Here is a 45,216-nt window from a genome sequence, read left to right on the forward strand (position 1 = left end):
TCGATCGAATCGCAACGAGTGACCTTCACACACCGATGAACAAAGTGTTGTATGTAGGTCGCAACGCGATTCGAAAACAGGATTTTTCATGAGCGGGCCCTTTTAACGCTCGTGAAAAGATGGTACAAACCGATCTAAATTGATGGTGACATTTATGCTCAACTGGGATGACGAGATCACTGCCGTAACTCCCTCGAGTGCTTCGCAACAAAACGTGTTGCGCAACGCTGCGGGAACGGCCGTCGGTTCGCAAGTCGAAACGCGTTCCGCTCATCAAGCTCCCTCGGCTCAAAACATCTTCGCGAACGACTTCGCAGTCGCTCCGCCGGCACAGATCAACTCGCCGGCAGTCGCTTCCGAAGCGCGCGTGAATGTCGCCGACAAACGCATCATCAACGGCCAGACTGACGTCAATCAGCTCGTGCCGTTCAAATACAAGTGGGCGTGGGAGAAGTACCTCTCCGGTTGCGCGAACCACTGGATGCCGCAAGAAATCAACATGTCGCGCGACATCGCTCTGTGGAAAGACCCGAACGGTCTGACTGAAGACGAGCGCCGCGTCGTCAAGCGCAACCTCGGCTTCTTCGTGACGGCCGACTCGCTCGCCGCGAACAACATCGTGCTCGGCACGTACCGCCACATCACGGCGCCCGAATGCCGCCAGTTCCTGCTGCGCCAGGCGTTCGAAGAGGCGATCCACACGCACGCATACCAGTACATCGTCGAGTCGCTCGGTCTCGACGAGGGCGAAATCTTCAACGCGTATCACGAAGTCGAGTCGATTCGCGCCAAAGACGAATTCCTGATTCCGTTCATCCACACGCTGACCGACCCGGCCTTCAAGACGGGTACGCTCGAGGCAGACCAGAAACTGCTCAAGTCGCTGATCGTGTTCGCGTGCGTGATGGAAGGGCTGTTCTTCTACGTCGGCTTTACGCAAATCCTGGCGCTCGGCCGCCAGAACAAGATGACGGGCGCTGCGGAACAGTACCAATACATCCTGCGTGACGAGTCGATGCACTGCAACTTCGGCATCGACCTGATCAACCAGATCAAACTCGAAAACCCGCATCTCTGGACGGCTGAGTTCCGCGCGGAGATCCGCGAAATCTTCAAGCATGCGGTCGACCTCGAATATCGCTACGCAGAAGACACGATGCCGCGCGGGGTGCTCGGCCTCAATGCGTCGATGTTCAAGAGCTATCTGCGCTTCATCTGCAACCGCCGTTGCCAGCAGATCGGTCTCGATCCGCTGTTCCCGAACGAGGAAAACCCGTTCCCGTGGATGAGCGAGATGATCGACCTGAAGAAGGAACGCAACTTCTTCGAGACGCGGGTTATCGAATATCAGACCGGTGGCGCGCTGTCCTGGGAATAACCCAACGCGTCGCATATGTATTTGATGGGGTTGCCGCTGGCTGTGCCGCGGCAAGTTTGGTGAGGAGCATGACCGCCTGATGCAGAGCGTGCCCGGTGCGCCGTGGATTACCACGGCCTATAAAGATCACAGGCACTTTGCGAACCCTTCAGTGGGATGGGCAAACTTCCCCCCGGAAAAAGCCGTTCGCCATAAAGCGAGCGGCTCGATCAAACGATTCGCGGCGTCGAGATTCGACGCCGACTGGACTTGGCGCGCTGTGCCCGATGGCACGGCGCGCCTTACCGTATTCATTAGCGTAAGCGCGCTGGAGCTGCGTACGCCGATGAATAGCCCGCTTCGCAGTGGCCGCCGTGAGAAGCGTCCGCGGGAAGCGGGTTTTGACGAAGGGTGTAGTTTGAACTGACTCTCATCTGAAAACCTGAAGGAGAAAATGATGGCACTCGCCAAGAAGAAACCGGCAGCCAAGAAGGCTGCAGCGAAGAAAGTCGTTGCGAAGAAGGCTGCTCCGGCGAAGAAGGCAGCGGTGAAGAAGGTTGCCGTGAAGAAGGTCGCTGCGAAGAAAGTCGCCGTGAAGAAGGTTGCAGCGAAGAAGGCAGCACCGGCGAAGAAGGCAGCTGCGAAGAAGGTCGCAACGAAGAAGGTTGCAGCGAAGAAAGTCGCCGTGAAGAAGGTTGCTGCGAAGAAGGCAGCGCCGGCGAAGAAGGCTGCAGCGAAGAAGGCCGCTGCGAAGAAGGCGCCTGCGAAAAAGGCTGCCGCCAAAAAGGCTGCGCCTGCGAAGAAGGCTGCCGCGAAGAAGGCCGCTGAGCCTGCGAAGAAGGCTGCCCCTGCGAAGAAGGCTGTTGCGAAGAAGGCAGCACCTGCTCCGGCTGCGCCCGCTGCTTCGACGGCGCCGGCTGCTACGGTGAAGACGGCTCTGAACCCGGCTGCAGCATGGCCGTTCCCGACGGGCAGCCGTCCGTAAGAGCAAATGATGTAAAGGACGCATCCAGCATGCGTCTGTTGATCGAGGCACGTTTGCTCGATCGTTCTGAATCCCGTCGCCGGGGAACTGGTGGCGGGATTTTTTTGTTTTTTATCTGGCCCATGGGGGATCGCTTTCGCGTTTGCTGGCATCCGCCAGGCGGGGGGCTTTGCGGTGGCATCCGGGTTTTGCGTTTGTGCTGGCATCCGCGTTGTGCCTTCCTGCTTCATGCGTTGACCCTGTGCGTTTGCCTTTGCGCTGGCATCCGCGTTACGGTGTCTGCCGTTCACGCGTCGCCCCTGTGCGGGGCGGCACCTACTTTTCTTTGCCGCCGCAAAGAAAAGTAGGCAAAAGAAAGCGGCTCACACCGCTAGTTCTTGTTCCTGCCTGAGGGCCCCCAGACGGTCCCACGCTTCACACGGCAACGCACCTGTTCGCGTGCGTTGCCAACGCCTCCAACAAATGCCTCACCCGCTTCAGACGCCCGCAGAAGGGCCAGCGGCAGCGAATGGTTTGCGCCGCCCAGGTGGCAAACTGTGTGTAGGCTGTCGCACCGCACAGGTTAGTGCTCTTACCAGAAACACCAGCCTTCTTCCCAGTCCGGAGTGATGCGCGTATGACGCGAAAGCCGACACACAGTTTGCCACCTGGGCGGCGGAGGAATATCTGGCACGGCACGCTGCAACGCGGGTGCATGAAGCGGGTGAGGCGTACAGAGAGAGCGTTGTCAACGAACGCGAACAGGTGCGTTACCGTGTGAAGCGTGGGACCGTTTGGGGGCCCTCAGGCGAAAACAAGAGTTGGCGGTGTGAGCCGCTTTCTTTTGCCTACTTTTCTTTGCGGCGGCAAAGAAAAGTAGGTGCCGCCCCGCACAGGGGCGACGCTTGAAGGGGTAAGTCATCACGCGGATGCCAGCGCAAAGGCAAACGCACAGGGGCAACGCATGAAGCACGAAGGCATAACGCGGACGCCAGCACAAACGCAAAACCCGGATACCACCGCAAAGGCAAAAAAACCAAAACCACGGCCTCGCCGATACGAGCAAACCACAAACCCCGATCAACAGACAAATCAAGCGCAACCAGGGAGGGGGCCCGCCGCCCCAGAAGGCAAAAAAAAACGCATGCACAGGGGAGCACATGCGTGTGAGGATGCCGTCACAGCGCTTCCACGCCGCCGGCAGGGAAAACAGAAAAGCTCAATGCGTAACGCGAGTCACACCACCACTCGACAACAGTCGAACCCTCTCGCCAGCGCGAAAAATCTCGCCCGTCGCGCTTTGCGTAATGGCGCGCATATCGCCATTATCGAGCCGCACGGTAATCTCGACGCCATCTCGCATCGCCGTGCTGTTCTCGATCGTATTACCCGCGACAGCGCCCGCCAGGCCGCCAACGATACCCGTCAGAATCGACCCACGACCGCCGCCGATCGCGCTGCCAGCGACCGCGCCGAGCGCACCGCCACCAATCGCCCCAATGCCGCTAGGCTGGCCATTGTTCGAGCTGATCTTGACCGCACGCACGCTGTCGACAACGCCCATGCGCACCGTCTCTTCGCGCTGCGCCTGCGACGACGTATAGACATCAGCGGAACTGCTGTTGTACGCACAGCCCGTCATGGCGAGCGAACTCGCGATCACCGCGCCCAGCACCAGGCGACTCAACGTACGACTCGTTGTTTTCATTCCCTTGACTCCAAACGGGCTCGCTTCGAGCCCCTCAAACCCGACCGGTCAGGCGCGGCGTATGCGCAGCGGGCACTACCCGACTACATCAGGCGCCCTGCGGCAGTTCGTAACCGAATGCCTGCTTGAACCGTTCGTTGATCTCCGCGCGCGAAGGCGCATAATTCTGCGGCCCTTGATGTTCGATCTTGAGCGCGCCCATCAGGCTCGCGAGACGGCCGGTGGTCGCCCAGCCCAGACCCTTCTCGATGCCGTACAGCAGGCCACCCCGGAACGCATCGCCGCAACCCGTGGGGTCCAGCACCTGCTTTGCCTTGACGGCCGGAATCTCTTCGATGCCGCCAGCAAGGTGAATCTGCGCCCCGTGTTCGCCGCGCGTCACGATCAGCGCATCGACGTGGCTAGCAATCTCTTCGATCGACCAGCCCGTCTTGTTGCTCACCAGCGCAGCTTCGTAATCATTGACTGCGACGTAGGTGGCAAGTTCAATCATGCGGCGCAGCGACGCGCCGTCGAAGAGGGGCAGCCCTTGGCCCGGATCGAAGATGAACGGAGTGCCCGCCGCCGCGAACTGTTCGGAGTGCTGGATCATGCCGTCAAAGCCGTCCGGCGCGACGATGCCGAGCTTTACGCCAGGCTGGTCCGCGCGGTTCAGATGCGATTGCATCATCGCGCCCGGGTGGAATGCCGTGATCTGATTGTTCTCGAGATCGGTCGTGATCATCGCCTGCGCCGAATACGTGTCGGGCAGCACGCGCACGTGCTCTTTCGACAGGCCGAGCGCGTCGAGACGGTCGATGTACACCTGAGCATCGACGGCGCCGAGCGTCGCCATGATGCGCGCATCGCCGCCGAGCAGATGCAGCGAGTAGGCGATATTTCCCGCGCAGCCGCCAAACTCGCGGCGCATCGTCGGCACGAGGAAGCTGACGTTCAGGATGTGGACCTGCTCCGGCAGGATGTGCTCCCGAAAGCGCCCTTCGAAGGTCATGATGTTGTCGTAGGCGAGCGAGCCGCAAATCAGCGTAGCCAAGGCGAGCGTTCCTATAAGTGTCGGTCGGATGGAAAAAGGGTGCGGCGACGTGACAGCGCCGCGCCCGGAGTGAAACGGGCGCGGCGCTGTGTCGACGCAAATATAAAGCTTACTTCAGCGCGGCGAGCGCTGCGTCGTAGTTCGGCTCGTTCTTGATTTCGCTGACGAGTTCGGCGTGCACTACCTTGTCGTTTTCGTCGACGACGACCACGGCGCGCGCCGTCAGGCCCGTCAGCGGACCGCTCGTCACGTCGACGCCGTACGCCTGCGCGAACTCATGGCCGCGGAAGGTCGATGCCGTCACGACGTTTTCGATGCCTTCCGTCGTGCAGAAGCGCGAAGCCGCGAACGGCAGATCGCCCGACACGACGATCACAGCCGTGTTGCTCAGCTTCGCGGCGGCTTCGTTGAACTTGCGCGTGGAGGTTGCGCAGGTCGGCGTGTCGAGGCTCGGGACGATGTTCAGCACCTTGCGCTTGCCCGCGAAGTCGGCGAGCGTCAGCGGCTTCAGATCCTTGCCGACCAGCGAGAAGGCAGGCGCTGCCTGGCCCACGGACGGGAACGTGCCAGCGACTTCGATCGGGTTGCCACCCAGCGTGACTTGACTCATGTTGTGCTCCGAAGATTCGTCAGGGATTGACGGGATGCGCGCCCGGTTCGTGCCGGGCGCGCGGAAAACCTGCGCGCGCCGCAGAGCTGTCCGTTACGGATAGAAGATCTGCACGCGGAAATTCGAGGCGACGGCATCGCCGGTGTCGAGGCGCACGATCATCGTCTGCGTCGTGCGGGCGGGCAGGCCCGCCGCGATCGGCGTGCCGGGTTTCACATAGTCTTGCGGCCACAGCACACGCCGCACGGCGATGTTGTTGTTCTCGTCGAGCAGCGTCAGTTCGACGGCGGGATACGCAAGCGCGAGATCGAAGCGGTTGCGCAGCGGCATCTTCAGTTCGAGCCTGTGCGGACCGTCGACCTGCCGCAGGTCCGACGGCTCGACCAGCAAACCGTCGATATCGCGCGGCGGCTCGACCTTGCAGCCGAGATGCGAGCAGGCCTTCGCGAACATCGGTTGCGCATCGGGCCACGCGACCATCACCGTTTCGCGCTGCCACCAGGCGAGTTGCACGAGCAGCAGGAAGCCAAGCAGGCCTGCCGCGACGCCGCCCAGAATATGCCACACGAAGCGGCTCGACTCGGGCTGGCGCGGTTCGCGGGTGACGGCGAATGCATCGTTGTCGCTGTCGGGTGTGGCGGCGAAGGGGGCGTTATACGGCTCGCGCGCGGCTGCGCCGAAGCGCGGCTCGAGATCGGGTTCGGCCGACGGCGCGCCGAAGTAGGGCTCGCGCTCGCGGTTTTGTGCCGCATGTTCGGCATGTCCAGCGTGCTCGGTGGACGGGACGACGGTGCCGTCCTCGTCCTCGAACACGGGCTTGGCGTGCTCGTCCCGACGCGATTCGCGCAACGCGTCGTCAAACGATTCGTGCAGCGGCGCTTCCGGTTCGCGCTTCGTTTCGTTCGCGGTCTGATCGCGTGCCTCTACGGGCTCGCGGAGAGACTCGGGTTCGCGCCACGCGTGCGGCGGCTCGTGGATTGCAGGCTCGGCTTCGTGTGCGGGCGTTGCGCCGAAGGTCGGTTCCGCTTTCTGGTGCGCTTGCAGCTCAGCCGATCCTTCGAACTTCGGCTCCGCTTGCGTTTCCACAGCGGGCTCGACGTTTGCCGCTGCTTGCGCGGCGACGGGCGCTTCCGGTATCGCTTCGACGGACGCTTCGCTGTGCGGCTCGGGTGCGACCGGTTCGCGCGCGATCGCCTTATCGAGGTGCATCGGTTGCGATTCGGTGAGTTCGAGCGTCAGCGGCGGCTGCGCGGAACGCGGAATCGTGACCGGGTTGAACGGGATAGTCGACGCGTTGTGGCGGATGCGCCGGTCGATCGATGCGTCGGGTGCGGGCGCCCACGGGTTCCATGCCTCGGCGCGGAAGTCGGGCTTATCCGCCGATGACGCGGGTTGAGTCTCGCCGGCAGGGAACGACGGTTCGACACGCGCCGTGTCGGCTTCAGCTTCGGCGGACGGCGCTGCTACGGGCGAAGCCTGGACGGGAGCCTCGTGTCGAGCCTCGACATCGACGTCCGGCTGCGCGACTTGCGCAGCGGCGTGCTCAGCGTGTTGTTCGGCGGACGCCAATTCCGCGTGGATATTGCCACTGCCGATATGCGGCTCAGCCACGCGCTCATCGAACGCTTCCGCCGGCTGCGGCGTGACCGCTTCTTCCGCGTGCGTCACAACGGGCGTCGCGACGGGGGCGGGCGGTACATCGACAGCAGGCTTCGTTTCCGGCGCCGGCGCGTTGGCGCCATTCGCGAGCTTTTCGAGCGTATGCGCCGTCACGTCGTCGATCGTGACGTGCTTCGCCTTGTCGACGCTCACGCCGCCGCTCACGTCGAACAGGCTGCTCGATGCATCGAACACTTCTTTGCAGTGGCCACAACGCACGAGTCCGCGGCGCAGCGTGAGCTGCTCCGGCTGGAGCCTGAAAACGGTTTCGCAGAAGGGACAGCGTGTCGCTAGAAGCATATCGAGCCGATAGACCGGTTAGCCCTTAAGGGGCCGGAAGCAAACAAATATGCGTTATTCTAATTGCTTTCGCGTCGCGTACCCGCAAGGCATACCCAGCCTTCGTGTTCGCGCCACACTGCGATGTCGATCCACTGCTGATAGACACGTGCTACTTCATCCGCCTGTCGCGCGAGAATGCCCGACAGCGCAATGCGTCCACCCGGCTTCACCCTTGACGACAGCATCGACGCCATCAGCTTCAGCGGGTTCGACAGAATATTCGCGACGACGATATCGAACTCGCCCGCGGGGCAATCATCGGGCAGACCATACGTGACTTCGGCGCGATTGCGCTCGCTATTGTGGCGCGCGGACTCGACCGCTTGCGGATCGATGTCGATGCCGATCACGGGGTTCGCGCCGCACTTCTTCGCGAGTATCGCAAGGATGCCCGAACCACAACCGTAGTCGAGCACCGATTGATCCTGCTTCACGTTTTGCTCGAGCCATTCCATGCACAGACGCGTGGTCGGATGGCTGCCCGTGCCGAACGCGAGGCCGGGATCGAGTTCGAGCACGAGCGCATCAGGATCTGGCGCGGCGTGCCACGACGGCACGACCCAGATGCGCTCGCCAATCGGAATCGGATCGAACTGGGATTGCGTAAGGCGCACCCAGTCCTGTTCTTCGACTTCGCGCACGCTGAACGACGGCGCATCGGCGAGGCCGAGTTCATTCGCGGCGGCCGCAAGCAGCACGGCCGGTTCATGCTCCGGCGCCAGCAACGCGATCACGCGCGAATGCGTCCACGCGGTGCGATCCGGCGTGAGACCGGGCTCGCCGAACAGCGGCTGCTCGTCGGGCGTGTCGGCATCCGCGTCTTCGACGGACACCGACAGCGCGCCCAGTTCGAGCAACGCATCCGACAACGCTTCCGCGTGCTCGCGCGCGAGTTCGACGACCAGTTCCCGGTAGCTCATTGCTTACGCTTCTTCCGGTGCGGCTTGCAGCTTCGCGGCCAGCCGGTTTTCGAGGTAATGGATGCTCGTGCCGCCCTCGACGAACTTCGCGTCGAGCATCAGCTCGCGATGCAGCGGGATGTTGGTCTGAATGCCTTCGACCACCATTTCCGACAGCGCGATACGCATCCGCTTGATCGCCTGTTCGCGCGTCGCGCCGTAAGCGATCAGCTTGCCGATCATCGAATCATAGTTCGGCGGCACGAAATAGCCGTTGTACGCATGCGAATCGACGCGAATACCGGGGCCGCCCGGCATATGCCACGACGTAAGACGGCCCGGCGACGGCGTGAATTTGAACGGATCTTCCGCGTTGATACGACATTCGATCGCATGTCCGCGGAACTGGATGTCGCGCTGGCGGATCGCAAGCTTTTCGCCCGCCGCGATGCGGATCTGTTCCTGAACGATGTCGATGCCCGTGATCAGTTCGGTGACGGGGTGCTCAACCTGCACGCGCGTGTTCATTTCGATGAAGTAGAACTCGCCGTTTTCGTACAGGAACTCGAACGTGCCCGCGCCGAGATAGCCCATCTTCTTGCACGCGTCCGCGCAGCGGTCGCCGATGCGCTCGATCAGACGGCGCGCGATGCCCGGTGCCGGCGCCTCTTCGATCACCTTCTGATGGCGGCGCTGCATCGAGCAGTCGCGTTCGCCCAGCCACAGTGCGTTCTTGAACGAGTCGGCCAGGATCTGGATTTCGATGTGCCGCGGATTCTCCAGGTATTTCTCCATGTAGACCTGCGGATTGCCGAACGCGCGGCCCGCTTCTTCGCGCGTCATATTAACGGCATTCACGAGCGCCGCTTCCGTGTGCACGACGCGCATGCCGCGGCCGCCGCCGCCGCCTGCCGCCTTGATGATCACCGGATAGCCGACCGCGCGCGCAATCTTCACGATCTCCTTCGGATCTTCCGGCAACGCGCCTTCGGAACCGGGCACGCAGGGCACGCCCGTCTTGATCATCGTCTGCTTCGCGGTGACCTTGTCGCCCATCATGCGGATCGTGTCGGGGCGCGGGCCGATGAACACGAAGCCCGATTGCTCGACGCGCTCAGCGAAGTCGGCGTTTTCCGACAGGAAGCCGTAGCCGGGGTGAATCGCTTCGGCGTCCGTGACTTCCGCCGCGCTGATCAGCGCGGGCATGTTCAAGTACGAGAGGTTCGACGGTGCCGGTCCGATGCAGACCGCCTCGTCGGCGAGCTTCACATACTTGGCTTCCTTGTCGGCTTCGGAATAGACGACGACCGTCTTGACGCCGAGTTCGCGGCACGCGCGCTGGATACGGAGCGCGATTTCACCACGATTGGCAATGAGGATTTTTTCAAACATAGCGGATATTCGACTCATCAATGGGCGCCGCGGGCCGGTTCGGACGGGCGGCTGCCTCAGAGGATCGGTGGCGCGCCCGAAGAAGGAGGGCGCGCGGATGGCGAATGGCTACAGCGCGCCGCTTCAGCCGACCACGAAGAGCGGCTGGCCGTATTCGACTGCCTGGCCGTTCTCGACGAGGATTTCCTTGACGACGCCTGACTGATCCGATTCGATCTCGTTCAGGAGCTTCATTGCTTCGATGATGCAGATGGTCTGGCCTTCCTTGACCGTATCGCCGACCTGCACGAACGGATCGGCGCCCGGCGAGGGTGCGCGGTAGAACGTGCCGACCATCGGTGACGTCACGACATGGCCTTGCGGTGCCACGGCTGCGGGCGTCGCCGGCGCGCCGACGGCGGGTGCTTCACCGCCGTGAGCAGCGGGCGCCAGGCCCGGCGCGGCGTATTGCGGCGCGTAGTTGCCAGGCTGCTGGACGTAAACCGGCGGCGCGTTCTTGACGATGCGCACCTTGCCTTCGCCCTCGGTCACTTCGAGTTCGGAGATGCCGGACTCGGAGACGAGGTCGATCAGAGTCTTCAGTTTACGTAGATCCATGGGCTTTCCCCTTCAATGCGTGAAGCGCCGGCGGTTTGCCGCCAGCGCCGAATTCGTGTTTTGGGTTGTCAGTTGCGCGACGATCCGGCCGTCCCAGCGGCCAACCGGTCGAGCACATATTCGAGTGCGTACAGATAGCCCTTCCAGCCGAGGCCGCAAATCACGCCCTCTGCCTGGTCGGAGAAATACGAGTGATGCCTGAACGATTCTCGACGATGCACGTTCGACAGATGAATCTCGACGAACGGGATGCCGACGCCCGCCAGTGCGTCCCGGATCGCCACGCTGGTATGCGTGTACGCAGCGGGATTGATCACGATGAAATCGGTCTTCTCGGTCCGAGCGGCCTGAATGCGATCGACGAGCGCGCCTTCGTGATTGCTCTGGAAGGTGGCCAGTTCGACGCCGGCGTCCGCTGCGCGGTCGGCCAGCGCCTGATCGATCTGCGGGAGCGTCACGCGGCCATAGACCTCGGGTTCCCGGGTGCCGAGAAGGTTGAGGTTGGGGCCGTGCAGAACCAGCAGTCGCGTCATGGTCGGTTCGTTTTCCGTGGAATTGGGCGCACTTTAGCGCTGATTAGAGAAATTTGTCTAGTTTCTCGAACGCGCGGCACGTCTCGTGACCTTACCGGGATCGCAGCAACTCGCAGAACTTCTGACATCTTATTGTGAATATCGCCCAATCTGAGGCAAAAAGTTCTCAACTAAATGTCAAAAAGTTGTCGGAATCAGAGCGCGTCGAGCGTGCGTTTCAGCTCGTCCGGCTTGATCTGGCCGAGTTTTGTCGACCGTACGACGCCTTTTGCGTCAATTACGACCGTGTAAGGCAAACCACCCGCGTTGTTGCCGAAGGCGCGCGCGAGGTCTGCGCCGCCGAACCCGGCGACATAGATCGGATAGTTAACGGGCACCTTTTGCAGGAAGGCCTTGATGTTCTTGTCGGAATCGACGCCCAGGCCGACGAACTCGATGCCCTTCTTCGAGTATTCCTTGTGCAACGCCGACAGCGACGGCATTTCCTCGACGCACGGACCGCACCACGACGCCCAGAAGTTGATCACGACCGGGTGTCCCTTGAAACCGGCGAGTGACTGCGGCGCGCCGTCGGCATTGGTCACTTTCGCCGCCCACAGTTGATTGACGGCGTTGCTGCTGTCGGCGGGCGCCGCGTTCGCGACGCCCGCAAGGTCGTTATTGCCGAGCAGCCAGTGGCCCGCCACCGCGCCGCCCGCTGTCGCGACGACAGCCACCGCCGCGATTGCCAGAATCCGCTTCATATAGAGAGTGTGTCTGTTAAGGGTTCAGTTCGTGGAGCGCGCGGCGTCGCTTTCGTTGATCAGCGCCTGAACGGCGCGGACGTCGGCGCGCGCGGATCGTCCGCGTGCGTCAGCGCGGACTGCGCCGCGCAGGTCGTCGGTGCCATAGAGCGCGAGGTGAATCCCCACGGGCTCGGCATCGCGCCCTTCATTCGCCGGACGCCAGAGAAAGCTCAATGTTTCGACGTAGCCGCGACCCGCAAAGTGCCGCGTTTCGGAAACGTCGTACTGCATGTTCGCATTCAACAGATAAATGGCGACTTCTTTCGGGTCGTCACAGAAGGCCTGCAGATGAACATCGGAATGCTCACCCGCCGTCCCACCCAGCACCGCGCCCGTCAGATACGGATTGAACGGCGCGAGCCGCTGCATCCAGTCCAGCGCGACTTCGCGCAGCCGGCGCAACACGGCCGGCTGGCTGTCGCCCTGGAACAGCGACTGATATTCGCGGATTTCTTCCTCGATCTGGTCGTTATCCGGCAGCCATTCACCGGCGACGCGCGTTTCCCCGACCACCTGCCGCGCAGCCTTGCGCTTCGCAGTCGAGTAGTCGAGCCCGTCCTCGGCGATCATCCGCGCAGCCGCGATGGCGATTTCCTCGCGCACGCGCAGCGGATCGAAATGTGATTTGCGAACCATTCGCCAATCATACTAGAGAAAGCCTGGCGGTCTTTTTACGCCGCCGTCGCGTCGGCGGGCCTTGAGCGGGTCTGCGGCGGCCGCGCGGCGTCGCCCGGAAAAGCACGCCCGATCAAGATCGGGCGGGCCTGTCGGTTACAATAGGCGTCCTTCGCGCGAGGGCTTTCCGGTCCCCCGCGCATGTCATCTTTCCACGCAAAACACGCCTTGCGGCGCGACAGCTTTATGCACATTCACATCCTCGGCATCTGCGGCACGTTCATGGGTGGTCTCGCGGTTCTCGCGCGCAACGCCGGTCACACGGTGACGGGCTGCGACGCCGGCGTCTACCCACCGATGAGCACGCAGCTCGAGGCGCAAGGCATCACGCTGATCGAAGGCTGGGGCGTCGAGCAGCTCGACCTGAAGCCGGACCTGTTCGTGGTCGGCAACGTCGTGACGCGCGGCAATCCGCTGATGGAAGAAATCCTCAATCGCGGCCTGCCGTACACGTCCGGCCCGCAATGGCTCGGCGAGCACGTGCTGAACGGCAAGTGGGTGCTGGCCGTGGCGGGGACGCACGGCAAGACCACGACGACCTCCATGCTGACGTGGCTGCTGGAAGACGCGGGCATGAACCCGGGCTTTCTGATCGGCGGCGTGCCGCTGAATTTTGGCGTGTCGGCGCGGCTGACGGATTCAAGCTTTTTCGTGATCGAAGCTGACGAGTACGACACGGCGTTCTTCGACAAGCGCTCGAAGTTCGTCCACTACCGGCCGCGCACCGCGGTCCTGAACAACCTCGAATTCGATCACGCGGACATCTTCGCCGATCTCGCCGCGATCGAAACGCAATTTCACCACCTCGTACGCACGGTGCCGGGCATTGGCCGCGTCGTGTCGAACGGCCGCGAAGCTGCGCTGGACCGCGTTCTCACGCGCGGCTGCTGGAGCGAAGTGGAGCGCTTTGGCGTCGAAGGCGGCTGGCAGGCTTTGCCCGCTGAAGACGGCGTCGCCATCGACGAGCGCTTTGCCGTCTATCACAACGGCGAGCGGGTCGGCGTGGTCGACTGGCAGGTGCAAGGCGAGCACAACCGCATGAACGCGATCGCCGCGATCGCCGCCGCGCGCCACATCGGCGTGCCGCCCGCGCAGGCCGCAAAGTCGCTTTCGACATTCCGCAACGTGAAGCGGCGGATGGAAGTGCGCGGCAGCGTCGACGGCGTGACGGTCTACGACGATTTCGCGCATCACCCGACAGCTATCCAGACAACGGTCGCCGGTCTGCGCACGCGCATCGGCCGCGGCGAAAACGGCAAACACGCGCGCATTCTCGCCGTGCTTGAACCGCGCTCGAACACGATGAAGCTCGGCGTGATGAAGGCGCAATTGCCCGCTAGCCTCGTCGACGCCGATCTCGTATTCGGCTACGGCGCGCCCGCGGGCAAAGACGCGCTCGGCTGGAATCTGGCCGAAGCGCTCGCGCCGATGGGCGACAAGGCGCAAGCCTTCAACGACATCGACACGCTCGTCAAATCCGTCGTGGCGGCCGCGCGGCCGGGCGATCAGGTGCTCGTGATGAGCAACGGCGGCTTTGGCGGCGTGCACCAGAAACTGCTCGACGCGCTGTCGGCGCGTCCCACGGCGCAGGCGCGGGGCGTCGCGTGATTCTCTATCTGCACGGGTTCCGCTCGTCGCCCAATTCGTTCAAGGCGCGCGTGATGGCCGAGCGTCTTGCGGTGCTTGGCCGCAGCGCCGAATGGTGCTGTCCGATGCTGCCCGTGTCGCCGCTGGAAACCGTGTCGCTCGTCGAAGAACGGGTCGCGGCGGCGAATCCGGAGCAGGTGACGGTGATCGGCAGCTCGCTGGGCGGCTACTTCGCGACGCATCTCGCCGAGAAACACGGCTGGCGCGCCGTACTGCTGAATCCCGCTGTGGTGCCGGAGCGCGATCTCAGCCACTATCTCGGCGAGCAGCCGCTGTGGCATGGCGGCGGCAGCATCGTCGTCGAGCCGCGTCATCTTGATGAGTTGCGTGCGTTAGGCGTCGCGCGCATCACCCGCCCCGAACGCTATTATCTGTTTGCTGCCACCGGCGACGAAGTGCTCGATTACCGCGAAATGCTCGCGCACTATCCCGGCGTGCAGACCAGACTGATCGAAGGCAGCGACCACGCGATCAGCGAGTTTCCCGACTATGTCGACGACGTGCTCGCGTTTTGCGACGCAGCCGACGCCGACACTGAGCCGCCCGCACCACGCGAGGCGGCATGATCCGATGATCCGCACACGCCGCGCACGATGAAGCGCAAGGCACGCGCGTTGCGGACCACCACACAGAACACGACGCCGACGCGCGAAGCAACAGCACTGCGCGCCGGCCGACGCAAGCCAGAACGAGAGTATTGAGTGAACGTTTTCTTCGAGGAATCGGGTAGTTTCAAGGCCGGCAACGTGATGTCGCGTCAAGGCGACGCGTTTCAGGTCGAACTGCCGGGCGGACGCCGCGCGAAAGTTCGCGCGAAAGACGTGCTGATGGAGTTCGAGAAGCCGTCGGCGGGGGAACTGATGGAACAGGCCGATGCCGCCGCACAGGACATCGATCTGGACTTTCTGTGGGAATGCGCGCCTGAAGACGAATTCCCGTTTGCCACGCTCGGCGCCGAATACTTTGGCGAGTCGTTCGGGCCCGTCGAGCGCGCCGCGCTGATTTTGCGCATGCACGGTTCGCCCATCTATTTCCGCCGCAAGGGGCGCGGCCAGTATCAGCGCGCGCCGGAAGAGCAACTGAAGATGGCGCTCGCGTCGCTGGAGCGCAAGCGTCAGCAGGCGCTCGTGCAGCAGGGCTACGAAGAGGAACTGAAGGCGGGCCGTCTGCCGGACGGATTCCAGAGCAAGGCGCTCGGCCTCTTGACGAAGCCCGACAAGAACGCGATCGAATACAAGGCGCTCGAAGCGGCAGCGGCGGCGCGCGGTATTTCGATGGCGCGTCTGATGCTCGAATGCGGCGGCATTCCGTCGGCGCGCGCGCTGCACGAAGCGCGCTTCCTGTCGGAATTCTTCCCGCACGGCACGGGTTTTCCGCCCGTGACGATCGGTGCGCTGCCGGAAGATCTGCCGCAGGCCGAAATCGAAGCGTTCTCGATCGACGACGTGACCACGACGGAAATCGACGATGCGTTCTCCGTCGAGCATCTGTCCGACGGACGCGTGCGGATCGGCATTCACATCGCGGCGCCGGCGCTGGGCATCGAACGCGGCGATGCCGTCGATGCGGTCGCGCGCGGCCGTCTGTCGACCGTTTACATGCCGGGCGACAAGATCACGATGCTGCCCGATTCCGTCGTGGAAAAATTCACGCTGGCCGAAGGCGGTTTGCGCCCGGCGCTGTCGCTGTACAGCATCGTGAACCGCGAGACGCAGGAAATCGTCGTCAGCGAAACGCGTGCCGAACTGGTCTACGTGAAGAACAATCTGCGCCACAACACGCTCGACGAACTCGTCACGGAAGAGGCGCTCGCCAATGGCACGGGCGACTATCCGCACAAGGAAGACATCGCGGTACTGTGGCCGTTTGCGCAGGCGCTGTTCGAGAAGCGCCAGCTCGCGCGCGCCGGTTTCGGCCTCAGGCGCGAAGTGCAGCGCAATACGGACTTCAATTTCTACGTCGAAGGCGAGCATGTGAGCATCACCCCGCGCCGCCGCGGTTCGCCGCTCGATACGATCGTCGCTGAACTGGCGATTCTCGCGAACTCGACGTGGGGCGCGTTCCTGCACGATCACGGCGTGCCCGGCATCTATCGCTCGCAGCGCGCGTTCGGCGCGCCGACAGGACCGAAGCGCACCCGGATGCAGACGACGGCCGCGCCGCACGAAGGTCTCGGCGTGTCGCAGTACGCATGGAGCACATCGCCGCTGCGCCGCTACGTCGACCTCGTCAACCAGTGGCAACTGATCGCGTGCGTGCAGCACGGCGTGACGGCGAAGCTCGCGGCGCCGTTCAAGCCGAAGGACGCCGACCTGTTCGCCGTCGTGCAAGGCTTCGATGACACTTACACCGCGTACGCCGATCATCAGCGTCGCATGGAGTATTTCTGGTGTCTGCGCTGGCTCACGCAAGAGGGCAAGAAGCAGGTGGTCGCTTCCGTCGTGAAGGGCGATCTCGTGCGTCTCGAAGACGTGCCGCTGCTGCTGCACGTGCCGGGTCTCGGCGTGCATGCGCGCGGCACGCGGCTGATGCTCGAAGTGATGTCGGTGGATGAACTGACGGTCGAGGCGTCGGTGCGGCCGTTGCACGTGCTCGACGCACCGACCGTGACGAGCGGCACGGAAGAAGAGGAAGAGACCGAAGAAGAAATCATCGACGCCGCCGACGAATCCGCCGAAAGCGAAGCCGAAGCGCAAGCCGAAGCCGATACGGCCGCAGCGGAGGGCGAGCAGCCCGCCGACTCGAACGATCCAACGCAACATGCGACGGAGCAGGGCCAATGACGACCGACACGACGACCCAACGCGACCGCTACGCGGTGATCGGCAATCCGATCGCGCACAGCAAGTCGCCGCTCATCCACGCGCGCTTTGCCGAGCAGACGGGCGAACCCGTCGAATATGGCCGCCTGCTCGCGCCCGTCGATCAGTTCGAGTCGCACGTGCGGGCCTTCATCGCCGAAGGCGGGCGCGGCATGAACGTCACCGTGCCGTTCAAGCTCGACGCGCACGCGTTCGCGACCGCGCTGTCGCCGCGTGCGGCGGCGGCGGGCGCGGTGAACACGCTGCGCTTCGAGAAAGACGGCGGCGTTTACGGCGACAACACGGATGGCTTTGGCCTCGTGCGCGACATCGAAGTGAATCTGGGCGTGTCGTTGAAGAACGCGCGCGTGCTGCTGCTCGGCGCGGGCGGTGCGGCGCGCGGCGTCGTGCTGCCGATGCTCGAACGCAAGCCGCAATCGCTCACCATCGTGAACCGCACGGTATCGAAGGCCGAGGCGCTGGTTGCACAATTCGCCAGCGCGGCCAGCGACGCCGCATGCCGTCTGACGGGCGGCAGCGCGCAGACGATTGAAACGGGCGCCTATGACGTGATCGTCAACGCGACGGCAAGCAGCCTCGACGCGGCGCTGCCCGAGTGCGACGACGGCGCGTTCGGCGCGGGCACGCTCGCGTACGACATGATGTACGGCGCGCAGCCGACCGTCTTCATGCAGCACGCCAACCAGCTCGGCGCGCGCGCGGCCGATGGCCTCGGCATGCTGGTCGAGCAGGCGGCGGAATCGTTCTTCGTGTGGCGCGGCGTGCGTCCCGACGGCGCGCCCGTGCTCGCCGCGCTGCGCGAGATGCTGCGCGCGCCGCAAAGCGCGTGAGCGGCTGAGCGGCTCAACGCAAGCGACGCGCCTCCAGATTCCACGACATGGCGACGACAATGACGAAGACGAGGCGCGCGAAGGGGCAGCAGGCCGGCGCGAGTCCCGCACGCTGGGTGATGTATGCCGGCGCGGTCTTCGTCGTTGCGTGGGTCGCTACACAGCTGTTCTATTTCGCGCAGATCGCCGTGTGGAACTCCGTGAATCCGCAATCGACGGCGTTCATGCGCTCCGATGCCTGGCGTCTTTCGCAAGACCGTCCCGATCTGTCGATCCAGCACACGTGGGTTCCCTACGATCAGATCTCACGCAATCTGAAGCGCGCGATCATCGCTTCGGAAGATGCGAACTTCGCCACGAACAACGGCTACGAAACGGACGCGATTCTCCAGGCATGGGAGAAAAACAAGGCGCGCGGCAAGATCGTCAGAGGCGGCTCCACGATCACGCAGCAGCTCGCGCGCAATCTGTTCCTGTCGCGTGAAAAGAGCTATATCCGCAAAGGCCAGGAGCTGATCATCACATGGATGCTCGAGACGCTGATGGACAAGGAGCGCATCTTCGAGATCTATCTGAATTCGGTTGAATGGGGCAATGGCGTGTACGGTGCGGAGGCGGCGGCGCGCTATTACTTCAAGACGTCGGCCGCGAACCTGACGGCCGGCCAGTCGGCCCGGCTCGCGGTGATGCTGCCGAGGCCGAAATACTTCGACGAGCATCGTACTTCCAGCTACCTCACGCAACGCGCACGGGTGATCGCGCGCAGGATGGGCGCGGCCGAACTGCCGGACTGAGTTCCGAACGCGCTATGGCTACAGAAACGGCGGGTCCCGCAACGGGACCCGCCGTTTTGCTTTCTGCATAGGCGCGCATCGCCCGATTTCGCCAGTTCCCAACATATGGACGTTGCGCTCATATGTTGGTGAATCTCAAAAAAGCGCCCTACAATCCGGTTCAACAAGCCGACACCGGCCAGAAACACCGCATCGTCGCCAGCGCAAAACGCGCGGCGTACGCCGCGGGACGAAAATCGGAGACACCACGCCATGCCTTCCAGCACCTTGCTGCACGACCCGCTTGCGCCAACCCGCGCGAACCACGCGCAGCTTCGAATCACGCCCGACGCGCACCTTCACGCCGGCATTTCGCGGTAACTCACCTTTTGTCTGTTGCCAGTCGCCATGAACAAAGCGATGACCTCTCACGTCGAGTCCGAAGCGCCCGAGGCGCCTGAAGTCGAAGCGCCGCGCAAGCCCGCCGCGCGTCCCGCCAACGGTGTCGTCGTGCCGACGCCGCCCGCCGACACGATCGGCCTGCCGAGCACGCTGCTCGACATCACGCCGCAGCAAGCCGGCACGCAGACGCTGCTGCGCGGCCTCGCGATTCTCGAAGCGGCCGCCGCGGGCGTGCGCGATCTGCGCACCTTCGGCGCCGCGCTCGGCACGACGCGCAGCACCACGCACCGTCTCGTTAGCAGCCTCGTGCAGGCGCGCTATCTGCGCCAGGTTCAGGGCGGCTACCTGCTCGGTCCGAAGCTGATCGAGCTCGGCACGATCGCGCTCGAGCAGATGCCGCTCACGACCGTCGCGCGCCCGCATCTGGCGTCGCTCGCTGAACTGACGCACGACACGATCCACCTCGGCGTGCGCGACGGCGACGACGTGCTGTACATCGACAAGATTCCCGGCACGCGCGGCCTCGAAATGCGCTCGCGCGTCGGCCACCGGATGCCGCTCGCATCGACGGGTATCGGCAAGGCGATGATGCTCGACCTCGGTCCCGACCAGTGGCAGTCGCTGTTCGACGCGTCGCGTCGCGCGCTCGCAGGCGTCAGCTTCAAGCCCGACAACCGGCCCGACCAGCAGACCTTCATGCAGCGCATGACGAACTACTCGGCAGGCGGCTTCACGTTCGATCTCGAAGAGAACGAAGCGTCGATCCGCTGCGTGGCCGCGCCCGTGCGCGATGCGTCGGGTTCGATCGTCGCAGCGCTGTCGGTCGCAAGCACGATTCCGTACATGTCGCTTGAGCGCATGGACGAGCTGATTCCCGTCGTGCAGCGCGAGGCGCGCGCGATTTCGGAAGAACTGGGCTGGCGTGTTCCGCAACCGACTACCCGCAGGATCAAACGATGACTCAGACGGGCTCGACCCTGTCCACGGAACAAGCACAGCCGGCGCAGACGGCAGCAGCGGCGGGTCATGCGGCATCGGCCGCACTGATCGCGCTCGACTGGGGCACGACGTCGCTGCGCGCCTATCTGTTCGACGCGAACGGCGCAGTGCTGGAAACGCGCGCGTCGACGGCGGGCATCATGAATCTGCCGCGCCCGGCGGCGGAAGGCGGCTTCGACGCGGCGTTCGATGCTGTCGTCGGTGCATGGCTGGACCGCGCGCCCGAGCTGCCCGTGATCGCGGCTGGCATGGTCGGCAGCGCGCAAGGCTGGAAGGAAGCGCCGTACGTGAATGCGCCCGCGAGCGCCGACGCGCTCGTCGACGGCATCGTGCGCGTGCAGACGGCGCGCGGCGTGCCGCTGAATATCGTCCCCGGCGTGCTGCAGAACGGCGAGCTGCCGAACGTGATGCGCGGCGAGGAAACGCAGATTTTCGGCGCGCTGGCCTGCGTGGAACCGTCGGCGGCGGGCAAGGGCCTGCTGATCGGCCTGCCGGGCACGCACGCGAAATGGGTGATGGTGCGCGACGCGAAGATCGAGCGCTTCGACACGTTCATGACGGGTGAAGTCTTCGCGGCACTCTCCGAGCACACGATTCTCGGTCGTACGATGCTCACGCCCGACCAGCCCGACACCGATGCTTTTCTGCGCGGCGTGCGAGTCGCGCGCGACAAGGGCAAGGCCGGCGTGCTCGCAACGATTTTCAGCACGCGCACGCTGGGCCTGACGGGCCAGCTCGCGCGTGAGCAGCAACCCGATTATCTGTCCGGCCTGCTGATCGGCCACGAACTGAGCGGCCTCGAAGCGGCGCTCGCGCAACAGCAATCGACGCTCGCCGGCAGCGCGCTGCAACTGATCGGCAACGAGGCGCTGTGCGAACGCTACCGGCTCGCGCTCGCGCAATTCGGCTGCCATCAGGCGGACCTCGTGAAGCAGGCGACCGAGCGCGGCTTGTGGCGCATCGCGGCGCAAGCGGGTCTCGTCAGCGAAGCGTCGGGCGCCGCTCAGGCCACCTGAAGCGCGAACCGGAACGCGACCTGAACAAGAGCCGCGCCGGCGCGCAACGAACCCAAGGAACCGACATGTCACTCGATCTGAATCTGCCCGCACCGTACCAGCCGCACGCCGGCCTGATGGCTGCGTTTGAAGCGTGCCCGCTGGTCGCGATTCTGCGCGGCATCACGCCCGCCGATGCCGCCGATCACGGCCGCGCGCTGTACGAAGCGGGCTTTCGCATCATCGAAGTGCCGCTCAATTCGCCGAACCCGTTCGACAGCATCGCGGCGATCCGCCAGGCGCTGCCTGCCGACGCCATCATCGGCGCGGGCACGGTGCTGCGCGGCGAACTCGTGCACGACGTGAAGGCGGCGGGTGGCGAACTGATCGTGATGCCGCACAGCGACCCCGAAGTCGTGACGACGGCGAAGTCGCTCGCGATGGCATGCGCGCCGGGCGTCGCAACGCCGACGGAAGCCTTTATCGCGCTGAAGAACGGCGCGGACGTGCTGAAGATGTTCCCCGCCGAGCAGCTCGGCTGCCAGGTCGTGAAAGCGTGGCGGGCGGTGATTCACAAGGACGTGCCGCTGCTTCCCGTCGGCGGAGTCTTGCCGGACAACATGGGGCCGTTCCTCTCCGCGGGCGCGAACGGATTCGGCCTCGGCTCGGCGCTGTACAAGCCGGGCCAGCCGGCAACGACGACGGCTTTGCATGCAAAGGCGTTCATCAACGGTCTGCGCATCGCGCGCGCGGGCGTGAAGAAATGAAACGGCTGCAAGGCAAGGTCGCGCTGGTGACGGGTGCGGGACGCGGCATCGGCGCGGCGATCGCGACGGCGTTCGCGCGCGAGGGCGCCGCTGTCGTGCTCGCGGAACTCAACATCGAAACCGCGCAGCGCACGGCCGCCGACATCGCCACGCAAACGGGTGGCAAGACGCTCGCCGTGCAGACGGACGTCACGCAATCCGCGTCCGTGCAGCGCGCGGTGAGCGAAGGCGAAAGCGCCTTCGGCCCGATCGACGTGCTGGTGAACAACGCAGGCATCAACGTGTTTTGCGACCCGCTGACGATGACCGACGAAGACTGGCGCCGCTGTTTCGCCGTCGATCTGGACGGCGTGTGGAACGGCTGCCGCGCGGTGCTGCCGGGGATGGTCGAGCGCGGCGCGGGCAGCATCGTGAACATCGCGTCGACACACTCGTTCAAGATCATTCCGGGCTGCTTCCCGTATCCCGTCGCGAAGCACGGCGTGATCGGGCTGACGCGCGCGCTCGGCATCGAATACGCGCCGCGCAACGTGCGCGTGAATGCGATCGCGCCGGGTTACATCGAAACGCAGTTGACGCGCGACTGGTGGGACGGTCAGACCGACCCCGCCGCCGCGAAGCAGGCGACGCTCGATCTGCAGCCGATGAAGCGCATCGGCAAGCCGGAAGAAGTGGCGATGACAGCCGTATTTCTCGCGTCGGATGAAGCGCCTTTCATCAACGCGAGTTGCATCACCGTTGATGGCGGGCGCTCGGCGCTTTACCACGACTAAAGCGTATCGAAGAATAAAGCAGTAGCGAAGGAACAGAAAAAGCAGCAAAGCCGCCCCGCAAACGGGGCGACGGTGTGAACCGCCTGACGCGCTGGCCGCGTGTGTCGGTGGCGGTACAAGAAGACGCGGCCGATAACCTTCTCGTTACTCATTAGTCAGGAGACACGCATTATGAAACGCAGAATTTTCCTCACGCTGGCAGCAGCGGCGACGGCGGTGCTCTTCAACGCACCCGTCGCGCAAGCTGCCGACCCGGTCAAGATCGGCTTCCTCGTGAAGCAGCCTGAAGAGCCGTGGTTCCAGGACGAGTGGAAGTTCGCCGAAGCCGCTGCCAAGGAAAAGGGCTTCACGCTGGTGAAGATCGGCGCGCCGTCGGGTGAGAAGGTCATGAGCGCAATCGACAACCTCGCTGCGCAAAAGGCACAAGGCTTCGTGATTTGCACGCCGGACGTGAAGCTCGGACCGGGCATCGTCGCGAAGGCGAAGGCTGACGGCCTGAAGATGATGACGGTCGACGACCGACTCGTCGACGGCGCAGGCAAGCCGATCGAATCGGTGCCGCACATGGGCATCTCGGCTTACAACATCGGCAAGCAGGTCGGTGAAGGCATCGCGGCTGAAATCAAGAAGCGCGGCTGGGACATGAAGGATGTCGGCGCGATCGACGTGACCTACGAACAGCTGCCGACGGCGCATGACCGCACGGCTGGCGCAACCGACGCGCTGATCGCCGCCGGTTTCCCGAAGGCCAACATCATCGCCGCGCCGCAATCGAAGACCGATACGGAAAACGCGTTCAACGCAGCCAACATCGCGCTGACGAAGAATCCGAACTTCAAGCACTGGGTTGCCTACGGCCTGAACGACGAAGCCGTGCTGGGCGCCGTGCGTGCAGCGGAAGGCCGCGGCTTCAAGGCCGACAACATGATCGGCATCGGCATTGGCGGCTCGGACTCGGCGTTGAACGAGTTCAAGAAGCCGAACCCGACGGGCTTCTTCGGCACGGTGATCATCAGCCCGAAGCGCCACGGCGAAGAGACGTCCGAACTGATGTACGCGTGGATCACGCACGGCAAGGAACCGCCGAAGCTTACGCTGACGACGGGCATGCTGGCCACGCGCGACAACGTCGGCGAAGTGCGTGAAAAGATGGGTCTCGCGTCGAAGTAAGCGGGCAAATAAGCGGGACGAACGCGCGTGAGTGCGCATGAGCGGCACTCACGCGCCGCGCGCTCCGTCGGCGATCGGCGGAGCGCGCAGGACGGAACGGTTCAGAAGCAGAGGGACAAGCCATCGTGAACTGCGCACCAGGCGAACGGCTGCGGCATGCACGACGGTTCAATCGAAGTAACAGGAGGCAAAGTGTCAGCGACGCTGCGTTTTGACAATATCGGCAAGGTGTTTCCAGGCGTGCGTGCGCTCGACGGCATCTCTTTCGACGTGCACGCCGGCCAGGTGCATGGCCTGATGGGCGAAAACGGCGCAGGGAAATCGACCCTGCTGAAGATTCTCGGCGGTGAATATCAGCCGGATTCCGGCCGCGTGATGATCGACGGCAACGAAGTGCGTTTTGCAAGTGCGGGCGCATCGATTGGTTCGGGCATTGCGGTGATTCACCAGGAACTGCAGTACGTGCCCGATCTGACGGTAGCGGAGAACCTGCTGCTCGGCCGCTTGCCGAACACGGTCGGCTTCGTGAAGAAGGCCGATGCCAAGCGCTATGTGCGCGAGCAGCTCGCGGCGATGGGCGTGGATCTCGATCCGAATGCGAAGCTGCGCAAGCTGTCGATCGCGCAACGCCAGATGGTCGAAATCTGCAAGGCGCTGATGCGCAACGCTCGCGTGATCGCGCTCGACGAGCCGACCAGCTCGCTGTCGCACCGCGAAACGGAAGTGCTGTTCAAGCTGGTGCGCAATCTGCGCGCCGACAACCGCGCGCTGATCTACATCTCGCACCGGATGGACGAGATCTATCAGCTGTGCGACGCGTGCACGATTTTCCGCGACGGCCGCAAGGTCGCGTCCCATCCGACGCTTGAAGGCGTGAGCCGCGACACGATCGTGGCCGAAATGGTCGGCCGCGAAATCTCGGACATCTACGGCTACCGGCCGCGTGAACTCGGCGAAGTGCGCTTCTCGGTGAAGAACATCGAAGGCCGCCCGCTGACGGAACCGGCCAGTTTCGAGGTGCGGCGCGGCGAGATCGTCGGCTTCTTCGGGCTGGTGGGCGCGGGCCGCAGCGAACTGATGCACCTGATCTACGGCGACGATCCGAAGAAGGGCGGCGAACTGGTGCTCGACGGCAAGCCGATCAAGGTGAAGAGCGCCGGCGAAGCGATCCGCCAGGGCATCGTGCTGTGCCCGGAAGACCGCAAGGAAGAAGGCATCGTCGCGATTGCTTCAGTAGCGGAGAACATCAATATCAGCTGTCGCCGTCATTATCTGAAGGCGGGGCTGTTTCTCGATCGCAAGAAGGAAGCCGAAACGGCTGACCGCTTCATCAAGCTGCTGAAGATCAAGACGCCGAGCCGCCGCCAGAAGATCCGTTTTCTGTCGGGCGGCAACCAGCAGAAGGCGATTCTGTCGCGCTGGCTGGCCGAGCCGGATCTGCGCGTCGTGATTCTCGACGAGCCGACGCGCGGCATCGACGTCGGCGCGAAGCACGAAATTTATAACGTGATTTACGAGTTGGCCCAGCGCGGCTGCGCGATCGTGATGATTTCGTCGGAACTGCCGGAAGTGCTGGGCGTGTCCGACCGGATTCTCGTGATGCGCCAGGGGCGCATTTCGGGCGAACTGCCGCGCAGCGCCGCCACCGAGCAATCGGTGCTGAACCTCGCGCTGCCGAAGAGCTCGACGACGGCGCAGGCGGCCTGAACGCGTACGCGCGCCGGCCGGGTGAAACGAAAACCGCAAGACATCTGTAACTGACAGGATCTACAACAGTCCTGTAACCCGTGGGGAACGGGAGGAGTGAACCAAATGCAAGCCAGAGAAAACCTCGCGCAACAGGCCGCCAAGAGCGCCGCTGAAGCGCTGATCCCGCAAGCCAACGACAAGCAGAAGTGGTGGCAGCAGATCACGGAATACAGCCTGATCGTGATCTTCGTCGTGATGTTCATCACGATGTCGCTGACCGTCGATCACTTCTTCTCGATCGAGAACATGCTCGGTCTCGCGCTGTCGATTTCGCAGATCGGCATGGTCGCGTGCACGATGATGTTCTGTCTCGCGTCGCGTGACTTCGACCTGTCCATCGGCTCGACAGTCGCCTTTGCCGGCGTGTTGTGCGCAATGGTGCTCAACGCGACGGGTAACACGTTCATCGCGATCATCGCCGCCGTTGTCGCGGGTTCGGTGATCGGCTTCGTCAACGGCGCGGTGATCGCGTATCTGCGCATCAACGCGCTGATCACGACGCTCGCGACGATGGAAATCGTGCGCGGCCTCGGCTTCATCGTGTCGCACGGTCAGGCTGTGGGCGTGTCGTCGGATACGTTCATCGCGCTCGGCAGCCTGTCGATGTTCGGCGTGTCGCTGCCCATCTGGGTGACGCTGGTGTGCTTCATCGTGTTCGGCGTGATGCTGAATTCGACGGTGTACGGCCGCAATACGCTGGCGATCGGCGGCAATCCGGAAGCGTCGCGTCTCGCCGGTATCAACGTCGAGCGCACGCGCGTCTACATCTTCCTGATTCAGGGCGCGGTGACGGCGCTGGCGGGTGTGATTCTCGCGTCGCGTATCACGTCGGGTCAGCCGAACGCTGCCGAAGGCTTCGAGCTGAACGTGATTTCGGCGTGCGTGCTGGGCGGCGTGTCGCTGCTCGGCGGCCGCGCGACGATTTCGGGCGTCGTGATCGGCGTGCTGATCATGGGCACCGTCGAAAACGTGATGAACCTGATGAACATCGACGCGTTCTATCAGTACCTCGTGCGCGGTGCGATCCTGCTCGCGGCGGTGCTGCTGGACCAGTTGAAGAATCGCGGTTCGCGTGACTGATTAGCGACTGATTTCTCTTAACGCTCAACGCCAGAAGAAGGAAACCGAACGATGTCGTCTCCCGCCTGCGCGAACGCGCGTGAAGAACAGGGCGTCTACGCGCGCTATCCGAGCCTCGTGGATCGCACGGTGCTGATCACGGGCGGCGCGACGGGCATCGGCGCATCGTTCGTCGAGCATTTCGTGGCGCAGGGCGCGCGCGTCGCGTTCTTCGATATCGACGAAACGGCGGGCGACGCGCTCGCCGATCAACTCGGCGATTCGCGTCACAAGCCGCTTTTTCTGCGAGTCGATCTGACCGACATCGACGCGCTGAAGAAGGCGATCGCCGACGTGCGCGCGGCGCTCGGCCCGATTGAAGTGCTGGTGAACAACGCGGCGAACGACAAGCGCCACAAGATCGAAGACGTGACGCCCGAATCGTTCGACGCAGGTATCGCCGTCAATATCCGTCACCAGTTCTTCGCAGCGCAAGCCGTCGCCGACGACATGAAGGCGGCGCAGCGCGGCTCGATCATCAATCTCGGCTCGATCAGCTGGATGCTGAAGAATGGCGGCTATCCCGTGTACACGCTGGCGAAGTCGGCTGTACAGGGACTGACGAAGGGACTCGCGCGCGATCTCGGCCACTTCGGCATTCGCGTGAACGCGCTGGTGCCGGGCTGGGTGATGACGGACAAGCAAAAGCGCTTGTGGCTCGACGACGCCGGGCGTCTCGCGATCAAGCAAGGCCAGTGCATCGACGCCGAGCTGCTGCCCGACGACCTCGCGCGGATGGCGCTGTTCCTCGCCGCCGACGACAGCCGCATGATCACCGCGCAGGACATCATCGTCGATGGAGGCTGGGCATGAGCGACACGATCACCAACGTTCAGGCTGCATTGCTGGTCGATTCGAAATGCACGCTGGGCGAAGGCGCAACGTGGGACGCGCGCAGCGGCCTTTTCTACTGGACGGATATTGAAGGCGCGCGGCTCTGGCGTTACGATCCGCGCGATGGCCGCAGCACGTTCTGGCGCATGCCGGAGCGGCTGTCGACTTTCGCGTTGTGCGCCGATCCGCATTACATGCTGTTGGGTCTCGCATCGCGGCTGGCTTTCTTCGACCTTGCAACGAGCGAGATCGAGTCGATCGTCGAGGTCGAGCCGGGCATGAACACGCGCGTCAATGACGGGCGCTGCGATCGCCAGGGACGCTTCGTGTTCGGCACGAAGGATGAAGCGTCGCCGGTGCAGGCGATCGGCGGGTTTTACCGGCTGAATCATGATCTGTCGCTCGAACGTCTGGCATTGCCTTCGCCCGCGATTTCGAACAGTATCGCGTTCAGCCCCGACGGCGCGACGATGTACTTCTGCGATTCGCCGACGCTCGAAATCCGCGCGTGCGATTACCTCGCGGACGGCGGCGTCGCGAACGAGCGGCTGTTCGTGAAGCTGACCGACAAGACGGGCGAGCCTGACGGTTCGACGGTCGATAGCGAAGGCGGCCTGTGGAATGCGCAGTGGGGCGGACGGCGCGTGGTGCGCTACGACGCGAGCGGCGTGGAGACGGAGCGCGTCGACGTGCCGACCGTGCAGCCCAGTTGTGTCGCGCTGGGCGGCGCGCAACTCGGCACGCTGTATGTGACGAGCGCGCGCGTCGGGCTCGATGCGCAGGCGCTGGCGGGCGATACGCGCGCCGGCGGCGTGTATGTCGCGACGCAGGGCCGGCGCGGTTTGCCGGAGCCGGTGTTCAAGGGATCGCCCGCGGCGAAGCGCGGAGCGTAACGCAAGCGAACTAAAACATCTTCGCAGTATCCGAAGCAAGGTAGTCCACGCCCCAAAGGCAGTCAGATTTGGGGCGCGCAACAAAACTCAGGAGGCGGCCGCGACGACGTGCCGCCCGCACAAGCAGCCATCTGTTCTCCGATGCGCCGATCATGCCGTCCGATGCCTCTCGTGGGAGTGTGATATGACTGTCGCGAATTCTGCTGTCCCATCTTCTCCACAATCCCGCGCGCGCCGTGCCCGGCTCGCGGCCACCGTGCAGCCGGTGCTGGCCGGGCCGAGTACGTCCGCGGTGGCGGTCGGCGCGGGAAGCGCCGCCGACGTCGCGTGCGTGACGCTCGCCAATTCGCTGCTGCGGCTCGATGTGGCGCCGTCGCTCGGCGGCGGAATCACGCGCTTCGACTTTCGCAACGAAGGCACGCTCGTGCCCGTGTTCCGGCGCTGCCGTCATGTCGATGCGGACACCGACGCGAACGACCTCGCGTGCTACTCGCTGCTGCCGTATTCGAACCGGATCGGCGGCGGACAATTCATGCTCGGCGAGCGCGCGATCGACGTGCCGTGCAACCGCTCGGGCGAGCCGCTGCCGATTCACGGCGACGGCTGGCTCGCGAACTGGACCATCGCGGCCTCTGACGCCGAAAACCTCACACTGACGCTCGACCGTCGCGACGGCAAGCCGTACGCGTATCGCGCGACGCAGACTTATGCGCTCGATGGTTCGACGCTTGTCATCACGCTCGAAGTCGAAAACACCGGCCGCGAAGCGATGCCGTTCGGCCTCGGCGTGCATCCGTTTCTGGTGCGCGATGCCGACACGCAACTGTCGGCGGCCGCGGCGGGCTTGTGGCTGTCGGACGAAGACTGGCTGCCCGTGCGCCATGTGCCTGTGCCGCCCGCATGGCAGTTCGGCGTTGCGTATCCGTTGCCGCGTTCGCTCGTCAATCACGCGTTCACCGGCTGGAGCGGACATGCGACGGTCGTGTGGCCGAAGCGCCGCCTGTCGCTGACGATGTCGTCGAGCACCGAGTACTACATTCTCTACACGCCGACGTCGAAGGACTTTTTCTGCTTCGAACCCGTCGATCACCCGATCAACGCGATGAACCTGCCGGGCGGTGCCGCCGACAACGGCATGACGATGCTCGCGCGCGGCCAGCGGCTTGCGCGCTCGTTCAGCTTCGCGGTCGAGCGCACAGGACTGCGCGCGATGGCGGGTGGGCACGCGACGAAGCGCGGGTAGCAAGGCCGGGGCAGTAAGGGCGGGCAGCCGAAGCGGGCCGATCGCGGATGCGGCCCGCAATGCGCCGCGCGAGTAAAATACGCGGCTCATCCGTTACCCGCGCGCCGCGAGATTTCCTATGTCCACATTCATCCAGACGCTCGACCACGCATGGCACACGACGAATTCGCTGCTGTGCGTCGGCCTCGATCCCGAGCCGACCAGGTTTCCCGGCGCGTACGCCAACCGTTCTGACGCGATCTTCGATTTCTGCAAGAGGATCGTCGACGCAACAGCGCCTTACGCATCGTCGTTCAAGCCGCAAATTGCCTACTTCGCCGCGCATCGCGCCGAAGAGCAGCTCGAGCAGCTGATCGCGCACATTCACCTGAAGCATCCGGGTCTGCCCGTGGTTCTGGACGCGAAGCGCGGCGATATCGGCAGCACGGCCGAGCAGTACGCGCGCGAAGCGTTCGACCGTTATCGCGCCGATGCCGTCACCGTGAATCCGTACATGGGCTTCGATTCGATCGAGCCGTATCTGGAGCACGACGGCAAGGGCGTGATCGTGCTGTGCCGGACGTCGAATCCGGGCGGCTCGGACCTGCAGTTTCTGGAGACGGAAGGCCGTCCGCTGTATCAGACGGTCGCGCGGCTCGCGGCGGAAAAGTGGAACGCGAAGGGCCAGCTGGGTCTGGTGGTCGGCGCGACGTTCCCGAAGGAAATCGAAGTGGTGCGCGGCATTGTCGGCGACATGCCGCTGCTGATTCCAGGTATCGGCGCGCAAGGCGGCGATGTCGAAGCGACGGTTCGGGCGGGCCGCACGGCAGCGGGCGCGGGCATGCTGATCAATTCGTCGCGTGCGATTCTGTACGCGGGCAAGGGCGACGATTGGGTCGAAGCCGCCGCGCAGGCCGCGAAGGATACGCGCGACCGAATCAACGCGTTTCGTTAAAGCGCAGCTTTTATGCTGGGAAGGCCGGTGCCGGTCAAGGGCCGACCGGCCCAAGCTTCGCGACGAGATCCCGATGCTGCGGATACTCGCGCACCAACGCGTCGACATCCGCAATCTCGAACTCGCTGAACTCGAAGCCCGGCGCGACCGTGCAGCCGACGAGCGCAACGCTCGCCGCGTCGTCGCATTGCGCGGCGAACCAACGGCCAGACGCCACAACGGACTGAAACACGCAGTCGGCATGTTCGAGCGCGTTACCCAGACGATGAACGGTGAGCAAGCCGTCGTCTTCCAGCACATAGACGTTGAGCGGATCGCCGGCGTAGAAATGCCAGACTTCGTCCGACTGAATGCGGTGCCACGCAGAGTGCGCGCCGTCGCAAAGCAGGTAGTAGATCGCCGTGGAGGCGGAGCGGGAATCGGCGGAACCTTCGCGGCGGATCGAATCGGGCGAACGGTATGTCTCGCGAAAGAACCCGCCTTCGGGATGTGGCTGGAGATCGAAGCGGCGAATCAGTTCATCGCGGTCGATGTGACGGGCCATGATTGTCTGCTGTAGTTGAGAACCGTAAAGCTCAGCGCTCCCGCTCGTCGAGCAAGGTCAACAGCCCGCGCAATGCGTGCGTCGCGGCCTGCACGCGCACGCGCTCGCGGTCGCCCTTGAACACCAGCGTCTCGACGACGGTATGCAGTCGGTTGCTCCATCCGAAGCACACCATTCCGACCGGCTTTGTCTCGGTGCCGCCGCCGGGGCCCGCCACACCCGTAATTGACAGCGCAACCTGCGCGCGGGAATTCCGCAACGCCCCTTCGACCATCGCCCGCGCAACGGGCTCGGACACGGCGCCGTGCTTTTCGATGAGATCGGGCGGCACGCCGATCATCTCGCTCTTGGCCTGATTCGAGTACGTGACGAAGCCGCGCTCGAACCATCCGCTGCTGCCGGAAATATCGGTGATGGCCGTCGCGACCATGCCGCCCGTGCAGGATTCAGCCGTGGCAAGCATCAGCCGCTCGTCGCGCAGACGATTGCCGGCGCGAATGGCGAGTTGGTGAACGACGGAATCGGTAGCCATGCTGGACTCGGGGTAAGGGAAACGCAGGAAACGATCAGACCGACATCCGCCACAGCGCAATCACGAGCAACGTGAAGAATGCCGCGACGAGATCGTCGAACATGATGCCAAAGCCACCTTTCAGTCTGCGGTCGAAATAACGGATGGGCGGCGGTTTCACCATGTCGAAGAAGCGGAAGACGATGAACGCCCACAGCTGTCCCGTGAAGGTGGCGGGCGTCACCATCAGCAGCACCAGCCAGAACGCGACGATCTCGTCCCACACGACGGGCGACGGATCTTCAATGCCGAGCCGGTTCGCGGTGAAGCCGCAAATGCCGATTCCCGCGACGAAACCGACGACGATCAGAATGCCCCATTCGATGACGGTCAGCTGCGCACTGAACGCAGCAAACGATGCCCAGGCGAACAGTGTGCCGAACGTGCCGGGCGCAATCGGCGACAGGCCGCTGCCGAAACCCAGCGACAAGATATGCAATGGATGTGACAGCATGAAGCGCGCGGTCGCGCGGCGGGGCCGCGGTGCACGCGGTTCGCCGTTCGACGCTCCTTCAGGCTTGCCGTCGGGTGTGCCGCCGGATGGGCCGGGCTGTCCGCCTGTTGGCGCGTCGGAGAAACTGCCGGCCGGGCCAAGCGAGGATTCATTCTGCATGGAAATGATCGAAGCCTTGCAACGTCAATGTAAGTGGAGCGCCTGACGCGTCGTGCCAAGAGATCGCGGGCACGGCGCCGGCCGCATCGAGCGGAGTTATTGTACCGACGCGCGTCACGGGCAAACGCGCCTGTTGACCCGCTGCAACGACTTCAGCGCGCGCGGACGGCGGCGCGGTGAAGCACAACTCGTAATCGTCGCCGCCCGCGATCGTGCAGCGGCGCTGGATGTCCGTAGAGAGGCGGCGCAGCGCGTCCGAGCGTGGCAGCGCGTCGGCGTCGACGGTCGCGTTCACATGCGAGCGTTCGAGGATGTGCATCAGGTCGCCCGCCAGGCCGTCGGAAATATCCAGCGCGGCCCGCGCCACCCCGCGCAACGCGAGGCCCAGCGCGACGCGCGGCTCGGGCAGCTCCATGGCGCGGCGGAATGTCGCAGCGTCGTTGGCATCGGCGGACCACTCGCCGCGTTGCACGCCGAGGCTCGCGCGCGCGTCGCCCAGTGTGCCGGATACCCAGATGTCGTCGCCAGGTTGCGCGGCGTCGCGGCGCAGTGCGCTCTGCGGCGGCACCGAGCCGAACACGGTGATGCACAGATTCAGCGGCCCGCCCGTCGTATCGCCGCCGACCAGTTCGCAGCCGTGGCGCTCGGCGAGATCGAAGAGGCCGTCGCTGAACGCGGACAGCCAGTCGGCGTCGGCTTTCGGCAGCGAGAACGCGAGCGTGAACGCCTGCGGCTTCGCGCCCATCGCCGCGAGGTCCGACAGATTGACAGCGAGCGCCTTGTGACCGAGCGCCTTCGGATCGACGTCGGGAAAGAAGTGGCGGCCTTCGACCAGCATGTCCGTCGATATGGCGAGCATCTCGCCAGCGGGTGGCGCGAGCAGCGCGCAATCGTCACCGATGCCAAGGACAGCGCGCTGCGGGTATGTCGAACCCGACGCGCGGCGCGCGAAGAAGCGGTCGATCAGCGAAAACTCTGAAAGCATAAATAAGGCGTACGAGTGCGAAAGACGGTGGAAGCGGGTGGATGGATGCGCTCAAGAAACGCTAATCGAAGCTAACACGACGCTAAAGGCGCGCATTGTAGTCGCGGCGCGGAACCCGACAAAACGATGTGCTTTCCTTTCACGTTGTTTCGGTCGCGGCACTTGCACCCGGATTGCAGGGTTCGACTTTTGGGATTGGCGCTACAATGCGATCGAACATCTATTCTAATCCGCACTTCCAAGTCCGCTTATGTCGACTCCCGTCAATACCAAACTCCGTGAAGCCGCTCTCGATTATCACGAATTCCCGACCCCCGGGAAGATCGCGATTGCCCCGACGAAGCAGATGATCAACCAGCGCGACCTCGCGCTGGCGTACTCGCCAGGCGTTGCGTTCGCGTGCGAGGCGATCGTCGAAAACCCGCTGAATGCGGCGCGCTTCACGGCGCGCAGCAACCTGGTCGGCGTCGTGTCCAACGGCACCGCGGTGCTCGGCCTCGGCAACATCGGGCCACTCGCGTCGAAGCCGGTCATGGAAGGCAAGGCCGTGCTGTTCAAGAAGTTCGCCGGTATCGACGTGTTCGACATCGAGCTGAACGAATCGGACCCGCACAAGCTGGTCGAGGTGATCGCGGCGCTCGAGCCGACCTTCGGCGGCATCAACCTTGAAGACATCAAGGCGCCGGACTGCTTCATCGTCGAGCGTGAATGCCGCAAGCGCATGAAGATTCCCGTCTTCCACGACGACCAGCACGGCACGGCGATCGTCGTCGCGGCGGCCGTTTCGAACGGCTTGAAGGTGGTTGGCAAGAGCATCAAGGAAGTGAAGCTGGTCGCATCGGGCGCGGGCGCGGCGTCGCTGGCGTGTCTGAGCCTGCTGGTCGATCTCGGCATGCCGATCGAGAACATCTACGTGACCGACCTGGCCGGTGTCGTCTACAAGGGCCGCACGGAACTGATGGACCCGGACAAGGAGCGTTTCGCGCGCGAGACGGACGCGCGCACGCTGTCGGAAGTGATGGGCGGGGCGGATGTGTTCCTCGGCCTGTCGGCGGGCGGCGTGCTCAAGCAGGACATGGTCAAGCAGATGGCCGACAAGCCGCTGATTCTCGCGCTCGCCAACCCGACGCCGGAAATCCTACCGGAACTCGCGCTGGAAGTGCGCCCCGACGCCGTGATCGCGACGGGCCGCACCGACTATCCGAACCAGGTCAACAACGTCCTGTGCTTTCCGTTTATCTTCCGCGGCGCGCTTGACGTCGGCGCGACGGTCATCACGAAGGAAATGGAAATCGCCGCGGTCAATGCGATCGCGGAACTGGCGCGCCAGGAACAATCTGACATCGTCGCGACGGCTTACGGCATTCAGGACCTGTCATTCGGTCCGGAATATCTGATTCCGAAGCCTTTCGATCCGCGCCTGATCGTCCAGATTGCGCCCGCTGTCGCGCAGGCTGCGATGGATTCGGGCGTCGCCACGCGTCCGATCGAGGACATGGAGGCGTACAAGCAGCATCTGCAGCAGTTCGTCTACCACAGCGGTACGACGATGAAGCCGATCTTCCAGCTGGCGCGCGGCGTCGAGCCGGAGAAGAAGCGCATCGTGTTCGCGGAAGGCGAGGAAGAGCGCGTGCTGCGCGCGGTGCAGATCGCTGTCGACGAAAAGCTGGCGAAGCCGATCCTGATTGGCCGTCCGGCTGTGATCGAGCAACGTATTGCGAAATTCGGCCTGCGTCTCGTGAATGGCCAGGACTACACGATCGTCAACACCGACCACGACGAACGCTACCGTGACTTCTGGCAGACGTATCACAAGATGATGTCGCGCAAGGGCTTCACCGAGCAGATGGCGAAGCTGGAAATGCGCCGCCGCACGACGTTGATCGGCTCGATGCTGGTGAAGAAGGGCCACGCCGACGGCATGATCTGCGGCACGGTCAGCACGACCCACCGCCACCTGCACTTCATCGATCAGGTGATCGGCAAGAAGGAAGGCGCGAAAGTCTATGCGGCGATGAACGCGCTGGTGCTGCCGAACCGCCAGATTTTCCTCGTCGATACGCACGTGAACGTCGATCCGACGGCGGAAGAACTGGCCGAGATCACGATCATGGCGGCGGAAGAAGTGCGGCGCTTTGGTATCGAACCGAAGATCGCGCTGCTGTCGCACTCGAACTTCGGCACGAGCAATGCGCCTTCTGCACAGAAAATGCGCGATGTACTGGCTATCTTGCAGGAACGCGCGCCGCATCTGCAGGTGGACGGCGAGATGCACGGCGATCTGGCACTCGACGCGAACCTGCGTAAGGAAATCCTCGCGGATTCGACGCTGGAAGGCGACGCGAACCTGCTGGTGCTGCCGAACATCGACGCCGCCAACATCTCGTACAACCTGCTGAAGACGGCGGCCGGCAACAACATCGCGATCGGGCCGATCCTGCTTGGCGCGGCGCAGCCGGTGCACGTGCTGACGCCGTCGGCGACGGTTCGCCGGATCGTCAACATGACGGCGCTGCTGGTCGCCGATGTGACCGCAACGCGTTAAATCTGTCGTTGTTTCGGCGCGGGCTGTTGGTTTTTAGCCCGCGCAGGCAAAAAAAGAGGCGTGCCCGCAATGGGCACGCCTTCGAGCAATGGCTGGGGATTAGCCATCCCGCAAAAAGGCAGACGCGTGACATGAATCCGTTGTGCGAACTGTCCGGACGACGAGGCATGAACGTCGTCCAACATCTTGCCTCGGAGATAACTTTATCTCACCTGGGCTAAAACCTCTGTCAAAATGTGTCATATCTGGCGTCGGCGCTCTGCCGGTTTCGCCTGGACGTCCTTTCGTCCTACCAATGAACGTTGATTCCAAAAGACATTAGCGATACCCTTACGACTTTCGTGCGACACGCGTCGCATCGACTGGACGGCGAAAGCCGTCCCATATGCGTGGCACCTTGATGCCACCCCTGTGAAGTAAGCGAAACCTAGTGCTGCTTGCTAGGAATCGCTGCCGTGAATATTGGTCGGCGTCCGCGCCGGTCAATTTGATTGCATTGACCTGATTACCGTCAGGTTCCGCCCAGTTAGCGGCTTCAACTCCGCTAACCAAGCGGATTGGAGTATGTGATACCTGCGTCCGAGTTTGGACGTGGTTCGGCACAAGTCGAGCGCAAAGCTCGGCGTGTCATTGTTCGCCTTCGCGAGATGTAGGAGCGAAGCAGAGAACCTGCTATGCGACTAGCAGTAGCCTAAGAAGACATGCGCCACTGGCAACGGTGGGGTGTGAAGCTCTTCTGACAATGAAGCCCCCGGACGTTTCGGGCAGGCGAGTGCCGCGAGGTACCCGTCTGGTAATCCTCAGCAGCAGGGGATTCGGAGCTAGGCTGGCTGATATGGTCAACGTATGTGAATCACTGATAAACCTCGTGATAAGGAAAGTGCCAACTGCTGCTGGGCACTAACCAAAATGGTGTGCGGTCGGTTACCCCGCTGAAAGTTCGGGTTACGTCGCCAACAGACCGCCGGGGAATAGGTGGGACCTACGTCAGTCGTGTGACATGCCGGGAACGTGGTAAGCCCGTATCGTTGCCAGTGCAGGATGGCTGGCAGGCGGACCGCAAGGAACGCTGTTGACGGTGCGGGTATGGGAGGACGGAGAAAGCGAATGCCGGGCTGTAATGGTCCGGATAGGGGTTGAGACATTACCTCACGCGATAAGCGGGCAGACTTCCGTCTGGTCTACCGTCGCAAGATGGCTGACTACCCTCGGCTGGAAAGTGATTGTTGATGGGCTTCCGGACCATCAACGTACGTTTTTAACCCCCTTGCGGGAGCAGATCGCTCCCGCAAGGGGTGGTCTGGTCTCCGCTCGGGTTTCACTTCATCGAGCAGGAGAGCAGCATGAGAGTATCTGTCCGAAAGGATGGATCTGCGCTTTCCCACGCGCCGAACAACTGGCACGCCGTCGATTGGCGTCGGGTTGAACGGAACGTGAGAGGGATGCAGATTCGAATTGCGAAGGCGACGCGGGAAAGCGATTGGCGCAGGGTGAAAACTCTGCAACGGATGCTGACCCGCACGTTGTCCGCAAAGCTGTATGCGGTACGACGTGTTACGCAAAACCAGGGTGCGCGAACGGCGGGAGTCGATCGCGAGCTATGGGATTCGCCTGAAAGCCGATGGGAAGCTGTCGGCAGGTTGAAGCGGCGTGGATACAGACCCCTGCCACTACGGAGGGTCTTTATCCCCAAGGCCAATGGGAAGGAGCGCCCTCTGGGTATCCCGACCATGCGGGACAGGGCGATGCAGGCTCTGTATCTGCTGGCATTGGAGCCGGTGTCGGAATCGACGAGCGACCCGAACTCATATGGGTTCAGGCTTAACCGCTCGACGGCCGACGCGAAGAGTCAGATATTTGTTTGCACGTCCAAGAAGGCCTCGGCCCAATGGATACTGGAAGCAGATATCAAGGGCTGCTTTGACCACATCAACCACGACTGGCTGGAGAACCACGTCCCTATGGACGCGGAGATCCTGCGGAAGTGGTTGAAGGCTGGCCTGATTTACAAGGGTCAGCTGCAGGCGACTGAGGCCGGTACGCCGCAGGGAGGGATCATCTCCCCGACGCTTGCTAACGTGACGCTGAACGGGCTTGAACCCGAACTACTGAAGCACCTTCGTGCCCGGTACGGAGTGGTTAAAGCCTCGAAGCTGAAAGTGAATGTGGTGCGATACGCGGATGACTTCGTGATCACTGGCAATTCGAAGGAGTTGCTGGAAAACGAGGTGAAACCTTGGGTGGAAGCATTCCTTGACGTTCGAGGACTGCGACTATCGGAGGAGAAAACGCGGGTCACTCACATTGATGACGGCTTCGACTTCCTGGGGTGGAATTTCCGGAAGTATTCCGGAAAGCTGCTCATCAAGCCAAGCAAGAAGAACGTGAAAGCGTTCTATCGCAAGGTGGCGGAAACGATCAGTGGCAACAAGGAGGCGACTCAGGAAGGTCTGATCCTTCTGTTGAATCCGATGTTGCGAGGCTGGGCGCAGTATCACAGCCCCGTTGTGGCCAAGCAGGCGTACAGCCGCATGGAGCATCTGATTTTCAAGAGGCTCTGGCGGTGGTGCAGGCGCCGGCATCCACAGAAGAATGCCAGCTGGGTGCGAAAGAAGTACTTTCACACAGTTGGCAAACGGACGTGGGTATTCGGCGCGCCGATAGCGGAAGACGATGGCAGTACTTGGTTGCTGGAATTGTTCCGGCCGAGTAGTACGCCGGTTCGGCGGACCAAGAAAGTAGCGGGTGAATACAATCCCTTCGATGTCAGATGGGAGCAATACGGTGAGACGCTGCGTCAGGAGCGGATGTGGCTTTCCAAGCGCTACCGCAAACAATGGGTCTCGCTGTACATGTCGCAGAACGGACTTTGTGCGCACTGCGAACAGGCCTTGACGGAAGAAACGGGTTGGCATGATCATCATTTGACGTATCGGATGCTGGGCGGGTCAGACGCTATTTCCAATCGAGTGTTGCTTCACCCGGACTGCCACCGCCAGGTACATGCTGGTAAACTTGCGGTGACTAAGCCGGTTCTGCTATAAGCGGGATTTTGCATGTAGGCTTGAGCTGTATGCGGGGAAACTCGCACGTACAGTTCTTAGGGGGCCCCTGATCCGAAAGGAAAGGGGGCTACCCTACATGGTCGTCAAACTCGTTAGTTAACGCGGGAATCCTGGACTCATGGCACGCAAGTGGCTCCGCGACGGCGTGCTGATCGCCGCCTTGACGCTTGGAGGTTTTGCCGGCGGTTTTCCGGCAGGCGGCTGGGCCCGGGAAGCGCAGCAGGGACAGGCCGGAGGCACGATCGCGGTGGCGCAATTGCCGCCGCAAGCCGTCAGGACATTGAACTTGATTGCAGCTGGCGGGCCTTATCCGTATGAGAAGGACGGCGTCGTATTCGGCAATCGTGAGCGGTTGCTGCCGCCGCACCGGCGCGGCTATTACCACGAATACACCGTTCCCACGCCAGGCGCCCGCGATCGCGGCGCACGCCGCATAGTCTGTGGGGGGCCGCTCAGGCGGACCACCAATTGCTTTTACTCAGACGACCACTACGCCAGTTTTAATCGCATTATTGAATGACATCGGGATAATCGGCATGAGCGACAACGTCTACGCGCACGACTCGAAAGTCGCGACGGATTTTCTCGCGGCCGGCGACGGCAATATGTTCCAGCGCGTCATGCAGATGCGCGATGCCGGCCAGGTCCGTGACGTCCAGAACGAAGCCAGTACGGGCCTTTCATCGGAAGAGGAGCGCATGAGTCTTTTCCAGACCGTACGACCGAACATCGTGCAGTCGATCCGCGCGTTCCGCGTGCAGGATCTCGCCGACGAAGCGGGTCGGCTCGGTCAGCATTTCCTCTATGCATTTGTGGGCAATGCCCAGTCGAAGCAGGAAGTGATGGAGACCATTGCGACGTCGTTCCTGTTTCCGAAGCATTTCGGCAAGAATTACGACGCGCTATACGACTCGCTGACCGATCTCGTTCACAAGGCTGGCTCGCAACCGGGATTCGTCATCGTGCTCGAAGCGCTGCCTATCGCGATCAAATTCGACAAGGAAGCACGCGAGACGCTGCTCGACGTGTTCCGCGAAGCGGCGGAATTCTGGGCGGAGCGCAAGGTGGCGTTCCGGGTGTTTTACTCGTTCGCCTGAGTGTTTGATCTGTAATAAGAAAGGCCCGCCGATTGGCGGGCCTTTTGCATTGTTACGTGGGCTTCCTTTCGGACGAAGGTGCCGTGAGACGCGCTGCTTACCAGCCGCCCCAGCGCGCAGCCAGCGCGGACAGCACGGCGATCCCCGCTGTCTCGGTACGCAGGACGCGTGGGCCGAGACCGACGGACGTGAAGCCGTGGCCCGCCGCCGCCGCTTCTTCGGCAGCCGAAAAGCCGCCTTCCGGGCCGACCAGTACCAGCGCCCGAACTGTCGGCGGCTCGCTGGGCAGGGCGGAGAAGGGCACGCTCGCGCGCGGCGAAAGCAGCAGGCGCAACTCGCCGTCGGCGGGCTGCTTCGGCATCGAACTGAGCCACGTGGCGAGTTCGCGTGTCGGCATCACTTCGGGCAGGCGGTTGCGCCCGCACTGCTCGCACGACGCCTGCACGATCCGCTGCCAGTGAACCTGTCGGCGTTGCGCGCGCTCGCCGGAGAGGCGCACGACGCTACGCGTGGTCGTGAGCGGCACGAATTCGGACGCGCCGAGTTCGGTCGCCTTTTCGATCAGCCAGTCCATCTTGTCGCTGCCGGCGATACCCTGCGCGAGCGTCAACTGGTAGGGCGGCTCAGCCTCGACGTCGCGGAACGGGCCAATCCGCACGATGGTTCCATGTCGATCCATATCGACGATTTCGGCGCCGTACTCGCCGCCAGTGCCGTTGAACAGGCTCACGGTGTCGCCCGGCTGCAGACGCAGGACGCGCACGTGCCGATTGACTTCATCCGGCAGGGAAACGATGTCGTCGGTTTTGAACGGGGTGCCGACGAAGAAGCGAGGCATAAGGAAAGTTCTCATTCATTCAAGACAGGTGGCAGGCTAACGCCCAGCGGTAGCCGTCGAGATCTTCGATCTGGGCAAAACGATCGCCCCAGAACTGATCTTGCGGTTCGCTCAGCGACCTGGCGCCGGCCGCAATGGCCCGCGCATAGACCGTGTCGACATCGTCGACATAAAGGTAAAACGATTGGGGTGCCGTCATGGCCGCGCTTTTCGGCGTTCTCGCTGTCGAGCCGAACGCGCCCTCCGGGGCGAACATTACGATCAATTGATCCTGATACGTCATCTCAACGTGCATGACGGCGCCGTCGTCATGCACGCTGTCCCTGACCCGGAAACCAAGCGCCGCCTCGAAAAACGCGATCGAGGTGCGCGCATCGCGGACGGTCAGATACGGCGTCAGCCACGGCACTCCGGCTGGGCGTGAGGCAGTCATCGAACTCTCCTGAAGCAGTGGGTCGTCATGCCATCGCCTTCGCTACCAGTGTTGCCTTGCGGCGGCCAGTGCCGAAGAAGCGATGAATTTTGCAGCACTCCCAAAGCTAACGCTCTAAGAATCGGCTTAGTTTATCGCTGGATGCGCGACGAACGGCGAATAATGAAGCGCGTGGCGATATTTCCAGCGTTCAGCGTCTGCGGATTTTCGCAGGATCGTGCTACGAAACTCGCGCGGATTGCGCTGGCGTTGCGGATTCGTAAATCGCGTTAGCACACAGAAGGATTCAGACAGCGCCGCAAAGTTCTGAAGATTGCGAGTGATCAAGCACGCGCAAGCAGGCCGCAGATCCAGGCCGCATGGCGCCGCGACCGCCTTCCGCAGCGTGCGCCGGCCGGGCGTCCATGCGCGCCGGATCGCTCCGAAACGCCCGTCCTATGGCCGAAGACGCGGCCGGCTATCTGTTAGAATATCCCGCTTTGCAGCCCTGTCCGTTTGCTCTGCCCGCCTCGCGTCTCCCGGCGCCGCACCGTGCGCCGAAGCAGACTGGCCGCCGGGCTTCCGGACCATCAACGGCGCCTCCGCTTTTTGGACCATTCTCCGGAATCGACATGACGACCTCGTCTCCCGCACCCACCTCCCTGATGGCCAACGCGATCCGCGCGCTCGCCATGGATGCCGTTCAACAAGCGAACTCCGGTCACCCGGGTATGCCGATGGGCATGGCCGAGATTGGTGTTGCGCTGTGGTCGCGGCACCTGCGTCACAACCCGACAAACCCGCATTGGTCCGATCGCGACCGCTTCGTGCTGTCGAACGGTCACGGCTCGATGCTGCTGTACTCGCTGCTCCATCTGACGGGCTACGACCTGCCGATCGAAGAGCTGAAGAACTTCCGCCAAATGCACTCGAAGACGCCGGGCCATCCCGAGTACGGCATGACGCCGGGCGTCGAGACGACCACGGGCCCGCTCGGCCAGGGTCTGGCGAACTCGGTCGGCATGGCGCTTGCCGAGTCGCTGCTCGCGAACGAATTCAACAAGCCTGACGCGAAGATCGTCGATCACCACACGTATGTGTTCCTCGGTGACGGCTGCCTGATGGAAGGCATTTCGCACGAAGCCTGTTCGCTGGCGGGCGTGCTGAAGCTGAACAAGCTGATCGCGTTCTACGACGACAACGGCATTTCGATCGACGGTGAAGTCATTCACTGGTTCCGCGACGACACGCCGAAGCGCTTCGAGGCATATGGCTGGAACGTGATTCCGGGCGTGATCGGTCACGACGTCGACGCCGTAGACGCCGCGATCCAGAAGGCGAAACAGTCGGACAAGCCGACGCTGATCTGCTGCAAGACCGTGATCGGCGAGGGCTCGCCGAACAAGGCCGGCACGCACGACGTGCACGGTGCGGCGCTGGGCGAAAAGGAAGTCGCGGCCGTACGCGAGAAGCTCGGCTGGCACTATCCGCCGTTCGTGATCCCGCCGGAAGTCTACGCAGCGTGGGACGCGAAGGAGACGGGCGCGAAGATCGAAGGCGAATGGAACGACAAGTTCGCCGCGTACCGCGCGAAATACCCGCAGGAAGCCGCCGATTTCGAGCGCCGCATGGCGAACAAGCTCCCCGCCGACTGGGCGGAGAAGGCACAGGCGATCATCGCCGGCGCGAACGAGCGCGCTGAAACCATCGCGACCCGCAAGGCGTCGCAGCAGGCTATCGAAGGTCTCGCGGCCGTGCTGCCGGAACTGGTCGGCGGCTCGGCTGACCTGACGGGCTCGAACCTGACCAACTGGAAGGCGGCGAAGTACGTGCGCGTCGGCGAGCACGGCGCGGCGGGCGACTACGTCAACTACGGCGTGCGCGAATTCGGCATGAGCGCGGCCATCAACGGCCTCGCGGTGCATGGCGGCCACAAGGCGTTCGGTGGCACGTTCCTGACGTTCTCGGACTACAGCCGCAACGCGCTGCGCGTCGCCGCGCTAATGAAGTCGCCGTCCATCTTCGTGTTCACGCACGACTCGATCGGCCTCGGCGAAGACGGCCCGACTCACCAGTCCATCGAACATGTCGCGAGCCTGCGCCTGATTCCGCACATGCAGGTATGGCGTCCGGCGGATACCGTCGAAACGGCGGTTGCGTGGACGCAGGCTGTTGAGCATCAAGGCCCGTCGTGCCTGATCTTCAGCCGCCAGAACCTTGCGTTCAACCCGCGCACTGACGCTCAGATCGCGAATGTCGCGAAGGGCGGCTATGTGCTGAAGGACTGGAACGAGGACATTCCGGCGCGCAAGATCATCCTGATCGCGACGGGTTCGGAAGTCGAACTGGCGGTGAAGTCGGTCGAAGCGCTCGCGCGCGAAGGCATTGCGGCACGTGTCGTGTCGATGCCGTCGACGACCACGTTCGACAAGCAGGACGCCGAATACCGCGAGCGCGTGCTGCCGCACGGCGTGCGCCGCGTCGCGATCGAAGCGGGCGTGACGGACTTCTGGCGCAAGTATGTCGGCCTGGAAGGCGGCGTCGTCGGTATTGACGTGTTCGGCGAATCCGCGCCGGCCGGCGTGCTGTTCAAATATTTCGGCTTCACCGTCGAGAAGGTTGTCGAGACGGCCAAGGCCGCACTCGGCTAATTGCGCGCCGCGTCATGCGCGCTGCGTTTCGGCGGCGCGCGTGACGGCTCGTTGCGCATCAGCCGAAGCATCACGGAAGAATTTTTTCAGCCATCAGGAGATAGAACATGACGATTCGCGTCGCAATCAACGGCTATGGCCGGATCGGCCGCAATACGCTGCGCGCCTTCTATGAAAACGGCAAGAAGCACGACCTCGAGATCGTCGCGATCAACGATCTTGGCGACGCCAAGACCAACGCGCACCTGACGCAGTACGACACGGCGCACGGCAAGTTCCCGGGCGAAGTGACCGTCGACGGCGAGAACCTGATCGTCAACGGCGACAAGATCCGCGTGCTGGCCAACCGCAACCCGGCTGAACTGCCGTGGGGCGAGCTGGGCGTCGACGTCGTGCTGGAATGCACGGGCTTCTTCACGACGAAGGAAAAGGCGAGCGCGCACATCAAGGGTGGCGCGAAGAAGGTGATCATCTCGGCACCGGGCGGCAAGGACGTCGACGCGACGATCGTCTATGGCGTGAACCACAACGTGCTGAAGGCGTCGGACACGGTCATCTCGAACGCGTCGTGCACGACGAACTGCCTGGCACCGCTCGTCAAGCCGCTGAACGACAAGATCGGTCTGGAAACGGGTCTGATGACCACGATCCACGCGTACACGAACGACCAGGTGTTGACCGACGTGTACCACGAAGACCTGCGCCGCGCGCGCTCGGCCACGCATAGCCAGATCCCGACGAAGACGGGTGCTGCATCGGCTGTCGGTCTTGTGTTGCCGGAACTGAACGGCAAGCTGGACGGCTACGCGATTCGTGTCCCGACCATCAACGTGTCGATCGTCGATCTGTCGTTCATCGCCAAGCGCGACACGACTGTCGATGAAGTGAACGCGATCATGAAGGAAGCGTCGGAAGGCGCGCTGAAGGGCATCCTCGGGTATAACACGGCGCCGCTGGTTTCGATCGACTTCAACCATAACCCGGCTTCGTCGACGTTCGATGCGACGCTGACCAAGGTGTCGGGCCGCCTGGTGAAGGTGTCGAGCTGGTACGACAATGAGTGGGGTTTCTCGAACCGCATGTTGGATACGGCGGTTGCACTGGCTAACGCGAAGTAAGTTTTTTTCGCTTTCAGCGGGAAGAGGCCGTCCTTTGGGCGGCTTTTTCTTTTTTGGGGTTTGGATTTTGGTTTTGTCTGCGACGCTGGGTGGTTTGCTTGTGTTTTGCACTGGCATCCGCGTTACGGTGTTGGCCGTTCACGCGTCGCCCCTGTGCGGGGCGGCACCTGCTTTTCTTTGCCGCCGCAAAGAAAAGTGAAGTTGACCCAGAAAAACGGACATCTATCCTTTGGAGAAGGAGGTGCCGATTATGGGCAAGCATCGTACCCCGTA

Annotated in this window: 42 protein-coding genes; 25 read left to right on the plus strand and 17 right to left on the minus strand. The window is 63.2% G+C overall.

Annotation, left to right across the window (positions count from 1 at the left end; genetic code table 11):
- Nucleotides 1-154: 154 nt before the first annotated feature.
- From SB822_RS35630 to SB822_RS35640, 3 genes are all read left to right on the plus strand, one after another.
- Nucleotides 155-1,378 carry a ribonucleotide-diphosphate reductase subunit beta gene (locus SB822_RS35630; RefSeq protein WP_009771050.1) on the plus strand — a complete coding sequence of 408 codons (1,224 nt, stop codon included), beginning with the start codon at nt 155-157 and terminating at the stop codon, nt 1,376-1,378.
- A 79-nt stretch (nt 1,379-1,457) separates the two neighbouring features.
- Nucleotides 1,458-1,784: a hypothetical protein gene (locus SB822_RS35635; RefSeq protein WP_007747201.1), complete on the plus strand. Its 327-nt coding sequence runs from the start codon at nt 1,458-1,460 to the stop codon at nt 1,782-1,784.
- Between the two features lie 30 nt (nt 1,785-1,814).
- Complete coding sequence (locus tag SB822_RS35640) at nt 1,815-2,342, plus strand: histone H1-like DNA-binding protein (protein WP_086908499.1); 528 nt, start codon at nt 1,815-1,817, stop codon at nt 2,340-2,342.
- Nucleotides 2,343-3,540: 1,198 nt separating this feature from the next.
- Here the strand turns inward: SB822_RS35640 and SB822_RS35645 are convergent.
- From SB822_RS35645 to SB822_RS35690, 10 genes are all read right to left on the minus strand, one after another.
- Complete coding sequence (locus SB822_RS35645; protein WP_007743651.1) at nt 3,541-4,029, minus strand: glycine zipper 2TM domain-containing protein; 489 nt, start codon at nt 4,027-4,029, stop codon at nt 3,541-3,543.
- 88 nt (nt 4,030-4,117) lie between these two features.
- A complete protein-coding gene (locus tag SB822_RS35650; protein ID WP_410856742.1) occupies nt 4,118-5,062 on the minus strand; it encodes a carbohydrate kinase family protein in 945 nt (314 codons plus the stop codon).
- Nucleotides 5,063-5,171: 109 nt separating this feature from the next.
- Nucleotides 5,172-5,672 carry a thiol peroxidase gene (gene tpx, locus SB822_RS35655; protein ID WP_007743647.1) on the minus strand — a complete coding sequence of 167 codons (501 nt, stop codon included), beginning with the start codon at nt 5,670-5,672 and terminating at the stop codon, nt 5,172-5,174.
- Nucleotides 5,673-5,765: 93 nt separating this feature from the next.
- A complete protein-coding gene (locus SB822_RS35660; protein WP_079486959.1) occupies nt 5,766-7,631 on the minus strand; it encodes a DUF3426 domain-containing protein in 1,866 nt (621 codons plus the stop codon).
- 59 nt (nt 7,632-7,690) lie between these two features.
- Nucleotides 7,691-8,593 (minus strand): 50S ribosomal protein L11 methyltransferase, encoded by a 903-nt coding sequence (gene prmA, locus SB822_RS35665; protein ID WP_007743644.1) that lies wholly within the window; start codon nt 8,591-8,593, stop codon nt 7,691-7,693.
- Nucleotides 8,594-8,596: 3 nt separating this feature from the next.
- Nucleotides 8,597-9,964, minus strand: a complete 1,368-nt coding sequence (gene accC, locus SB822_RS35670; protein WP_007743638.1) for an acetyl-CoA carboxylase biotin carboxylase subunit — start codon at nt 9,962-9,964, stop codon at nt 8,597-8,599.
- A 123-nt stretch (nt 9,965-10,087) separates the two neighbouring features.
- Nucleotides 10,088-10,561, minus strand: a complete 474-nt coding sequence (gene accB, locus SB822_RS35675) for an acetyl-CoA carboxylase biotin carboxyl carrier protein (RefSeq protein WP_007743637.1) — start codon at nt 10,559-10,561, stop codon at nt 10,088-10,090.
- 68 nt (nt 10,562-10,629) lie between these two features.
- A complete protein-coding gene (aroQ, locus tag SB822_RS35680; RefSeq protein WP_007743636.1) occupies nt 10,630-11,094 on the minus strand; it encodes a type II 3-dehydroquinate dehydratase in 465 nt (154 codons plus the stop codon).
- Between the two features lie 194 nt (nt 11,095-11,288).
- Nucleotides 11,289-11,837, minus strand: a complete 549-nt coding sequence (locus SB822_RS35685) for a TlpA family protein disulfide reductase (RefSeq protein WP_079486958.1) — start codon at nt 11,835-11,837, stop codon at nt 11,289-11,291.
- Between the two features lie 24 nt (nt 11,838-11,861).
- Nucleotides 11,862-12,515, minus strand: coding sequence for a hypothetical protein (locus SB822_RS35690; RefSeq protein ID WP_007743634.1), 654 nt, complete (start codon nt 12,513-12,515; stop codon nt 11,862-11,864).
- A 225-nt stretch (nt 12,516-12,740) separates the two neighbouring features.
- Between SB822_RS35690 and mpl the strand changes: the two genes are divergently transcribed.
- The 16 genes from mpl (at nt 12,741) to pyrF (ending at nt 30,504) form a co-directional block, all read left to right on the plus strand.
- Nucleotides 12,741-14,162 (plus strand): UDP-N-acetylmuramate:L-alanyl-gamma-D-glutamyl-meso-diaminopimelate ligase, encoded by a 1,422-nt coding sequence (gene mpl, locus SB822_RS35695; RefSeq protein ID WP_007743632.1) that lies wholly within the window; start codon nt 12,741-12,743, stop codon nt 14,160-14,162.
- Nucleotides 14,159-14,767: a YqiA/YcfP family alpha/beta fold hydrolase gene (locus SB822_RS35700; protein WP_007743630.1), complete on the plus strand. Its 609-nt coding sequence runs from the start codon at nt 14,159-14,161 to the stop codon at nt 14,765-14,767. The genes mpl and SB822_RS35700 overlap by 4 nt, the downstream gene beginning before the upstream one ends.
- 135 nt (nt 14,768-14,902) lie before the next feature.
- Nucleotides 14,903-16,984 carry a ribonuclease catalytic domain-containing protein gene (locus tag SB822_RS35705; RefSeq protein WP_086918859.1) on the plus strand — a complete coding sequence of 694 codons (2,082 nt, stop codon included), beginning with the start codon at nt 14,903-14,905 and terminating at the stop codon, nt 16,982-16,984.
- Nucleotides 16,981-17,853 (plus strand): shikimate dehydrogenase, encoded by an 873-nt coding sequence (aroE, locus tag SB822_RS35710; protein ID WP_410856743.1) that lies wholly within the window; start codon nt 16,981-16,983, stop codon nt 17,851-17,853. Before SB822_RS35705 ends, aroE begins: the two co-directional genes overlap by 4 nt.
- A gap of 59 nt (nt 17,854-17,912) precedes the next feature.
- Complete coding sequence (mtgA, locus tag SB822_RS35715) at nt 17,913-18,647, plus strand: monofunctional biosynthetic peptidoglycan transglycosylase (RefSeq protein WP_009771052.1); 735 nt, start codon at nt 17,913-17,915, stop codon at nt 18,645-18,647.
- A gap of 387 nt (nt 18,648-19,034) precedes the next feature.
- Nucleotides 19,035-19,988, plus strand: coding sequence for an IclR family transcriptional regulator (locus SB822_RS35720; RefSeq protein WP_007743620.1), 954 nt, complete (start codon nt 19,035-19,037; stop codon nt 19,986-19,988).
- On the plus strand, nt 19,985-21,043 hold the full coding sequence (locus SB822_RS35725) for a 2-dehydro-3-deoxygalactonokinase (protein WP_079486956.1): 1,059 nt from the start codon (nt 19,985-19,987) through the stop codon (nt 21,041-21,043). Before SB822_RS35720 ends, SB822_RS35725 begins: the two co-directional genes overlap by 4 nt.
- Before the next feature lie 65 nt (nt 21,044-21,108).
- Nucleotides 21,109-21,789, plus strand: coding sequence for a 2-dehydro-3-deoxy-6-phosphogalactonate aldolase (locus SB822_RS35730; protein ID WP_009771053.1), 681 nt, complete (start codon nt 21,109-21,111; stop codon nt 21,787-21,789).
- A complete protein-coding gene (locus SB822_RS35735; RefSeq protein WP_410856744.1) occupies nt 21,786-22,562 on the plus strand; it encodes an SDR family oxidoreductase in 777 nt (258 codons plus the stop codon). Before SB822_RS35730 ends, SB822_RS35735 begins: the two co-directional genes overlap by 4 nt.
- A 171-nt stretch (nt 22,563-22,733) precedes the next feature.
- Nucleotides 22,734-23,732 carry an arabinose ABC transporter substrate-binding protein gene (locus SB822_RS35740; RefSeq protein WP_410856745.1) on the plus strand — a complete coding sequence of 333 codons (999 nt, stop codon included), beginning with the start codon at nt 22,734-22,736 and terminating at the stop codon, nt 23,730-23,732.
- A gap of 192 nt (nt 23,733-23,924) precedes the next feature.
- Nucleotides 23,925-25,439, plus strand: coding sequence for an L-arabinose ABC transporter ATP-binding protein AraG (araG, locus tag SB822_RS35745; protein WP_410856746.1), 1,515 nt, complete (start codon nt 23,925-23,927; stop codon nt 25,437-25,439).
- Nucleotides 25,440-25,544: 105 nt separating this feature from the next.
- Nucleotides 25,545-26,561, plus strand: a complete 1,017-nt coding sequence (gene araH / locus SB822_RS35750) for an L-arabinose ABC transporter permease AraH (RefSeq protein WP_007743609.1) — start codon at nt 25,545-25,547, stop codon at nt 26,559-26,561.
- Nucleotides 26,562-26,612: 51 nt separating this feature from the next.
- Complete coding sequence (locus SB822_RS35755) at nt 26,613-27,413, plus strand: SDR family NAD(P)-dependent oxidoreductase (protein ID WP_007743608.1); 801 nt, start codon at nt 26,613-26,615, stop codon at nt 27,411-27,413.
- Nucleotides 27,410-28,327: an SMP-30/gluconolactonase/LRE family protein gene (locus tag SB822_RS35760; protein WP_007743607.1), complete on the plus strand. Its 918-nt coding sequence runs from the start codon at nt 27,410-27,412 to the stop codon at nt 28,325-28,327. Before SB822_RS35755 ends, SB822_RS35760 begins: the two co-directional genes overlap by 4 nt.
- A 184-nt stretch (nt 28,328-28,511) precedes the next feature.
- Nucleotides 28,512-29,570: an aldose 1-epimerase gene (locus tag SB822_RS35765; RefSeq protein ID WP_410856747.1), complete on the plus strand. Its 1,059-nt coding sequence runs from the start codon at nt 28,512-28,514 to the stop codon at nt 29,568-29,570.
- Nucleotides 29,571-29,688: 118 nt separating this feature from the next.
- Complete coding sequence (pyrF, locus tag SB822_RS35770) at nt 29,689-30,504, plus strand: orotidine-5'-phosphate decarboxylase (RefSeq protein ID WP_410856748.1); 816 nt, start codon at nt 29,689-29,691, stop codon at nt 30,502-30,504.
- A gap of 34 nt (nt 30,505-30,538) precedes the next feature.
- On the opposite strand, the gene SB822_RS35775 is transcribed toward pyrF, so the two are convergent.
- Genes SB822_RS35775 through thiL form a run of 4 tightly spaced genes read right to left on the minus strand, consistent with a single transcriptional unit; the run spans nt 30,539 to nt 33,217 of the window.
- The gene (locus tag SB822_RS35775) at nt 30,539-31,048 is read right to left on the minus strand and encodes a cupin domain-containing protein (RefSeq protein ID WP_410856749.1); all 510 of its coding nucleotides are present in this window, start codon (nt 31,046-31,048) and stop codon (nt 30,539-30,541) included.
- Nucleotides 31,049-31,079: 31 nt separating this feature from the next.
- Nucleotides 31,080-31,580, minus strand: coding sequence for a CinA family protein (locus tag SB822_RS35780; RefSeq protein ID WP_007743603.1), 501 nt, complete (start codon nt 31,578-31,580; stop codon nt 31,080-31,082).
- A 34-nt stretch (nt 31,581-31,614) separates the two neighbouring features.
- Nucleotides 31,615-32,232 carry a phosphatidylglycerophosphatase A gene (locus tag SB822_RS35785; protein WP_007743602.1) on the minus strand — a complete coding sequence of 206 codons (618 nt, stop codon included), beginning with the start codon at nt 32,230-32,232 and terminating at the stop codon, nt 31,615-31,617.
- The gene (gene thiL / locus SB822_RS35790) at nt 32,222-33,217 is read right to left on the minus strand and encodes a thiamine-phosphate kinase (protein ID WP_410856750.1); all 996 of its coding nucleotides are present in this window, start codon (nt 33,215-33,217) and stop codon (nt 32,222-32,224) included. Before thiL ends, SB822_RS35785 begins: the two co-directional genes overlap by 11 nt.
- Before the next feature lie 250 nt (nt 33,218-33,467).
- On the opposite strand from thiL, the gene SB822_RS35795 reads away from it, so the two are divergent.
- From SB822_RS35795 to SB822_RS35810, 4 genes are all read left to right on the plus strand, one after another.
- Nucleotides 33,468-35,762 carry an NADP-dependent malic enzyme gene (locus tag SB822_RS35795; protein WP_009771056.1) on the plus strand — a complete coding sequence of 765 codons (2,295 nt, stop codon included), beginning with the start codon at nt 33,468-33,470 and terminating at the stop codon, nt 35,760-35,762.
- 1,343 nt (nt 35,763-37,105) lie between these two features.
- Complete coding sequence (gene ltrA, locus SB822_RS35800) at nt 37,106-38,806, plus strand: group II intron reverse transcriptase/maturase (RefSeq protein ID WP_090835941.1); 1,701 nt, start codon at nt 37,106-37,108, stop codon at nt 38,804-38,806.
- A 139-nt stretch (nt 38,807-38,945) separates the two neighbouring features.
- Nucleotides 38,946-39,347 carry a ribonuclease gene (locus SB822_RS35805; protein WP_007742465.1) on the plus strand — a complete coding sequence of 134 codons (402 nt, stop codon included), beginning with the start codon at nt 38,946-38,948 and terminating at the stop codon, nt 39,345-39,347.
- 16 nt (nt 39,348-39,363) lie between these two features.
- The gene (locus SB822_RS35810; RefSeq protein ID WP_007742464.1) at nt 39,364-39,924 is read left to right on the plus strand and encodes a barstar family protein; all 561 of its coding nucleotides are present in this window, start codon (nt 39,364-39,366) and stop codon (nt 39,922-39,924) included.
- Nucleotides 39,925-40,021: 97 nt separating this feature from the next.
- Here the strand turns inward: SB822_RS35810 and SB822_RS35815 are convergent, their stop codons facing one another.
- Nucleotides 40,022-40,762 (minus strand): 16S rRNA (uracil(1498)-N(3))-methyltransferase, encoded by a 741-nt coding sequence (locus tag SB822_RS35815; protein WP_007742459.1) that lies wholly within the window; start codon nt 40,760-40,762, stop codon nt 40,022-40,024.
- A 19-nt stretch (nt 40,763-40,781) separates the two neighbouring features.
- Nucleotides 40,782-41,195, minus strand: coding sequence for a VOC family protein (locus tag SB822_RS35820; RefSeq protein ID WP_007742454.1), 414 nt, complete (start codon nt 41,193-41,195; stop codon nt 40,782-40,784).
- A 611-nt stretch (nt 41,196-41,806) separates the two neighbouring features.
- On the opposite strand from SB822_RS35820, the gene tkt reads away from it, so the two are divergent.
- Both tkt and gap read left to right on the plus strand, forming a co-directional pair.
- Nucleotides 41,807-43,825 (plus strand): transketolase, encoded by a 2,019-nt coding sequence (gene tkt, locus SB822_RS35825; RefSeq protein ID WP_007742452.1) that lies wholly within the window; start codon nt 41,807-41,809, stop codon nt 43,823-43,825.
- Nucleotides 43,826-43,932: 107 nt separating this feature from the next.
- Nucleotides 43,933-44,943: a type I glyceraldehyde-3-phosphate dehydrogenase gene (gene gap, locus SB822_RS35830; protein WP_007742450.1), complete on the plus strand. Its 1,011-nt coding sequence runs from the start codon at nt 43,933-43,935 to the stop codon at nt 44,941-44,943.
- Nucleotides 44,944-44,956: 13 nt separating this feature from the next.
- On the opposite strand, the gene SB822_RS35835 is transcribed toward gap, so the two are convergent.
- On the minus strand, nt 44,957-45,216 hold a 260-nt coding region (locus SB822_RS35835; RefSeq protein ID WP_410856751.1), incomplete at its 5' end, for a hypothetical protein.

Source organism: Paraburkholderia sp. SIMBA_054 (assembly GCF_046534875.1).
In the GTDB taxonomy this organism is placed as follows: Bacteria; Pseudomonadota; Gammaproteobacteria; order Burkholderiales; family Burkholderiaceae; genus Paraburkholderia; species Paraburkholderia hospita.

Bases quoted from the DNA above. Each gene is read 5' to 3' on its own strand.
- gap (WP_007742450.1), top strand. From the start codon at position 43,933: ATGACGATTCGCGTCGCAATCAACGGCTATGGCCGGATCGGCCGCAAT.
- SB822_RS35820 (WP_007742454.1), bottom strand. From the start codon at position 41,195: ATGACTGCCTCACGCCCAGCCGGAGTGCCGTGGCTGACGCCGTATCTG.
- SB822_RS35690 (WP_007743634.1), bottom strand. From the start codon at position 12,515: ATGGTTCGCAAATCACATTTCGATCCGCTGCGCGTGCGCGAGGAAATC.
- SB822_RS35720 (WP_007743620.1), top strand. From the start codon at position 19,035: ATGAACAAAGCGATGACCTCTCACGTCGAGTCCGAAGCGCCCGAGGCG.
- prmA (WP_007743644.1), bottom strand. From the start codon at position 8,593: ATGAGCTACCGGGAACTGGTCGTCGAACTCGCGCGCGAGCACGCGGAA.
- SB822_RS35735 (WP_410856744.1), top strand. From the start codon at position 21,786: ATGAAACGGCTGCAAGGCAAGGTCGCGCTGGTGACGGGTGCGGGACGC.
- aroE (WP_410856743.1), top strand. From the start codon at position 16,981: ATGACGACCGACACGACGACCCAACGCGACCGCTACGCGGTGATCGGC.
- SB822_RS35660 (WP_079486959.1), bottom strand. From the start codon at position 7,631: ATGCTTCTAGCGACACGCTGTCCCTTCTGCGAAACCGTTTTCAGGCTC.
- SB822_RS35755 (WP_007743608.1), top strand. From the start codon at position 26,613: ATGTCGTCTCCCGCCTGCGCGAACGCGCGTGAAGAACAGGGCGTCTAC.
- SB822_RS35630 (WP_009771050.1), top strand. From the start codon at position 155: ATGCTCAACTGGGATGACGAGATCACTGCCGTAACTCCCTCGAGTGCT.
- SB822_RS35730 (WP_009771053.1), top strand. From the start codon at position 21,109: ATGTCACTCGATCTGAATCTGCCCGCACCGTACCAGCCGCACGCCGGC.
- SB822_RS35765 (WP_410856747.1), top strand. From the start codon at position 28,512: ATGACTGTCGCGAATTCTGCTGTCCCATCTTCTCCACAATCCCGCGCG.
- SB822_RS35760 (WP_007743607.1), top strand. From the start codon at position 27,410: ATGAGCGACACGATCACCAACGTTCAGGCTGCATTGCTGGTCGATTCG.
- SB822_RS35810 (WP_007742464.1), top strand. From the start codon at position 39,364: ATGAGCGACAACGTCTACGCGCACGACTCGAAAGTCGCGACGGATTTT.
- SB822_RS35805 (WP_007742465.1), top strand. From the start codon at position 38,946: ATGGCACGCAAGTGGCTCCGCGACGGCGTGCTGATCGCCGCCTTGACG.
- mpl (WP_007743632.1), top strand. From the start codon at position 12,741: ATGCACATTCACATCCTCGGCATCTGCGGCACGTTCATGGGTGGTCTC.
- accC (WP_007743638.1), bottom strand. From the start codon at position 9,964: ATGTTTGAAAAAATCCTCATTGCCAATCGTGGTGAAATCGCGCTCCGT.
- SB822_RS35775 (WP_410856749.1), bottom strand. From the start codon at position 31,048: ATGGCCCGTCACATCGACCGCGATGAACTGATTCGCCGCTTCGATCTC.
- SB822_RS35795 (WP_009771056.1), top strand. From the start codon at position 33,468: ATGTCGACTCCCGTCAATACCAAACTCCGTGAAGCCGCTCTCGATTAT.
- mtgA (WP_009771052.1), top strand. From the start codon at position 17,913: ATGACGAAGACGAGGCGCGCGAAGGGGCAGCAGGCCGGCGCGAGTCCC.
- SB822_RS35785 (WP_007743602.1), bottom strand. From the start codon at position 32,232: ATGCAGAATGAATCCTCGCTTGGCCCGGCCGGCAGTTTCTCCGACGCG.
- ltrA (WP_090835941.1), top strand. From the start codon at position 37,106: ATGAGAGTATCTGTCCGAAAGGATGGATCTGCGCTTTCCCACGCGCCG.
- accB (WP_007743637.1), bottom strand. From the start codon at position 10,561: ATGGATCTACGTAAACTGAAGACTCTGATCGACCTCGTCTCCGAGTCC.
- SB822_RS35635 (WP_007747201.1), top strand. From the start codon at position 1,458: ATGCAGAGCGTGCCCGGTGCGCCGTGGATTACCACGGCCTATAAAGAT.
- thiL (WP_410856750.1), bottom strand. From the start codon at position 33,217: ATGCTTTCAGAGTTTTCGCTGATCGACCGCTTCTTCGCGCGCCGCGCG.
- SB822_RS35740 (WP_410856745.1), top strand. From the start codon at position 22,734: ATGAAACGCAGAATTTTCCTCACGCTGGCAGCAGCGGCGACGGCGGTG.
- aroQ (WP_007743636.1), bottom strand. From the start codon at position 11,094: ATGACGCGACTGCTGGTTCTGCACGGCCCCAACCTCAACCTTCTCGGC.
- SB822_RS35815 (WP_007742459.1), bottom strand. From the start codon at position 40,762: ATGCCTCGCTTCTTCGTCGGCACCCCGTTCAAAACCGACGACATCGTT.
- SB822_RS35685 (WP_079486958.1), bottom strand. From the start codon at position 11,837: ATGAAGCGGATTCTGGCAATCGCGGCGGTGGCTGTCGTCGCGACAGCG.
- SB822_RS35640 (WP_086908499.1), top strand. From the start codon at position 1,815: ATGGCACTCGCCAAGAAGAAACCGGCAGCCAAGAAGGCTGCAGCGAAG.
- tkt (WP_007742452.1), top strand. From the start codon at position 41,807: ATGACGACCTCGTCTCCCGCACCCACCTCCCTGATGGCCAACGCGATC.
- SB822_RS35780 (WP_007743603.1), bottom strand. From the start codon at position 31,580: ATGGCTACCGATTCCGTCGTTCACCAACTCGCCATTCGCGCCGGCAAT.
- SB822_RS35645 (WP_007743651.1), bottom strand. From the start codon at position 4,029: ATGAAAACAACGAGTCGTACGTTGAGTCGCCTGGTGCTGGGCGCGGTG.
- pyrF (WP_410856748.1), top strand. From the start codon at position 29,689: ATGTCCACATTCATCCAGACGCTCGACCACGCATGGCACACGACGAAT.
- araH (WP_007743609.1), top strand. From the start codon at position 25,545: ATGCAAGCCAGAGAAAACCTCGCGCAACAGGCCGCCAAGAGCGCCGCT.
- tpx (WP_007743647.1), bottom strand. From the start codon at position 5,672: ATGAGTCAAGTCACGCTGGGTGGCAACCCGATCGAAGTCGCTGGCACG.
- SB822_RS35725 (WP_079486956.1), top strand. From the start codon at position 19,985: ATGACTCAGACGGGCTCGACCCTGTCCACGGAACAAGCACAGCCGGCG.